Here is a 57,671-nt window from a genome sequence, read left to right as displayed (position 1 = left end):
ACTACAGCTCCTTTTATGGCTTCCTCTACTATATTATCGGTCAAATTTTCAACAACTTTAATCTATTCATAAAAAGGCGTTAAAAAAGGTTGCAATTTAGCGCTAGCTTGGTAACTTTATGCCCATTATTGCCATCAAGGCAAAACTCACGTTGACAGGAACGTTACATGATTTTTAACCAACTGAAGCATCATCACCACCATCATCCAGAATAAGCTTCAGGCGGTTATCTGCTGGAAGCTTGTAAGACGCTTCCGGTGGTAGAATATAACAATATTGCAAACCCCCGGAAGGTAATCCTCCCGGGGGTTTTTTAGTATTATAATTAGGGACATAAACATGACAGAGCAAAAACGACTACGCATCGCCATCCAAAAATCTGGACGTCTAAGCGATGACTCTCAGGCACTATTAAAAAGCTGCGGAATGAAAATCAACCTCCGCCAACAACGCCTAATTGCCCACTCAGAAAACATGCCAGTTGATCTACTACGTGTGCGCGATGACGATATCCCAGGCCTAGTAATGGACGGCGTAGTTGATTTCGGTATCGTTGGCGAAAACGTACTAGAAGAAGAAACCATGCTACGCACAGCAAAGAATGAACCAACCGATTGCGACATTCTAAAACGCTTAGACTTTGGTGATTGCCGCTTCTCTCTAGCTGTAGCCGAAGAGTTTGATTACACTGGCCCACAATGTTTAGCCAACAAACGCATTGCCACTAGCTACCCTGGTATTTTAAAGCGCTACCTAGATAAACAAGGTGTACCGTTTTCAACTTGTATGTTGGCAGGCTCGGTTGAAGTAGCCACTCGCGCTGGCTTAGCCGATGCAATTTGTGACTTGGTATCTACCGGCGCAACTTTAGAAGCTAACGGCCTTAAAGAAGTAGAAGTCATTTATCGCTCACAAGCAGTTTTAATTAAATCTAAAAATAAGCTTAGTGACGAGCACCAAGAGCTGTTAGATCGCTTGCTAATGCGTATGCAAGGCACCATGGAAGCAAAAGAAAGCAAATACATCATGCTACATGCGCCAAAAACACATCTTGACCAGATCGTTGACTTACTGCCAGGCAGTGAGCACCCAACTGTACTCGCGCTTGCTGGTGACGAAGATAAAGTAGCCCTGCATGTAGTAAGTACCGAGAACCTGTTCTGGGAAACCATGGAGAAGCTAAAAACCTTAGGTGCTAGCTCTATCCTAGTGATGCCAATCGAGAAGATGTTGAGATAACCACCATGCAAACGGTAATTTGGAAGCAACTTAATTCAGAGCAACAACTACAGGTGCTGTCCCGCCCTGCGGTTAATAGCTCAACCGACATTGCCGGAATTGTTGCCGATGTAGTAAGCCAAGTTCGTGAACAAGGCGACAACGCCCTAATCGCTTTAGCTGCCAAGTTTGATAACACCGAACTTAGCGCTGTAAGAATATCTCAACAAGAGATAGAAGCAGCGGAGCAAGGTTTAAGTGAAGAATTTAAACAAGCTGTAGCGCAAGCCAAAGCTAACATTGAAGTTTTTCACCAAGCGCAAAAGCCACAGCCAATTAGCCTAGAAACCCAACCGGGAGTGCGTTGCGAAATGCACTATGCTGCCATTGGCAATGTGGGTTTATATGTGCCTGGTGGCACTGCGCCACTACCTTCAACAGTTTTAATGTTAGCCATTCCTGCCCGCATTGCTGGCTGTAAAAAAGTGGTATTAAGCTCTCCACCACCCATTGCGCCAGAAATCCTTTATACCGCTAACTTATGTGGTGTAGACGAAGTTTACGCAGCAGGTGGCGCACAAGCGATTGCCGCTATGGCCTATGGCACCGAGAGTGTTAGCAAGGCAGACAAAATATTTGGTCCAGGTAATGCTTTTGTAACGCAAGCCAAACAGCAAGTTAGCGGCGACCATGCTGGTGCCGCCATTGATATGCCAGCAGGCCCGTCTGAGGTGTTAGTTATCGCCGATGATAAAGCCAATCCAGCTTTTGTTGCTGCCGATTTACTCTCGCAAGCCGAACACGGCCCAGATTCACAAGTAATCTTGGTGACAACTTCAGAGCAACAAGCCGAAGCGGTTAATCAAGAATTGGCTCGACAGTTGGCGCTGCTTAGTCGTAATAACATTGCCGACCAAGCCTTGTCGCACAGTACTGCCATTGTAGTAAACGACTTAGCCCAAGCTGTGCAAGTAAGTAACCTTTACGGCCCAGAGCACCTAATTGTTCAAACTGAGCAAGCACGTGATTTATTGCCAGAAATTGAAAACGCGGGTAGCGTATTTTTAGGTGAATGGACGCCAGAATCTGTAGGCGATTACGCCAGTGGCACCAACCACACCTTACCTACTTACGGCTACACGCGCACCTACTCTAGCCTTGGCACCCTAGACTTTATGAAACGTTTCACAGTTCAAGAGTTAAGCCAGCAAGGCCTAAAAGACTTAAGCCGTGCGGTAGTGCCTATAGCTAACGCAGAAGGGTTAGACGCTCACCGCAGAGCGGTTACCCTGCGTCTAGGCGAGGAGCAATAATATGTCGGTTACATTATTAGCCCGCAAAAAAATTCAGGCGCTGGTGCCCTACCAAAGTGCTCGCCGCATTGGCGGCAGTGGTGAAGTGTGGCTAAACGCCAACGAAAGCCCAGATGTTAGCGACTTTAGTTACGAAGGCGATGAGCTAAACCGCTACCCAGAGTTTCAACCAGAAGCGTTAATTAACGGTTACGCTGCTTACGCAGGCGTAGAGCCAAATCAAGTGTTGGCTAGCCGCGGCGCCGATGAAGCGATTGAAGTACTGATTCGCGCATTTTGTGAGCCTAACCAAGACAGTATTACCATTTGTGCCCCTACCTACGGCATGTATGCGGTAAGTGCCGAAACCATTGGCGTTGAAGTTAAAGCCGTTGCCCTAGATGCGAACTTTGATCCCGACTATGCGGCACTGGCAAAAATAGATAGCAAAATTATTTTCTTATGTGCGCCCAATAACCCAACCGGTAACATGCTAGATGAAGCCAAATTGTGTGAGTTGCTGCAAGCGCAAAAAGATAAAGCGCTAGTTGTAGTAGACGAAGCCTATATTGAGTTTTGCGAAGAACTTAGTGTAGTTAAACTGCTCGGTGACTACGACAACTTGGTGATTACTCGTACCTTATCTAAAGCCTTCGCTTTAGCTGGCTTACGTTGTGGCTTTACCGTTGCAGGTCGTGAAGTGATTGAAGTAATGAGCAAAGTAATTGCCCCTTACCCGATTGCCCGTCCAGTTGCCGAAATTGCCGCAAAAGCACTTACTAACGATGGTTTGAAAATAATGCGCGAGCGTGTTGCTCGCTTAAACGCTATTCGTAGCCAAGCAGTTGAAGATTTGAGCAAACTTAATATTGTGCAAGAGATCTTCCCGGCTACCGGTAACTACATACTGGTACGTTTCGACGATTCAGCCCGAGTATTTAAAACATTGGGTGAACAAGGCATTGTACTGCGTGATTTCGCCAACAAACCGCGTTTAGAAAACTGCATTCGCATTAGTATTGGTAACCAGCAAGAAGTGGCCGCCACCGTATCAGCAATTCAAGGATTGGAGCGAACTTAAGTGAGCCAAGTAAAACAAAAAATCTTATTTATCGACCGTGATGGCACCATGATCGACGAACCTATCACCGACAAACAGGTAGATAGCGTAGAGAAAGTGAAACTAGAGCCACAAGTGATCCCAGTGTTGCTTAAGCTACAAGCCAATGGCTACCGCCTAGTAATGGTAACCAATCAGGATGGTTTAGGTACCGACAGCTTCCCCGAAGCTGATTTTCACCTAGCTCAAAACTACATGATGGATATTTTCGAATCACAAGGCATTAAGTTTGACGACATACTGGTATGCCCGCACTTCGACGAAGATAACTGTAGCTGTCGCAAACCCAAGCTTGGCCTGGTTAAAGACTACCTAAAAAGTGGCATGATTGATTTTGCCAACTCTTATGTGATTGGCGATCGCCACACCGACATGCAGCTTGCTGAGAACATGGGGCTAGAAGGCTTGCAATATCAACGCGACGGCCTTAACTGGATAGCGATTGAAAAGCAGCTGACACAACAAGGCCGCAAAGCCATGGTTGAGCGCAATACTAAAGAAACCCAAATTAGCATCGCGGTAGATTTAGACAACGCAGGCGGTAGCCAAATTGATACTGGCCTTGGCTTTTTTGACCACATGTTGGATCAAATTGCTACCCACGGCGGTTTTCAGCTCAACTGTAAAGTTGTAGGCGATTACCACATCGACGACCACCACAGCGTAGAAGACACCGCCATTGCCCTTGGCCAAGCCCTTAAAGAAGCGCTTGGCGACAAACGTGGTATTGGCCGTTTTGGTTTTGTACTGCCGATGGACGAATGCCTAGCCCAATGTGCGCTAGATTTAAGCGGCCGCGCTCACCTTGAGTTTAAAGCCGACTTTACCCGCGACAACATTGGCGACTTTGCTACCGAAATGGTACCGCACTTCTTCCGCTCACTAAGCGACGCGATGGCCTGTACCTTACACCTAGAAACCACCGGCAAAAATACTCACCACATGGTAGAAGCCCTGTTTAAAGTATTCGGTCGAGCACTAGGTCAAGCCATTGTTAAATCGGGCGATGCAATGCCTAGCAGTAAAGGCACACTATAAGCGCCTGCTTTAAAGGATAAGAGCAAACATGAACGTAATTATTGATACAGGATGTGCCAACTTATCTTCGGTAAAATTTGCCGTAGAGCGTTTGGGCTTTCCAGTAACAGTGAGCCGCGATCCACAGGTAATTTTAGCGGCTGATAAACTGTTTCTACCTGGCGTAGGCACTGCCACCGAGGCGATGCAAAACCTAGCCGACCGCGAGCTTATCGACTTAGTAAAACAAGTTAAAAAGCCGCTATTGGGGATTTGTTTAGGCATGCAAATGCTGGCCGAATTCTCTATCGAAGGCGGCGCCAAACAAGCCGACGAGCCAGTCCCCTGCTTAGGTTTAGTGCCTGGCACAGTAAGCTTAATGCAGCCGCAACAAGGGCAACGCCTGCCACACATGGGTTGGAATCAAATTCAACCTAAAGCAGGTCACCCACTGTTTAAAGGCATTGAAGCCGGCAGCTACTTCTACTTTGTACACAGCTACGCCCTGCCAGTAAACGCTGCCACAATTGCCGAATGTGATTATGGCAACGCCTTTACCGCCGCAGTAAACAAAGACAATTTTTACGGGGTGCAATTTCACCCAGAACGTAGCGGCCAAGCCGGTGCGCAACTAATCAAAAACTTCTTGGAGATGTAACACATGATCATTCCTGCTTTAGATTTAATCGACGGTAAGATTGTGCGTTTGTTCCAAGGTGATTACGCACAAAAAACCATTTATGGTGACGACCCACAAGCGCAGTTTTCTGATTACCACAGCCAAGGAGCTGATTGGTTACACTTGGTTGACTTAGACGGTGCTAAAGATACCAGCGCTCGCCAACTAGACGTGATTGCACAGTTACTTAAAAACACCCCAGCTAAAATTCAAATTGGTGGCGGTGTGCGTAGCGAGCAAGATGTAAAAGACTTACTCGACGCAGGTGCAGAGCGCGTAGTAATTGGCTCTACCGCAGTAAAGCAGCCAGAAGTGGTTGCCAAGTGGATGGAAAAATACGGCGCCGAGCACATTGTACTGGCACTTGATATTAACATCGACGAGCAAGGCAACAAGGTAGTAGCAGTATCTGGCTGGCAAGAAGACAGCGGCGTAACCATTGAAGAGCTAGTGGCTATTTACGCCCCTGTTGGTCTTAAGCACGTATTGTGTACCGACATATCTAAAGACGGCACGCTAGAAGGCTCAAACGTAAGTTTGTATCGCGAGCTATGTGCGCAATACCCAGATATTCACTGGCAAAGCTCTGGCGGCATTGGCGATTTAAACGACATTGCAGCGCTTACCGATACCGGCGTAGCTGGCGTAATTGTTGGCCGCGCATTGTTAGAAGGTAAATTCAATGTAGAGCAAGCCATCGCCTGCTGGCAGCAAGGAGGCAACAATGCTAGCTAAACGAATTATCCCCTGCCTAGACGTAAAAGACGGCATGGTAGTAAAAGGCGTTAAGTTTCGTAACCACGAAATTATTGGCGACATAGTTCCACTTGCCAAACGCTACGCTGAAGAAGGCGCAGACGAACTGGTTTTTTACGATATTACCGCCAGCTCAGACGAGCGCGTAGTGGATAAAAGCTGGGTAAGCCGCGTAGCGGAAGTTATCGATATTCCATTTTGTGTAGCCGGTGGGATTAAAACCATTGAGGATGCCAACCGCACCTTGCAAAATGGCGCTGATAAAATCTCTATCAACTCCCCCGCTCTGGCCGATCCTAGTTTGATTACTAAGCTAGCCGACAAGTTTGGCGTGCAGTGCATTGTAGTAGGCATCGATTCCTACTACTGCGACGAAACTAGCCAATACCAAGTTAAGCAATTTACTGGTGACGAAAAGCGCACGGTAACCACTACTTGGAATACCTTTGATTGGGTGAAAGAAGTGCAAACTCGTGGCGCAGGCGAAATTGTATTAAACGTAATGAACCAAGACGGCGTGCGCCAAGGTTACGATTTAGAACAACTAAGCCGAGTACGCGAGATTTGTAATGTGCCTTTAATTGCCTCTGGCGGCGCAGGCGAAATGCAGCACTTTAAAGACGCCTTTAAGATTTCCGACGTAGACGGCGCATTGGCTGCTAGCGTATTCCATAAGAGCATTATTGATATTGGCGAATTGAAGCAATATCTCAAACAACAAGAGGTGGCAATTCGACTATGAGCCAGTTTGAAGAACTAAACCAAAAGATTAACTGGGACAAAGTCGAAGGCTTAATCCCTGCCGTGGTTCAAAACGACCACAGCGGCCAAGTATTAATGCTAGGTTACATGAACAGTGATGCGCTAGCTAAAACCTTAGACACCGAGCAAGTAACCTTTTTTAGCCGCACCAAGCAGCGTTTATGGACTAAAGGTGAAACCTCAGGCAACGTGCTTAAGCTTAAAGGCATTACACTTGATTGTGACCAAGACACGCTACTAGTAGCGGTTGACCCTATTGGCCCAACTTGCCACCTTGGCAACCCAAGCTGTTTTGACGGCCACCAAGAGCCAAAGCTGACCTTTATCGCCCAACTACAAGCGGTATTAGCCGAGCGTAAGTTAGCCGATCCAGAAGAAAGCTACACTGCCAGCCTATTCGCCCGTGGCACCAAGCGGATTTGCCAAAAAGTGGGTGAAGAAGGTGTAGAAGTTGCCCTAGCAGCCATGGCGAACGACCGCGAAGAGTTAGTGAACGAAAGCTCTGACTTGCTGTATCACTTACTGGTATTACTAGAAAAACAAGAAGTGGGCTTTGACGAAGTAGTGGCGTGTTTGCAGGCAAGGCATAAGTAAAGCTCCAAGCCTGCTGAATCAACAAAAACCAGCGTAATGCTGGTTTTTTTTACGATCATTAAAAAATACCTGCGAACTCACTTTTAGACTTCGAGCTTAGGTTTTTCAAAAGCGGTTTACCGCAATAAGCATAAACCTTGCGGTAACATCAGCTAAACATAGGGTTCTTAATACCAACAATATAGTGAAGCTAGAACGTAAAAATGGTTAATTAGCAGAGACTTATCCTAATAACCAAAAATTAGGTAAGTACTGACTCATTCACTAATAGTGAAAACAACCACACAAGCTAGGGTCTGTTGATCTTTGGTGTTGAAATTTTGTTCGAGATAAGCGGGCTTTAATCGCGGCGAGCACTTAGAAGCCTAGTGGGCTAAGCAAGAAGTGCTTAACAAAGAGTAAAGTTCGCTTACCCGAACCCTTCAGGCAGCATTTCTTAGCCATTTATTCAGCGTTAGCGAGTGATGATTAAGCCCACTTAACTGCACACTCACTGCCTTGCCTAAATGGCTAATAAATTGCTGCAAAAACCATCAGCAAAGATCAACAGACCCTAGTAAAAACTCATGGCATAACACTTTATTCTGCTCGTCCACCTCATCGCTGCAACTATTTGGACCGGCGGACATATCGTGCTTTGTTTGGAGATATCACCCAAAGTATTAAAAGCCAAATCACCAGAAATGCTGCTAGCTTTTTACAAAGCTGTTGAAAAGGTGGGAATGCCAGCGTTAATAATTCAAGTGATTACCGGGCTTTTGCTGGCTTATCATTAGCTCCCCGATGTGAGCCTTTGGTTTAGCATAAGTAACCCTATAAGCCACGGCATCGCCGGTAAACTACTATTATTGGCTTTAACCTTTGGTTTAGCCTTAGACGCCAAGTTACGCGTTTTACCTAAACTATCCAGCAATAACTTGTGGGATATGGCCTTACATATCATCGCAGTTACTTTTCTCAGTGTTGGCTTTGTTGTCCTTGGCCTTTCTTTCCGATTAGCTTGGTTTGCTTAAGCTTTTGTATCAGCAATTAAGGCTTCTAAATAGTTTAACCAGCGCTCGCTTTGCGAGCTTTGTTCAAGGTTATGTGCACGTTGAGCAGCGGCATAAGCCTGTGAGTAATCTTTAGTCTCTAGGTAGATCTCAGCCAATAATAGCTGCGATTTAGCTTGTTGTTCTTGCGGATCAGCTAATTTTAAAGCCTCAATAGCTTGAGTATATTGATTGCTCAATAACAACACCTGAGCATACTGCAGGTTGTACTCTGGCTTATGCTCAGCAAGCAGTTGCCAATACTTCGCTGACTTTTGCCATTCTCTTGCTTGCTGCCAAAGTTGTGCTTGGCGAAGCAGCAATGCCGCATCAGAATCCGCATCAGCCAATTGCGCATAACTCAAGGCTGCTTTTTCTGGCACTCTCAGATACGCATATAACTGGGCTTTATGGCGTAACAAGCTCTCTCCCAAGGCTAATCCCGAACGCTCAGCAGAAACTAAAGTAGCTAAGGCTTTTTGATGTTGCTGGGTTTGGCTGTACAAAGCACTTAGTTGCTGCCACCAACGCAGCGTTTCAGGCTCTAGCACCAGTAAAGCTTGATTGGTGACGATCGCCGCTTTTAACTGCTTTAGCTGCACTTGAGCGATAAAACGCATACTTAGATTGTTTTTATCTAACGCTTGCAGCTGTTCCAGCGCGGCTAAATGATCTAACACCACTTGCCAGTTTTGTTGTTGATAATTAGCGTAAGCTAAATTAGCGCGTAAACTAAGCGCTTGTGAGGGACTAATATTAAACGCTAATTCCGGTTGCTGAGCTTGAGTCAGCAATATCTCAAAATGGCTTAATGCCTCATCAATCTGTTGCTCACTGAGTAGTATTTCGGCCAGCATGTTTCGCGTTTCCCAGGCCTGTTGTGGGGGAAACGCTTGCAAGTTCACAGCCTCTGCCAGCTTTGCTTTAGATAACGCTACTTGCTCGTTTTGCCAATAATAAATCCCCAACATTCTAGCTATGTAAGCTTGGTCATATTTAGCGCTGGGCTTGAGTTGTTCTAACTGAGAAATGGCTTTAGCGATTTCGCCATCTTGTTGCAATTGAAATACTCGTTGCACCCGTTCTGCCGTATTTCGACTGAGTTCTTGAGCAAATAGCGGCCCAGAACTTAGCCCGCAAAACATTAAAGTAGCCAATAAGATCCTAATCATCTGCAGCTGGGACCTCAAAATCAATAATAACCGTATGATCGGTAATTTTTGTGGCTTTACCATTTACCATTTGTGGTTGGTACTTCCATCGCGACAGCGCTTTGTAAGCCTCGTGCTCAAACACCCCTTTGGGTTTGGCGTCTAAGACCTTAATATCTGTTACTCGCCCAACCTCATTGATAGTGATACTGAATTTCACATAGCCTTCAATGTTGCGTCGTTTAGCCCGCTCTGGATATTTAGGCTCTATCCGATGCAATGGCAAAATGTCTTGCTGTTGAACGTTGGCAACCATAGGTAAATTAGGTGCCGATAAACTTAGCGCACTAACACTACTTGCAAAGTTAATGCTTGGCATCGCCAAAGTATTAAGTTGTTGGTCGTTACTAGACGCTTGCTCAGGTGCACTGGTAGCGCTTGAACTTGGCGCTTTCGGCATCGGTTCTGGCGGCTCAGGTAAGCGGCGCTGTCTACGCTGGGCAATGCTTTCAGGTTGTTGTAGCTGAATAAACAAATTCGGCTTCGCTGAATTATCTTCCGGCAAGCTGCGTTGAAAATGCACCATAGAGTTCATCGCTACAAACAGACTAATAGCCAATAACACCGCTAAGGGGCTGATTAACAACAAACGCAGCATTATGGCGCCTCGGTGGCCAAAGCGATGTCTTGAATACCGGCAGCTTTAGCGCCATCCATCACTTTTACTACTGTGCCATTATAGGCATGTTTATCGGCCTGAATAACCAGCTTGGCGCTAGGTTGTTCTAACAGTAAATGCTCCAAATTAGCTTGAACTCGCTCTACATCAATCATGCGTTGGTCGATAAAGATCCGGTTTTGCGCATCCACTGCTACAAAAATTCCAGCGTTAGCTTGAGCAACCGCATTACTCGCCTGCGGCCTTTGCACTTCCATGCCTGACTCTCTAACAAATGAGCTAGTCACAATGAAGAAAATCAACATAATGAATACAATATCCAGCATCGACGTAAGGTCGACTTGTGCTTCTTCGTGCTGTTGCCTGCGATGACCTAATCTCATCGACGACTCCTTAAAAGCTTTTCTAAATGTAGCTGTTTACGCTGGCTTAACCGCGATAAACGTGAATAAATAAACATGCTGGTAAGGGCTGCGACCATGCCAGCCATGGTAGGTAGCGTTGCTCTAGCAATGCCTGCTGCCATTAATCGCGGATCGGCATTTCCTTGGCTAGCCATAGTATCAAATACCACGATCATCCCAGTTACCGTGCCCAGTAAACCTAACATTGGGCAAAGTGCCACCAGCAACTTCAAGAGATTAAAATTTCTTTTCAAAGCGTTTTCTGCTTCGCTCAACCAAGCGTTACGCTGCCACAAAGCCAGCCAAGAATGCTGCTCTTCACGGGCATCCCAGCGGGACTTCCAGACGTTTTGCAAACGCGGAAAATCCCACACGATAAACAGCAAACGCTCTAAGCTAAGCAACCAAAAGCCTGCCATCACGGTAACTAAGGCCCAAAGTACCGGCCCGCCCCGCAGCATAAACTCGTTAATATTGGCCCAGTCAGGTAGCTGGTTGATTAGCTCAAGCAGCATTGTTACTTACAGCCTTTAAGCTATGGTTTGCCTCTGCCCGCTGTGCAACCAATCCCAAGCTTTGTTTCTCGAGTATGTTACGAATCGCCTCGGCTTGTGCATGCAAAACATTGTGCGAGAACAGCAAAGGCATGGCAGAAATAAGCCCAAGAACAGTCGTCACCAAGGCCATCGAGATGCCACTTGCCATTACTTTAGGATCGGCATTGCCAAACTGAGTAATCACCTGGAACGTTTCAATCATTCCAGTTACTGTACCCAATAAACCCAACATTGGTGCTAAAGCGGCAAGCAGTTTAATCATGCTTAAGCCACGCTCTAGTTGCTGCTGTTCATCTACAATTTGCTCAAGTAAACGCAACTCTATTGCTTCTACAGCTTGGTCTTGGTCGGCTTTGTAAGCCTGCAATATTCGGCCTAAAGGGTTATCTTTTGGATTAGCGGGTTGTTTTAGCTGAGCCTGAATTTGACTGCGAATGATGAGTAAACGAATACCTCGATATAAGGCAATCAGCATTCCTAATGCAAATAACAGCGCGATAACTTTACCCACTACCCCACCATGAGCAAAACGCTGAGCTAAAGTCGGTTGCTCGGCCAATTGTTGCAACAAACCTCCATGGCTTGGATCCAAGCTCACAAACTTGCCCGGTGCTTGCTGTAACTCTGTAGCCGTAGGCGCAAGTTCAGGCTGCACAATAAAAGACTTAGCTTGCTTACCATCCCAGCGGGCATAACCTTGCTCGTTAACCAAACCAAAGCCACCTAAACGCCAAAAACTTTGCTGCTGTAACTGCCCTTGGTTATCAAAATAAGGCAATTGCAGGTGTTCGATACGGCCACTAGCTTGAATGGTGCTATCAAATGCTTGCCACAAACCTTCTAGTTCAACCATGGAAGGTAATGCACGTGCCTGCTCTATTTGATCTAAGGTCGATAACACCTCTGGCTGATTTGCTACCAATGCGCTAGTTTGTAACTCTAGTTTGAGCTCTTTAGCGGCTTGTCTCACTACACCAAATAACTCGCCTAAACTACCCGACGCTAAATGCAGCTCGGTTTCTAATTCTGCTAAGGTTTTTTCATTGTCAGTGAAACTATCACTTAAACTATCTGTATCCTGTTGTAAGGCATCACGCTCGGCCAATAAAGCTTGCTGGCGCGCTTTAAGCTGCGCTAGTTCTTGCTCAAAACCTTGCTCTCTTGCTTGGTTATGCTGTAACTCTTGTTGCTTAGCTTGTTTCGTAGTGCTTAGTAAGGTTTCTTCTGCCAAAGCGGCGTTGTTACTTAAAGCCAGCAGTGTTATCAATACAAATGGTTTCATTGATTAGCCTCCGCACTTAGCGCCAGTGGCAGCACTAATAAACTCGGTGCTGCGACTTTATTTGCTACATCAAAGGCTAAGCCTACATTGCTATGTTGCTTACTTTCGATAACTTGCCATTGCTGGCTATTTTGATGCCATGCCCAATACTGTTGATGATCTAAACTACGCGCCACCAAACTCACTCTGCCTAGGTTTAACAGCTCTACTTGGCGTAGGCCATCAAGCTCAATTTGCGCTTCGTAGCTGCCTAATTTCAAGCCGTAATCCAATTCAATTTGATAGGCTTCTAATATCCGACGATACTTTTCTGAGTCGCTAACATCCGCTTGACTCATTAGCGTATTTAATTTTGCTAAGCGCTGCTGGCGAGCCTCACTGCGGATCGGTAAATCTTGCTCGTGTAATTGGGCTAGCCCTTCGAGCATTTGATACATAAGTGGCACTACTCCCAAGCGAGTTGAGCCAATTTCATTGAGTTGTTGTTGTAAACTATGCTGCTCACTTTGCTGGCTTTCAACTAAACGACTAAGGTGATTTTTGTATACCTTTAATTGGCTCACTTCTCGCTCAAGCGCTTGAATCTCTGACGCTAAGGCCAAAGCCTGATCACTTGATTGGTCGATACGTTGTTGACTGTGTTTTGCTTGGTCAACAATCTCGCCTTCAATCTTGCGTGCTTGATCTAACTGCTCGGCTTGCGAGCCAAAGGAAATGCTTGTCATCAAACTGGCTGTTAACAACAACCATTTGACTCGAAGTAGATAACTAAACATGAATACTTCCAATCGTTTAATAGAACCAGCGCTGATTAAACGCCGGCAGCAATAATAATACGCGCCGAGTGTAACGCAATTAATTCTCATTTTCATTGATTAAGCTCTGGCCTGTCGCTGACCACGCACCAATAAGGCGATAAAATAAATACCCCCAATAATTGATACCAAGGTTCCAGCAGCCACTTGGCTAGGATAAAATATCCATTGGCTTATCAAATCTGCAAAAGACAACAATAAAGCCCCGACCAACGCAGACACAATAATCTGTAGTTTAGCTAAACGCGCCCCTAGCATTACTGCAACATGTGGCGCTAGCAAACCCACAAATGCTACCGGCCCCATGGTAGCAGTTACCATGGCACACAGTAAGGCTACTCCCAGTAACATCAACACATAAGCTTTTGGCACAGCTAGGCCTCTTGCTTGTGCAAACGAGCGACCAGCCGAAATCAAACTTAGCCAAGGATGTAGCAAATACAAGCCTAAAATTACCACAAAACTTACTGCAGCTAAGCGCAATGCGGCCTCTGGGCTAACCCGATAGGTAGAACCTGCCAACCAAGCCAAAATCTCGTATATCTCTTGGCGGCCGCTGGCTAACGCAAAGTGCACTAAACCTTCAATCAAAGCCGCTAACGCGATACCACACAGAACCAGTTTGGCCGGAGAAAACTGCCGATAAGTACTAAACAAAAACAATAGGGCTAATACAATGGTACTGCCCAATATAGCCACCCAAGGAGATGCGCTAAAAATACTGGCACCAGTGATAACGGTTAAACCTATCAAGCTCATGGTGGCCCCTGCAGAAACCCCTAATATGTCCGGGCTAGCTAGAGGGTTAAAAATCAAACGTTGTAATACACACCCAGCCACCGCGAGCGCTGCACCAGCCGATACTGCAGTTAACCAGCGAGGCCAGCGTAATAACCAGTTGAATGCATCTGGGATCGCTAAGCTCCAACTTCCTGCATTATGCTGTCCCAGTAAAGAAAGCAAAGCAATTAAAGCAATAATAAAAGCAGCCAAGCCGTAATAGCGATTACGCCAACGCAATCTTGATTGAGGTAAGCTTAAGGAAAGCTGATCTTGCGCGCGCAATTGCCGCTGGCATAGCACTATAAGTATTGGCGCACCAACCAGTGCAGCCGCAATACCACTATGCACAACATCACCAATTTGCTCACTTAAGGCATTGGCTAATAAATCGGTGAATACTAATAGCAAGGCACCAATAATGCAGCTCAACCATAGTTCATTGCTGGTTGTTGTTGCGCCTACGCGCCGTGCGATATTTGGGCTAATTAATCCAACAAAACTAATCACTCCTACTGCAGTAATACTGGCCGCCACTAACCACACGCCCACTACCGATAACAGCAAAAACATCGGCACTACATTTAAACCACGTGCCGCTGCGCCTTGCTGGCCAAGTTTAAGTAAACTCAGTACCCGCGGGGCTAATAGAAAAATCAAAATGGCAGGCAACAAACGAGGGGCTAACCAAAGCGGCCAAAACCAATCATTTTGCTCTAAATCGCCTGCCCCCCAAATAAATAAATTACTAGCAAATTGCTCATTCAGCAAAATGATTGCGGTGGCCACCGCCCCTAAAACAATGTTTACCGCCATACCGGCCAGCACGACTGGCAAGCCACTAAGGTTGCGGATACCTACAATGGCGATGACCAAAAACATGGCGAACATTGCACCAATCATCGCGGCCGCCGCACTTAAATCTGCAATATCAAGCGGCAGCCATAAGTTAAGCATCACCAAGGCTAGCCAAGCCCCTGAAGAGGTTCCCATAGTTAACGGAGACAACAGAGGGTTTTGAGTGAGCTGCTGCATTAAGCTGCCCACTAAGCCTAAACTTGCCCCAACCATTAAGGCCATGGTCATACGTGGCAACAGTGAGTAAAGGTAAGCAAAATCTATAAATTGTTCAGGCTCAACACCGCCAATCAATTGCCACTGTCGCTGAAGGTTTAACTCGCTACCTAATATCAAGCTTAAACCAAGGCCAGCTAGCAACATGCCACCCGAGATAAAATAAGTTTTGTTCATTGAGGTGCAAGTTCCAATAGGCTGTGACTTAAGGCCCGTGCGTTATACAGAATAGACATTGCACCACCATAGCTCCAAGAGGCAGCAACACTGCTTACTCGTTGATGTTTCACAAAAGGCATTGCTTGCCATAGCCTAGAATTATCTAAGGCTTGATGATGAGCAAAAGGTTCAAAATACAACACCATGCCCTGCTCCACTTGGGCAAGTTCGGTAATGCGTTTTTTGGCCACGCCCCATTGGCTGCCTCGCTCTGGCATGGCAGAGCGAATACCTAAGCGATTGAGAGCATGCACCGGAATAGAGTTTTCATCATATAGATAAACAGAGCTAGTGCTGGCAAAACGAATAGCAGCAACTTCTGGCAGCTCTCCACCATAAGCCTCAAGCAGCTGCCGGGAGAGTGTATCTAATTCTTGTTGGGTATCTGATAGGTATAACTTGCGGTAAGATCCAGATTAGGTGTTGCCCACCAGCGACCTTCCGCTTCAAAACCTTTCGATACCGATTCACCAACCTGAATCTGGTGATGCGGAGCACCATCTGGATCTTGAGTTAAGGCACCTTCTTTTGTGATATGGAATGCTGCTAGGTTAAGCATTTGGCTCATATCCGCTGAGTTGTACTTAATACCACCTTCCCATTGGCTGCCAGTTGAAGGCTCAAAGGCATTACCGTCTTTGTCTGTCCCTGGGGTTGGCTCAAAGCTGTCGGCGTAGTTAATGTATGGCGAAATACCGTTATCAAACTCGTACAAGCCACCTAAACGGTAAGAGGTATTGTTTTGATCGACGCTGTCGGTGTAGTCACCAGCTAGGTGGTAAACACTGTCACTTTTGTATTGATCAAAGCGGGCACCAGCCATAACAATTAGGCGGTCGATACGCATTTGGTCTTGAATATACACACCAGTTTGAGTGGTTTTGTAACTGTTAACTTGGTTGTAACCGTCTGGATTACCTTTGATGTAATCGTAAACCTCATTAGGGTTTAGTTGGTTATTGTCTGGTGCATAAATATCAATGGATGTTGTTGCCCCATCGTAGTATGTCACCTCAGACTTTAGCTGCTGCCAATCAAAGCCAATCAATAAGCTATGCTCAACCATAGCCGTGGTGAAGTTACCGTTTAGTTGCGTATCGGTAGTCCAACCTTTAGAGCTTTCATCCGTTAGGTATGCACGGCGGTAAACCGTGCGCCCGTCTGTTGGCTCTAAGCCTACATTGTAAGTATTGTGCTGCAGTGCTTTTGCGTCTAAATAACGAGTAGCGTGCAACAGGGTCCAGTTGCTGTTGAACTCATGGTTAATTTTAAAATCATATAAGCCAAACTCGCGTTCAAACTTGTTCCAGTTTTCATCACCGGTGAATTGGTTTTTCGACAGCTTACCGTTTGGATTGTCTAATACCGTGCCATAAGCTGGCATGGTGGTGTAAATACCCGCATGAGGATCGTTTTGATAATAAGCATTTAGGTTAACCAGCGTTTTATCGCTCACATGCCAATCAATCGACGGAGCGATAAGGTAACGCTCTTGCTGAGAAGTGTCGGCCATTCCATCTTGTTTAGTCGCTTTACCCAAGAAACGGTAAGCAACATTGCTGTCACCTATTTGACCGCGCGAATCAACTGTCGCTTCTAATAGGTTATGACTACCTGATGCTACGCTTACATCGGTAGCACGCTCCATAGTTGGGCGCTTAGCAATAAGGTTAACCATACCACCTGGCGGCATTGCGCCGTAAAGCACCGAAGTTGGTCCTTTAAATACTTCTACCTGCTCTACCGCAAAGGCGTCAATTTGTGGTTGTAGATTCCAAGCATTGTATTGCAGCTGTAAACCATCGTAGTAGTTTTGATAGTTAGTAAAACCACGAATATTAAATAGATCTAGGCGATTAACTGCCCCACCGCGCAATTGAGTGTGCACGCCAGGGGTGTAACGTAGTGCCTCTGAAACCGAGTTTACTCCGCGTAAATCTAAGGTTTCGCGGTCAATGGTTGAGATTGACTGCGGTGTTTCTTCTGGCAACAGTGCTGTTTTAGTTGCCGTATTACGGTAAGTTTTTCCTAGTACCGTTAGCTTTTCGTCTGCTTGTTTTTCGCTAATGGCGGCTTCTTCAGCCAAAGCTGGTGCACTCAATACAGAGGCCACCAGCATCGCAATGGTAGTGATTTTAGTATTAAACATGATCCGTTTGTTATCTCTTGTTAACGCAAAGTTAAATGCTACTGATAATGATTCTCATTAATAATTCTATACAGTTCACATTTTAAAAACTTAACAATTTGGTGCAAATAACAAGATTTTTTACATTATTTACAGCGAGATTGACTTAAATCATCATTTTTGAATAGGTAGGAAGTATTCCATAGTCGCGCTTGGCGACTGCGGTTGGTAGTTCTCGGGATAGCATTCTAGTTCGTAGCCATCTACCCCTTGGTATTCAGATTCTGGCAACCATTGATGAATAAACCAATCGATAGTGGCCGCCAAATCTTGAATAAGCCCGGTGTGGCTAACAATGGCATACAGCTGCTGTGGCACGTTCCAGCACTGTAGCTGTTCAGAGGCTTCGCTTATTTGCTGGCTACCCGCCAAGTAATTAAGTTTACCGCTAGCGTGAATATTTAGGGTGTCTACCACCCCGGTTAATCCTTCACTTTGCATCGGATAAAGCTGATGGAAACTGCGCCATAAGGAAGGAACTTTCAGCTTAAAATCCGCTTGAGGGGTGTACAAATTATCTATTAGCCCCACTACACCGCAGACCTTAAATGCAGGGCGACTCTCTATGCGAACCTCTATCATTCGTTGAGTTTGGCTGCGCGGGTTGTCCATTAGCACCATAGGGGCACTAATACCTTGGCGGTCACCGCGGCGTTTATACGCGCCGGGAGCGAGCCCAAAATGCTGTTTAAAGGCGCGGCTAAAGCTTACTTCAGAATTAAAGCCATATTGCAGCGCGATGTCGGTTACTCGCATTTTGCCATCAAGTAACTGCTCTGCGGCTCGGCTCAACTTTTGTTCACGCACATACTTGGCTAAGTTTTTATTGGTGAGTTCCTGAAAAATACGTTGTAGCTGCCAGCGTGACCAACAACTTTGCGCGGCTAAATCATGCACACTCATGCTTTGCTCAATATTTTGATGAATAAAAGCAAGCAAGTTATTTATGCGATTAAGCTGCGGGGACAAGCGCGACAATATAATTCCTTATGCATTACCGAATAACTGACTGTTAGCTGCTTAAAGGTAATGCGATTCGACTAAGCGTTTCAACAGCTGCCTACTTTTAACTTATCTAGTGATAATGGCACAAGATTTTTATCTACTCTTCGTTGGCCGCAAATCAGCTTCAACGTCCCCTATTTAAGGGAGTCCTTTATAAAGTCACTATTCATAGTCATAGCTTTTTGCCACTCTCAATGCCTTTACACTAATTTCGGTTTGGTCACTAACAACGCTTCAACAATATAGCGCTGCTCTGCTCCACCACTCAGTTGGTTGAAGGGATAACAGGTGATTAGGGTTAAGCGGTTATCATCACTGGGCGCCATAAACTGGGTATCACTTTGATGAGCAATTTGTGTATTCACCACTTGATAAAGCAATATTTCACCATTCTTGGCTTCCACTTGTAATAAATCACCTTTGTTTACCGCGGCTAAATTAGCAAAATGGGTATCTCGGTGCCCAGCAATAACAGTATTACCTACTTCCCCAATCGGAGCACCGCTTAACACTAAGCCAGGACCAAAAGCCAAGGTTCTGCCCGATGCGCCAGCTAATACATAAACCGATTCAACCTGATGCTTAAAACCAATACTTTCTTGTTTGGTTACAAAGCTAAGTTTTGCAACTGGATAGGTATCAGCCCAGTGCCAAGGTTTATGTATTTGTTGGTCATCTAAGGTTTGCTGCCAAGCTTGAGCAATTAAAAACTGCGCCAAATATGCCTTCGCTTGAATATAAGCGCCGTGGCCTAGTACCAAAATCCCCAACAAAAATAGACTACATGGCACTGGATGTTTAGCTAAAAAACTAATGCTCATAATGTTCCCTAAAAGCAGTGAATTGTGAAAAGTAGAGGTTTGAGTAACTACCGGCTTGGTGAGCTGGTAGCTCTCTAGCGGCGTTTATATTTTGAACTTAACGAGCCCTGCTAAAGGCTTTTCTCTAAGCATTAACATGGCAGCAATTAGCAGAACTAAACCGAACAAAATGTGCAAACGGCTTGCTGTTGAGGTTTGAGGCAAAGCGGCAGGAGGCTGCCAACCATGCGGCATTCCACCATCTATCTGCTTATCTAAAACAGGTAGGTTTGCCGGCCTAGCAGGCGTTACATCCACGGCAACCAAGCTGGTTTGCGAGCTCACTAAGTGATACTTAAGTGCCAAGGCCAATACTTGCTGTTCTACACGCTGTTGATTTATGTGGCTTTTGCTTAGCTCCAAAGCTGCAATATATTGGCGAGCCCACAGTAAATCTAAGCCGGCTGCTGGCTGCTTGGTTTGCAAATTAAGGCTGCGTTGCCAAAATTGCCCATCAATATTGCCACTTACCACTAATTGCGGTTGCGTCCCGCTGGGTAACTTAATGCTAAGCATCAATGGTTGGCCTAGGTACAAATCGGGAATGCTGCTTGGCCAATACTCTGGCACGGTGCCATCACTAAATGCCAACTTAACATCACTCACCACAGGGTGAGCAATTTGATTAAACAGACGTGTAACTTGATGCTTTACTTCACTTTGCTTACCGATGTAAGTAAAGGTGCCCTTCCCTAACTCGGCAGCCCGCTGCATGAAATGAGAGTTAGGTGCAGAGCCAATGCCTATGGTAAATAAACGGTTATCTGCTAGTCGATTGCCAATTAACTCGAACAAGGCTTGCTCATTGCTCACTGCCCCATCGGTAATAAAAATCACTTGGCGAAGCGCACTCTGTTCTGCTTGCTTGTTATCACTTAGTGCAGCGTTAAGTGCACCAAACATTTCGGTTCCGCCATTAGCGCTTAAACCATTGATAAAGCGGCGCGCTTTGGCTTTATTGCTAGCATTGGCGCTAACTGCATTGGGCTTAAAACGACGATAGTTTGAATTAAACTCAATGATATTAAAGTAATCCCCTTCTGCTAATCCAGACAGGGCTTCATGCAAGGCCTCACGCGCTTGAATCATCGATTCTCCCGACATTGAGCCCGAGGTATCAATCACTAAAATCAATTCTCTGGGAATATCGATAATATCGGCAGGCTTGCCTTGTGGTGGCATCAACATTAACAAGGCGTAGTCGTCTTTGGCAGGCAATTGAGTGCTTGAGTGAGTTAAACCGGTTTGACTGTACAAGGCGGCCTCTGGTCGACTGCCCACGATTGGTCGCCACTTTAATACAAAGTCACGATTGGCTTTGCTATCAAGCAAGCTTATGTCGATGGTGCCGTCACTACGAATGCTCTTATCTATTGGGTGATAAAGGCTCTCTAAGGTTTCGAGCTCAAAGCCACTATTTAGGGCTATATGTAAATCTGTCTTTAGTGAGGGGTGGCCATCAGCCTGCGCATATTGGCGAGCGCTATGGCGTAATAGCTGATGAGCCTGGCTAAATTCACTACTGTTATTTTCTTGTTGATAAGGCTCTTGCAGCAAACTGGCTAAAGACAAGGGTATTTCGCTTTCATCGGCCAGCGTTCTTCGGGTTTGGTCTTTGAAAATTTGCGGGCTGTAACGTGGATTCACCACCATAGGAAAGCGTAAGCTAAATTCGCCATCTTTATAGCTGAGTTGCTGCTGATACGATATCTTCACTACCAAGCTTTGGTTTGGCCCTAAATTAGCTGCTGCAGTGGTAAAAATATTTGGCCGCAGCTGCTCAAGCAAACTAGCACGCTTGCCCTGCTTTTGGGCTGTTTCGAAAGTGCGTTTGGCTTGTTTCTTTTCTTGAATCTGCCCTTCAATAACGCGCTCTCCTACCACCAGCTGCATCTGATCGACCGCGGCATTATTGGGTAAAGGAAACATATAAGTGCCGTTTACCCACTGTTCACTGTGATTGACAAAAGTTTGGCTCAAAGTAACCCTATTGGTCATGCCAGAGACTTGCATGTTTACCTTTGTAGACAAAGGCAAGCTGTACTGGCGCTGCCCATTACTATCGAAATACACCAAGCTGGCTTGCTCAGATTGTTCAACAACATCTCGCTCCGTGTGCATTGTAGCTTGGCTGGGCGACACAAAGGCCGCCCATAATATGATGAGTGCGCCGCCAAAAGAGACGCTATAACAAAAGCGGGTACTGATTTTCAGCATATCTATTTTCATAACGCTATCTCCTTTAGCTGCCATTATTACTGAGCGGCCAACATGCCTCGGTCAGACATCAGCTTTAAGGTGACTCGGCGGTCAAAGAAATTGTTTTCTAAGTTAGCTTCGGCTTTTAAAGGAGCGGTGTCGCCAAAGGCTTGCGAATGCAAGCGCGACTCAGCAATACCGTTATTAATTAAGTAGCGGCGAACTTCAGCTAAACGTTGCTCCGATAAGGCTTGGTTATAACTTGAGTCACCTTGGCGATCGGCATAACCAGTAAGGTCGAGTTTTAAATCGGGCGCTAAACTCATGGCGTATACCACATCGTCAAGCTGTTGTTTAAAGTGAGGCTCAACCACCGACGAACCGGTTTTAAACTGCACATTCAAACCAATGGCTAACTCTTCAAGTTTTTGCTGTTGTGCCATTTTTAGCTGGGAGAGCTGAGCATTTACGCGGGCATGTTGCTGAGTAAGTGACTCTAACTGCTCGCTGCGTTTAGCCAATACTTCAATTTCTTGTTGCTGCTCGCCCAGTTGTTGCTGTTGGGCGGCTAACTCTTCTTCATCGGCGACCGATTTGCCAATCCAAACGCCGGTAAAACCGCCAATAAATGCCCCAATAGGTCCGCCAACTATAGCGCCGACTGCCGCGCCAGAGCCAAAACCAATCATTTCGGTTTTGCCATTTCGCTCGCTTGCTTGAATCTGGTTGTTGGCCATTGTTTGAGTAGATAGGCTTAAAGTGCTGATTACGGTTAATGCAATTAGGTGCTTTTTCATGAGTATGTCCTTCTCAGTGTGTTTAATTTAATAGGCTTGCTTGTGCTTGCCCTTTCGATGAATCAATTAAACACCGCTGAAATGGCATTATCAGGCGGTAAAAATGGCAGTTCGCTTATCAATTGTGGCAACAAAATGGCAATTGCCCCGAAGCCCCCAAAGGCGCTCAAAAATAATGTATAGTCTATGCAAGTCAGCAGCTTAGAACTTAAGTATCAATATGAAACGAATTGCCATCGTAGAAGATGAAGCGGCGATCCGCGAAAACTACAAAGACGTATTGCAACAACAAGGCTACAGTGTACAAGCCTATGCCAACCGGCCTACGGCACTGGCCGCTTTTAACACCCGCTTGCCCGATTTGGCGATTATTGATATTGGTTTAGAAGATGAAATAGACGGTGGTTTTTCCTTATGTCAATCACTGCGTGCTATGTCTAGCACCTTGCCAATTATTTTCTTAACCGCTCGCGATAGCGACTTTGATACCGTATGTGGCTTACGTTTAGGTGCCGACGATTACCTGACCAAAGATATTAGCTTCCCCCACCTAGTTGCCCGCATAGCTGCGTTATTTCGCCGTTCCGAGTTAGTCGGCGCAGCCCCAGAAGAGAACAACTTGTTAGAACGAGGCCCCTTAGCCATTGATGGCAATCGCATGCAAGTAACCTGGGATCAGCAAACCATCGAGCTCACCGTGACCGAATTTTGGATGGTGCATGCTTTAGCCAAACGTCCAGGACATGTGCGTAGCCGCCAAGAGCTAATGACCGAAGCAAAAATCTTTGTAGATGACAGCACCATTACCTCACATGTGAAACGGATCCGTAAAAAATTTTTAGCCGCAGACCCAAATTTTGAGTGCATCGACACGGTGTACGGCATGGGTTACCGCTGGGATAGCCTTGCCTAATGCTACCTGTATTACCCATTGGCCTGCGCGCCAAAGTCACCATCTTGTCACTGTTTTTATTGTGCCTGCCTTGGTTGGGCTATCAATATGTCTGGGAGATGGAAAAATACCTACGCTTAGGTCAGGAAAAAACTTTAGAAGGCACCACCCAAGCCCTTGCTACTGCACTGCATGAGCGGCCAAAACTGTTTAACAGCCAAGCCAGCTTTTTAAGCCAAGTGCAAAAGGGCCGTGATTTATATGCTTATCCTTTGTCTGGCCCAATTCAGCTCGATGGCAAGCTCAATGATTGGCAGGAATATCAGCATCGCATGCTGCGCTATGGTGAAGAACATGTTATTTATCAAGCAGATCCTAATACTCCTTTAACTAGCGAATTTACTCACATGGTGGGTAAATTTGGCCGTTACCTATACGCCTATTTTGAAGTGACCGATAGCGATGTAGTTTACCGAGGTAAAAACACCTTACGAGTAGATAATAACGACCATTTAGCGATTGCGACTTTAGCTCCTGACGGTCAGTTCCGCCGCTATATTGTTGCCACTACCGAAGATGGCTGGATCAACGCTTTTGAGCTACCGCTCGACCCCAGCCAAACTACTCCCGTAACACCAGAGGTCAAGATTCAGGGGCAATGGCTAAAAACTGATAAAGGCTACAATATTGAGCTACGGATCCCTCTTAGCATGGTGGGCAGCAAGTTAGGCTTTTCTATCTATGATGTAAATCGCACGCCCAAGCGAGAATTGGTTTCAATCGTAGGTACCTCGGCCATTGATACAGTGGATAAGCTTGGTACAGTACTGGTCCCTTCTCCGGAAATAGAAAGCATTATTAAAGGCATGAGCCACAACAGCTCACGCATTTGGGTAGTTGATAAACATGGCCGCGTATTAGCTAAATCTGGCGACATTCGAAGCACCCAAAGCATTTGGGCTCGCAGCTTAAGCCCAATAAACAAAGAAAGCTGGTGGAACAAGTTCACCAGCGAATACCTTCACCCCCTCTACTACAAGGTTTTAACCAAACCGCCTCAGGATTTTGTCGACTCATTACAAGACTCCACCCAATTAGATGGCAGCCACATTAAGCAAGCATTAAGCGGAAAACCGGGCTCTACTTGGCGTTTAACCCCCGATGGGAGAGCTGTGGTATTGGCCGCTGCCAGCCCAATTTGGATAGACGATCAAGTGATGGGAGTGGTAATAGCGGAAGAAACCACCAACGGCATTCGTACCTTGCGTAATCGTGCTTTAGAGCGCTTGTTTAACATTATTTTGCTAGTGATGGGTGTGGGCACACTATCGCTATTTTTGTTTGCTTCCAGCATTTCTAGCCGCATTCGTAAACTACGTGACCAAGCAGAAAAAGCCATTGATAGCCAAGGAAGGGTTAAAGCCTCGCTGCAAGGCTCTAAAGACCGTGACGAAATTGGTGACCTTTCTCGTAGCTTCGCCAATATTGTTGGTCGTTTAGCGCAATATACGCATTATTTAGAAAATATGTCTTCGCGTCTATCTCACGAACTACGAACACCGGTTGCAGTAGTGCGTTCATCGCTAGAGCACTTAAGTTTAAAAACGCATGATCAGGATACGCAAAAATACCTAGACCGAGCCCAAGAAGGGGTAAATCGCCTAAACATGATCCTCAATAACATGAGCGAAGCCACCCGTTTAGAGCAAAGCCTATCTCAAGCAGAAACCAGCGAATTTCCAATAAACAAGGTAGTCTCTGGTTGCATGCAAGGCTACCAGTACACTTACCCTGAACAGGCCTTCGACTGCGATATTAGCCCAAATACCATGCTGATAACCGGTGTGCCGGAATACATTGCTCAGTTAATGGATAAATTAGTGGCCAATGCTATGGAGTTTAGCCTTCCAGATAAGGCCATTAAAGTCAGTTTTCAGCAAGACAACAAAGATGCCGTATTGCTGATAAGCAACCATGGGCCCACCCTTCCCGACAACATGGTGGAGCAGATTTTTGAATCAATGGTATCAATTCGCAGTCAGCAAGCTCAACAAAAACCACATTTAGGTTTGGGCTTGTATATTGCTAGGTTAATAACAGAATTTCATGGCGGTACCATTAGTGCTCGCAATTTTACCGACAACAGTGGCGTAGAGTTTTGTGTGAGATTGCCACTTGGATAGCTTATAAACCCTTAGAGTCGGCAAGCTTAGCAAAAAAGTAGTGCCGGCCATAAACACCCACTTTAGCTTTAGGCTCTAGGATCTGTTGAACTTTGCTGATGGTTTTTGCAGCAATTTATTAGCCATTTAGGCAAGGCAGTAAGTGTGCAGTTAAGTGGGCTTAATAATCACGCGCTAAGGCTGAATAAATGGTTAATAAATCCTGCAAGAAGGGTTCGGATAAGCGAACTTTACTCTTTGTTAAGCACTTCTTGCTTAGCCCACTAGGCTTCTAAGTGCTCGCCGCGATTAAAGCCCGCTTATCTCGAATAAAATTTCAACACCAAAGATCAACAGCCCCTAGTCTTCAAGACCCTTTTAAAGCTATTTACCAGCATTAATACCAATCCACCGGCAATAATGCCCACCGTAGCGTTATACATTATAGGTAAAGCCAATACCGCAACATTAGACAGCACACCTAGGCCATGCGCCCAAAGTTCAATCTGATGTAACCACTTTGTAAGCAACACAACTCCATGACTAAGAATGCCCCCACCAACTAAAAACATCGCCGCTGTACCAACAACAACCAAAAACTTCATAAGTAAAGGGGAAAAACCCAATAAAGCCCTACCCAGTATTTGTTGAGCCTTGCTGCCGTTATTCGCCTCGGCATGCTCCAATAAATATAAACCGACATCATCTAGCTTAACAATACCAGCCACAAGCCCATAAACACCAACTGTCATTGCCAATGCGATACTAGACACCACCAATACCTGAGTCAAAATAGGCACATTAGTTACCGTGCCCATAGCAATTACAATAATCTCGGCTGACAAAATAAAATCGGTACGAATGGCACCTTTAATTTTGGCTTTTTCAAATGTAACTAGTTCGACAGAATCATTTGAGTTAGCTTGTTTGTGCTGAAGTTTTAGAGCTTGTTCATCAGCTTTGTGAAATAAAGCATGAAATACTTTTTCAAAACCTTCAAAGCACAAGAATAAGCCACCTAGCATCAACAATACAGTAATCGCAGTAGGCAGCAGAATGCCTAAGACGATGGCTGTAGGCACTAAAATCAACTTGTTTAAAAAAGAGCCCTTAGCAACTGCCCAAACTACCGGTATTTCACGTTCTGCTTTTACCCCTGAAACCTGTTGTGCGTTAAGTGCTAAATCGTCTCCCAAAACACCAGCTGTTTTTTTAGCTGCGACTTTGGCCATCAATGCTACATCGTCTAATACTGCAGCAATATCATCGAGTAAAGTGATTAAACTTAAACCAGCCATCTAGATCCCTAGATAATTAGAATTCCCCTTATCCTAACCGACTAAACTGCATAGGCATAGCCAAGAGCAAGTCAATTTATCGCAGCAATTATTGCGCTTAACTAACAACATAATTTAGCGGCCAAACAAAGTGATAATTGAGTTCACGCTTTGTTACAGAACCAGCGACAAAAAGGACGATTTTTCATACTCTTTGTGCGAATATTCAAGACAAAGAGTTAATATCAAGCGGCTTAGACCCATTTATGTTGATAACTATACACTGGCAAAATCACTAGAATCCTAAGGCAGGGAGCCAATTTGAAAAACTCGATTACCCTAAAATATCTGTTAAAAAGTATATTGCCTTTATTTGCACTATTTGCAGCCTTAAGTTTTGCCGCTCAGGCTAACAATAATGTGTTAGTTATCCACTCTTACCATGCAGAGCATTTTTGGACAGGATACCTAAAAAAGGGCTTAGACAGCTCGTTCAAAGAAGATCAAGATACTCGATTATTCCACGAATACTTAGATGCTAAACGCTATCCACAAGGTGAGTTCAACCTAAGCTTTTTGAAGTATCTCAAGACCAAATATTCCAGCACTGAACTAGATGTTATTGTTATTTCCGATGACCCTGCTTTCAACTTAATCCGTCACCATCGAAACGAGTTCTTCACTAGCACCCCCATCGTTTATTTAGGCATTAACCAAGTAACGGAAGACGTTCTCAATGCTCCAAATATGACCGGGGTATTTGAAAACCGCGATATTGCCAGCACAATAACCAGCATCAAAAGCCAAAGCGGAGTTGATGAGCTGGTGCTAATTGTTGACAAAAGTGCCACAGGCTTAGCCAATTTAGCCAAAGCACGCACAGTATTTGGCAAACCAGGCGCGCCAAGTAACATTCATGTCATTGAAGAACTATCTTTAGATGATATCAGCGAAGTATTCAGCCAATTCTCCAGCAATGTGCCGGTGTTGTTACTGGGGCAACTCACCAACCCAAATCAAAACAATGCGCTACTAAGTTGGAACCAAGGCACCGAGCAGCTGGCTACTTGGACTAATAACCCGATTTACACCATTGCCATAACCACACTCAAGTTTGGCGCGGTGGGGGCTGATGAGCTTGATGGCCGACAACATGCAATGCGAGCAGCCGAGTTAGTAAAACGCATTCTAAGCAACGAACCGATAGAAAGCATTGAACCCATTACCTTAGCGCGTAGCCAGTGGGTATTTAACTGGGAGCAACTAAACGAACACAGTTTTAAACTCAATTCCCTGCCCGACGGCGCTTTAATCATCAACAAAGAAGAAACCTTTTACGAGAAATACAAGTTGATGGTTCGCCTAGTTGTGTCGGCATTTATCGTGAGCATTTTGATCATCATCTTACTCGCCGAAGTTATTAGGCGCGGCAGTATCACCCGCCAAATTTTAGCGGAGAATGAAACCCGCTACCGAGATTTAGCTAATGCTGGTGCGAATGTTTTCTGGGAAACAGATACCGAGCAACGCCTTAGTTATATATCTGGCGAAACCCAAGTTCTGTATGGACAAGAGCCCAATCAACTTATTGGTAAAACCTTGGCAGAGCTGTGCAAACATGACCCCAACATAAGCTTTCCGTGGCTTGAATATGAAGCCGCCCTTGCCTACCAGCAGCCCATCAATAATTTAACTTTTAAGCTAAAACTTACCAGTAAAGACATAAAAATATTCCTGCTTAATGGTAAGCCGGTATTTGATAAACATGGCTTATACATTGGTTATCGTGGCATTAGCAAAGAAATTACTGAAGAACACCTGTTGAGTAAAAAGCTTGCTTATCAGGCCGCTTACGATGAATTAACAGGTTTAATCAATCGTTCTAGTTTTAATGAGAAACTTAAAACTTATGTGCAACAATCTCAGCAGCAAGCTGTTAGTGGCTTTTTATGCTTTTTAGATTTAGACCGATTTAAGTTGGTTAACGATACTGCAGGCCATCTTATCGGTGACGCGATGTTGGCAGAAGTAGCCACCGTGATTAAACGCTGTACCACTCACCAAGATATTGTTGGCCGCTTAGGCGGTGATGAGTTTGGCCTAATATTGCCAAATAAAAGCCTGAGCGATGCCCAGCAATTGTGCGAAACAGTTATTGCACAAGTTGATAGCTACCGCTTTCACTGGAATCAACGGCTATTTAACGTAGGTGTGAGCATTGGCATGGTGCCGATTACTGGCGCATTAAACGACACCGAGTTACTTAGTAAAGCCGACCTATCTTGTTACAAAGCCAAAGAAGCCGGCCGTGGGCGGGTTTATGTTGCCAATCTAAACGATGATGAGTTATTTAATGAAGAACAACAAATGGGCTACATCGCCAATGTTGCCCAAGCAATAGAGCAAAACCAATTCTACTTAGCCAAGCAAGTTATTGCGCCAATAGGCCAACAAGACAACCACAAACATTATGAGATTTTAATCCGCTACCGCGATGAACATGGTAAAACCATTCCTCCTAATCTATTTATCCCTGCTGCAGAAAAGCACAGTGTAATAACCATTATTGACCAGTGGGTTTTAAAAACGGTATTCGAGCGCTATCAACAATACTTCCCCGAAGGTGATACCGTGGTATCGATAAATCTATCGGGTCTTAGCCTAAGTAATGACGAATTTGTAAATCGGGTTAAAGAGCTCTTACGAAGCTCACAAGTTAACCCTAGAAACATCTGCTTTGAGATAACCGAAACCGCAGCAATATCACAGCTCTCAAGGGCTCTTGAGTTTATTCGAGAAATGAAAGCAATTGGGGTTCGTTTTGCCTTAGACGATTTTGGCAGTGGTGCTTCGTCATTTGGTTATTTAAAAAACCTACCGGTCGATTACCTAAAAATTGACGGCAGTTTGGTGGTCAACATTGTTAAACAACCTACCGACCGCGCCATTGTTGAGTCAATTAATGCCATTGCACATTTAATGAATATGAAAACCGTAGCTGAGTTTGTAGAAGATGCGGAAATCCACGCAGTGTTAGAAGAAATAGGCGTAGATTTTGTTCAAGGTTATGGCATTGGGAAACCTCAGCCTTGTGAGTAACAGCCCCTAGTGTTTAATTAAATAAACCGTCGCCAAAACTTACGCTGAAATCTCGACACCATACACTAATGCCGGCTAGCTGATCTAACTGTTGGGCGTTGGCTAAGCTTAACCTTAAGGTATCGTTGTTATACATCGGGCCATTAATAATATCGCCGATAGCAAAACCACCTTGGGTATAATTGCTGCTTGGAGCACCATAAAATAGTACGTCTGGGCCACCACCATCGTAATTGAACTCGGTGACTTCAATTGTACAATTGTCGATGATCTCTACCCGCCCGCTCACATTGTGAGAAAGTGTGCTTAACATGGCGACTTGGCCAACTTTAGGGTGGTCGCTAGCATTACAACTAAAGCTTTGCGGCCCATTAATGCTCTCAACATAACTAGCAATGTCTACTAGCTCCTGATCGCTGAGCCGTTGCTCACTCCAAAACGGCATACTGCCACCAGAGAGGTTGGTGAAATAACTACTGGTAGTTGGCCCAGAATTACGTACCTTATTAGCCACTTGTTGAGCACTTAAGCCGCTGCTCACAAGCGTTCTTGCTAGCCCGGTCCCTGCGGCATTTTGTCCATGGCAAGTAGCACAAGTTTGATTAAATAGCTCATGCCCAGCGCTTATATCCGCTGCACTAAAATCACTAACCGCAGCGACTTGATTAAAAGCAATTTCTGTTGCATCACCACTATCGCTCAAGCCTGCTAAGTATTCTTCTAATGCCAACCAATCATTACTGTCGCTAACATAAGGGCTTGCATCCATCCAATCAACTCGACAATTGTTTACAGCATCAATCACTTCGCTAAACGTACCATTATAAAAGGCATTTCGGCGGGTAGCGTTTAACAAAGAATGCGCCGGCCGATGCAGTTGCAGCGCATCTAAGCCTTGCGCATTTTCACTGGAAGCATGACAAGTGCTACAAGAAAATTGATTACCAGCGGGATCGGCTTGGTTAAATAGTTGCGCGCCGGTTAAAGGCGGTGAAGACGTTCCTCCATCACTTCCTCCTCCACAGGCAGTAAGTAAACACGCTAATAACAGCGTTGTGGACCATTTTAAAGTTGCTTGAAGTAACATGTGCATTCCTTTGCTTTAATTATGTATTAACGCTAACAAAGCAAATTTCAAGCAACAAGCCGATTGGGAAAATGTTATCAAATTGTGACAATTGGCCAAAAAAAGTCGCCCTAAGGCGACTTATAAACAGCGATAAAATAAACCACTATAAGGCAGCGTTAAATCGCGCAAGGCCAGCGTCTAAATCGGCGATTAAGTCACTGGTGTCTTCAAGGCCAATATGAACACGAATCAAGGTACCTTCAGCCTTCCATTGAGTAGCAGTGCGTAGCTTCTCTACCCCATTCACTCCCATGATCAAGCTTTCGTAACCGCCCCAAGAATAGCCCATCTTAAAATGTTCCATTCCATCTAATAGCGCGGTTAATGCCGCTTGATTGCCACCTTTCATGACAAAGGAGAACAAACCACAAGAACCTTGAAAGTCACGTTCAAAAAACGCATTACCAGGGCAGCTTGCCAAAGCGGGATGGCGAACATGATCAACATCCTCGCGTTGAGCTAACCAATTAGCCACTTCTAAAGCATTTTTTTGATGCTGTGCCAAACGCACACCCAAGGTACGCATTCCGCGCATTGCTAAATAGATATCGTCTGGCGAAGTGCACTGACCCAGTAAATAAGAGTTTTCGCGCAGTTGATCCCAACAACGTTGATTAGCCACCGCGGTGCCTAACATTACGTCTGAATGCCCCACAATGTACTTAGTGGCCGCTTGAATAGAAATATCGATGTCGAAATCAAAAGGACTAAAGTTAACTGGCGATGCCCAAGTATTATCTAACATCACCACGATATCTTGGTTTGCCGCTCGCGCAGCCGCGACAATCGCTGGAGAGTCTTGCACTTCCATGGTTAAAGAGCCTGGAGACTCCAAGAAAATCACCTTGGTATTGGCTTGAATTAACTCGCTGATAGCACCGCCTATCATCGGATCATAATAGGTGGTTTCTATGCCATAACGGCTAAGCAATTTGTCGCAAAGGTCGCGAGTTGGTTCGTAGGCAGTATCCACCATAAGCAGGTGGTCACCTTGCTTCAAGAAAGACAATAACGCGCCACTAATTGCAGCCGTACCACAAGGATACAAGGCACAGCCTGCACCGCCTTCTATTTCCACCATAGCCTCTTGAAAGGCAAAGTGCGTTTGGGTGCCCCTACGTCCATAAAACAAGGTTTTGTCATGACGTTTAGCGGTGGCTTGTTTCATCTCTTTAACGCTGTTAAATACAACGGTAGACCCACGAGATACCGGAGGGTTTACTAAGCCTTGGGTCCACTTTTTATCGCGACCAGCACTCACTATTTTGGTTGATTTTTTCATGGTAGTTAAATCCAGCTTGGTTTTTACAATGCACTTAACCATGCATTGCGCACTGACTGATTGAAGCGCTATAACAAAAAACCAGCCCGTAGGCTGGTTTTTGGCATTCTACGAATTAGACACGTGGTGCTTTGTTTAGCTCATCAACTACCATGTCACCAAAGGCGTCGGTATCGATAAGTTTTGCATCTTCACCTTTGGCTAAGTCTGGCGTACCGTAACCGTTGGCAAACACCGACTTCATTGCGTGCCATAGGTTCTTCGCTTCTTGCTCCATGCCAAAGCTCATTTCTAGCATTAATGCTACAGAGCCGATCATTGAATATGGGTTAGCAATGTTTTTGCCCGCGATATCTGGAGCACTGCCGTGAGAAGGTTCGTAGTAAGACTTCTCTGGACCCACACACGCTGAAGGCATAAGGCCTAATGAACCTAAAATACCGCCGCCCTGGTCACTTAAAATATCACCAAACATGTTTTCCATAACCATTACGTCAAATTGGCCAGGGTTTAAACATAAGTAAGTAGCCGCCGCATCAACCAAAATGTGCTTAACTTCCACATCTGGGTAGTCTACTGCTACTTCTTCTAGGATCTCATTCCACAACACGCTTGATTTAAGTACGTTACTTTTGTGGATGTTATGCAGCACTTTTTTACGACGCTGAGCAGTTTCAAAACCTACTTTTAGAATATCGCGAATTTGGTCTTCGTCGTACTCAAGTACTTCACGAACATAACGCTTACCGTTGTCGTCTTTGCCTACTTCTTTCTCACCAAAGTACAGACCACCCACTAGCTCGCGGATAATCATAAGGTCAATACCTTCACCGATAACTTCAGGCTTAAGTGGCGAGAAGTGAGCTAATTCTTGAGGTAAGTACACCGGACGAAAGTTAGCATAGGTATTGTAACGACGGCGTAAAGGCAGTAGCGCGCCACGCTCTGGCTGCTCGTCTACTGGAATTTTTTTAGAATCTTCGTGGTTAAGGCCAATGGTGCCTTTTAAGATTGCGTCTGCTTCATCACAAATAGCGATGGTTTCAGCAGGGAAAGATTTACCCGTTTCGAAGTAGGCTACTGCACCAAATAGTGCTTCGTTTAATTCAAATGCTACTTCAGGGTTACGCGCTTCAACTGCTTTTAATACTTTGACCGCTTGTTTCATTACTTCTGGGCCGATGCCGTCGCCGGCCAATAAGGCGATCTTATAAGTGTTCATTGTGTTTGCGTCTCCGTTGCATTAGTTTATTTTTTTGCTTGCCGCATCATAGCAAAACCAGCGCACGGGTAAACCACCGATCGCATTTTCAAGGGCTATTTCAGGACTGTTTTTACTAAAAGCTTTAATTTTGCAAAGGGTTGGCTTAACACTCGAAACAAAGCAGTAAGTTTACGACCAATTTAACTGTTTGCAGATATAGCTAGATAACCACCGAAAGCCTTAGCTTCGGTGGCTAACACAAAAGTATGCTTAATTGTCTAAGTCGGTTTTATTACGAATATTGTGTTCGCGTAGTTTATTGGCGATGGCGGTATGAGACAAACCTAACTTTTTCGCCAATAGTCGCGAGCTAGGGTGCTGAGGATAATGATAACTTAACAGCAAGTGTTCGAACTCCCCCATCGCAGAGTGGTAATCTTGCTGCAGCAAGCTCTCAATACTGACATTATCTACCACTTTTTCATGATGATATTTAATGTCACTCACTTGCCATTTTTTCATACTGCCAATATCTAAGGAGTCTTGCAGCACTTGATATAGCTGAGGGATATTGCCCGGCCAGCTTAATGAACTTAAGTAGCGCTTTACTTCTCTGCTTAAAGGTGGCGGAACTTCTTGGTGTTTAGCGTACTGAAAATCTAACCAAGATTGTGCCAATGGCACAATGTCTTCTTTTCGCTGACGAAGTGGCGGAACATTAATGCTGTTTTTAATTAGCGAGTAATAGCAGTCGCCTCCCCATAGCGCGGCCAATTGTTCAGGCGTATAGCGGCTAGAAAAAAGCAGGTGTTTAATCCCGAGTTGAGGCGCGCTTAGAGAGCTAACCGCATCTTCAACTTCACAGCTCTTTAGTTTTTCAATATTGCTTAACAACACCGTATTAGGCTGTTCAGCAGCAATTTCTGCTAGTTGCTCAGACAAACTATATTCTTGGTTATGGCAGCTTACCGCGTGAAAGCGTTCATCACTGCCCATAGAAAGCTCGTTTAACAAACGTGCTAAAAAGCGCTTACCCACTCCCGCTTCTCCGAACAATAGCGTTGGCATTGGGTGTTCAACTAAACGTTTTAAGCTATTAAGAACGTTGCTGGTCTCATCGCTAGTTGCAACTAAACGCCCTTCGCTAATCCCAAGTTCAATTTGCGATAAGTCGAAGCTAGCCTCTAACCAATGGGCTGACTTAAACAGCATGATCGCGCCGGGTAGATGCGAAAACAGCGCAGTTTCTGACAGCGGAATAATATCAGCCATGTAGACTCGACCACTTAGCTGAATTTCTACTAGCTCTCGCTTACCGGAACCACTACCAAACCAGCGTTGCACGCTAAAGCCACGCAAAAACCTGCTTATATCACTATTGGTAAGAGGATGAGGAGTATCACCGCAGGATTGCTCAAAGGCCTGATTAAACTGACGGATTTCTCCAGATTTATCAATCAGCACCACAGGGTAAGGGACGTTGTCTAACAGAATTTGTACTTCTTTATGTTCAACTTCAGAAGGCAAGGCCGACACGATACGTGCATCAGAAACACCTTTTAAACAACGAAATTCACTAAGCAATTGCTGTGTTAGAGCAAGCTCTAATTCGGTAAGGTGAAGAAACAAGTGTCCGGTGTCGACACTTTGCATGGCTTGTAGCGCTAAGCCATGTTTAACTAAAACGCCAAGAACCGCGCTGAAAACTTCGGTACTTTGTTGGCAGTTCAACTCTATGCGCATGTTGTTGCCGCTTGCTCATTTAGTGATGCCGAAAGCAGCTGTAGGGCCTGTAAAAACTCACAGCAACACCACATCCCGCCCTCTCCAACAATCCATACTAAACGCAAAAGCACTCCTATTTCCCTATCTGACCAGTGAGTTAGACTGTCCAATTATCTTATACACCTTTAGTCTAACCAAAAAAGTAAGCTTAACCCAAGCGTCATTTAAGATTCACTTGAGTTAATTTGAACTAGGTATCCATGCTGTACTCGAATTAGAGGTTTTTAAACTGACTATGAAGCTCAAAATCTCGTGCTGTCACTACTTTTTCTACTTTGCGTAAACGCTGTTCAAAATCATCAAATTGATGCTCTAGCTCACTAACTGCTTGACTAGGTGTATCTCCACTTTGCCATACTTTTGACTTAATGATTACCCCATCATCTCCTCTTAAGTTGCTGGGTCGTTTATCCATAAATAACCACGCGGCGCCGTAGACAATAAGAAATAGTCCTAGGTTCGTAATAGCCAAAGTCACAGCAATTATTCGAATTAACCATGTTTCGGCGCCAAGGCTATGTGCTAAACCAGCACACACCCCGGCAATTTTACCTTTTTGTGGGTCACGATATAACGGTTTATCAAACATTAGCGCTCCCTCCAATGCGGCACGCTTTCGTCTAAAATGTTCTCTAAAGCATGAATGCGCGCTGACATATCTTTGGCTCGAGTAGCTAAAGCATTTAGCTGCTCACGCTCCTGTTCACTTATCCCATGTTCTACCTGACGCTTACTCTTGTAATGTAAAATAAGCCACAGTGGGGCCACTATGGCCATAAACAAAATTAACGGCGTCACCAATACGGTAAGCATAAACTCTCCTATTTTTGCTCTAACTTGGCTTTAAGCTTGTCTAGCTCGTCGGCAATCTCAGCGTCAGCACTTAACTCAGCAAATTGCTTGTTTAAGTCAGGGTTATTATCGCCTTCCTTACCAAATACTTCTGCGCGTGCTTCAAGTTGGTCTATCTTAGCTTGAAACTGCTCAAATTTTTCTCGCGTTTTTAACGCGCGTTCGTTATCTAGTTGTTGCCTTACCGCATGGCGGTTTTTGGCTGTGGTTTGACGAGCTAATAAACCAGCTTGACGATTTCTTGATTCGCTTAATTTAAGCTCTAGCTGCTCAATCTCTTGCTGCAACTGCAATAAACTATCATCCACTAAGCCTAGCTCTTTTTGCTGTTGCTTAATTGACTCTTGTAAGTGTTTTTTCTCAACTAAAGCCAAGCGTGCTAGATCTTCTCGTTCGCGGCTTAAGGCAAGTTCAGCTTTAGCCTGCCAATCTTCAGCTTGCTCTTCCAAATGTTCAATTTTACGTATCAGCTGTTTTTTATCGGCCAATACTTTTGCAGTACTAGCACGCACTTCCACCAAGGTGTCTTCCATTTCTTGAATGATAAGGCGTAGCATCTTTTGCGGATCTTCAGCTTTATCCAACATGGTGCTGATGTTGGAGTTAATAATATCTGTTAAGCGGCTAAACATTCCCATGGGGGACTCCTAATAAGGTCGAATAAAGATCAATGTATGTTTTCGAAACAATTAATTACAAGTCGCATGCCAAGTTATCAAAGCACTGATATTTATCATTTTTATAGATAAATGACAAAACTCAATGATGACTATATAGTTATATTAACCAACTTTTAGTCAGAGAGACCAAATGGATTCCCCTAGCCTATTAGGTAAGGCACCTAGTTTTTTGGAGGTGTTAGACAAGGTATCACTCTTAGCTCCGCTAAACCGACCTGTACTGGTTATTGGTGAACGCGGCACGGGTAAAGAGTTAATTGCCGAGCGCTTACATTTTTTGTCGGAGCGCTGGGACAAACACTATTTAAGCTTAAACTGCGCAAGCTTGAACCCGAATTTAATTGAGTCAGAACTATTTGGCCATCAAGCCGGCGCATATACCGGAGCTTCTCAGCAACGTATTGGCCGATTTGAACAAGCGGATAAAGGTACCTTGTTCTTAGATGAACTGGCCAACATGCCAAATGAAGTGCAAGAAAAGCTATTACGTACTATCGAATACAACAAAATTGAGCGCCTCGGCAGTAATAAACCCATTGAGGTAGATGTTCGATTAGTGTGTGCCACTAACCAAGATCTTCCAGAATTAGTAGAGCAAGGGGATTTTAGAGCTGATTTGCTAGACCGATTATCCTTCGCGGTGATTACCTTACCGCCATTACGCCACCGCGTTGAAGATATTCAGCTATTAGCCGAGCATTTTGCTCACAAAATGGCCAGAGAGCTCAATTTTTCCCGCGTCCCTAGTTTTAGCCAAACGGTGCTAACACAACTAAATAATTATTCTTGGCCTGGCAATATTCGTGAACTTAAAAACGTAGTAGAGCGGGCGGTGGTAGAGAACAGCGACCACCAAGGTTTAGTTGATGCTATAAACTTAGACCCATTTGCTTCTCCATGGCGTCCCCTAACACCAGCAAAAAGCCACCAACAATTAGGCCTTGAACAACTCAGCTTTAATCAACAAGTGACTAACTTTGAGAAACAATTGATCATTAAAGCCTTAGAGAATAATCATTACAAACAAACGGCCTGCGCTAAAGCCTTACAGATCAGCTACCATCAACTAAGGGGTTTAATCAAAAAACATCACATTAATACTCAAGGCTAGGCCTTTCATTGGTTGAGATAAGCAGATGGTTAATGGTAAATTATCAAGCAGTTATCAGGATATCAGCTTCCCATGAATGCATTCTCAATTGGCACAGTGATGTGTCTAGCTTTTTTGCTACTTGGCTGCGACCAGCAAAAAGACGTAAAAAAGCTTGGTTTAGTCTATTGTACCGAAACCGCGCCGCATACTTTTAATCCACAACTTGAAAGCTCAATCAATGCGATTGCGGTGACATCGCGACATTTATACGATCGCTTAGTTGAAGTTGATCCGATAACTCAGCAGTTAATAGGAGGCGTTGCGAATAACTGGCAAATAAGCGATGACGGATTGCGGTACCGTTTCGAGTTACGCCAAGGCATTCATTTTCATAAAACCGATTACTTTAGCCCGTCGCGCAACTTAAATGCCGATGACGTAATGCTAAGCTTTGAAAGAATTTTAGACACCAACCACCCCTTATACATTTTAGCGGAAGGTGATTATCCCTTTTTTAATAATATTGGCTTTGGCAAAAATATTAAAAAACTCACCAAGCTATCTGATAGTAGTGTTGAGTTTGAGCTAAAACGACCTGACGCAGCATTTTTGGCTAATCTTGCAAGTGATTATGCAGTTATTTTGTCTGCAGAATACGCTGAAAAATTAAGCCAATCAGACCAACTAGAACAACTTGATCAATTGCCGATTGGCAGCGGCCCCTTTTACTATGTCAATCAACGTAAAGATCATTTTATTCGATATTACCGCCACTGGTTGCATTGGCGTGGGGCACCGCCAATGCAACAGTTGGTATTTGACATAACCCCTACGTCTTCGATTCGTTTAGCTAAATTACTGACAGGCCAATGTGACATTATGGCTCAACCGGCAGCAAACCAGCTTGAAGTGCTTAAATCTCGCGAAGAACTGTTAGTCTCCGTGCAGGCTGGACTCAATGTTTCTTATTTAGCATTTAATACTCAAAAGCCTCCTTTTGCCGACGTTCGAATTCGCCGAAATGTAGCCGGGCTGGTAAACAAGCAACGGATTTTGGATTCGGTCTATTTATCAACAGCAGACATTGCCAACGGTGTTCTTTCACCTTCTTCTTGGGCTTACCGCCATCAATCTCGCTCCCCCGAGCAGGATCACCGAGTTTACCCCTACATTGAAAAAGCCAAACAACAGCCAATCGAGTTATGGGTATTAAATGAGGCCAAAAGCTACAACCCCCAACCTCGCAAAACTGCCGAGTTAATCCGCAACGATCTGGTTAATGACGGCTATCAGGTAAATGTACGCCTACTAGATTGGCAGGTTCTGCGCCGTTATTTACGTGCTCCCGAAGTAAACTACGATTTATTATTGGTTGGTTGGTCTACCGATAACAGTGACCCCGATGACTTCTTTCGACAGCAGTTCTCATGTGATGCGGTAGAACAAGGATATAACTTTAGCCGCTGGTGTAATGGTCACTTTGAACAACTCCTCAACGCTGCAACCGCCTCAACGCGACTTGCTGACCGAGTGAAAAACTATTACAAGATCCAAAAAATAATTGAACAAGACGTGCCCATTTTACCTTTAACCCATGCATTAAAAATGTATTCGTATAATGACAGTGTTCACGGTATTACTTGGAATCCATATGGAGGCGTTTCTTTTAATAACGCCTATAGGAAGTAAACCATGCTCCGATATTTGATTCGACGCATTAACTTATTAGTGATTACCTTCTTAATCATTAATTTGATTGCGTTTATTTTTCAACAGAATCAAAACGTGTTGGTTGAATCACAAGACTTTTGGTTTAAACAGTACGCGTTGTTTGTTTTTCAAAACATCAATGGCGACTTGGGTGTATCCAGCATTAGCGGCAAGCCGGTATTTGATGAACTAGTAAGTTTTCTCCCCGCCACCTTAGAGCTTTGCTTTTCTGCTTTTCTGCTGTCGTTTATTATTGGGATCCCGCTGGGTACCTTGGCGGGAATTTACCATCAACACTGGATTAGAAACCTCATCTTAAGTGTAACAATGGTGGGTTACAGCATTCCGGTTTTTTGGTTGGCTCTGCTGTTAGTGATGAACTCATCCTTGATGTTGGGCTGGTTCCCCGTATCAGGTCGTTATGACTTGCTATTAGAAATCCCTCAAGTGACAGGTTTTGGCATTATTGACGTGATGTGGTTAGAGCCTCAAGCCCGCTGGCCAGCGCTTATGAGCATATTAAGCCACTTAGCTTTGCCAACCCTAGTACTGGCTGTAGTGCCCACTACAGAGGTTATTCGCCAGCTATCCAACTCTATGGCTAAAGTAATGAGTGAGAACTACATTAAAGCTGCCGCTACAAAGGGCTTGTCTAAGCGACAAATAGTTACTCGCCATGCCTTACATAACGCCCTCCCCCCTATACTGCCCAGCCTAGGACTGCAGTTTGGTAACGTGTTAACCATGGCAATGGTTTTAGAAGTAGTATTTGCTTGGCCAGGTATCGGCCGCTGGCTAATATCTAGTATTTATCAGCAAGATTACATTGCTATTCAAGGTGGTATGCTGGCAGTGTCTACCCTCGTCATTATCACTTTCGTTATAACAGATTTGTTTACTGCGCTTATACACCCACTGCGCCGAAGAGAAGTTTATGCTCAGCACTAATGTATTTTCTGAAACGACTATTTCCAGTGCCCTACAACAGGTACTGAATCGCTTTAGAGACAACTCGATTGCAATGATCGGCTTCTGGGTATTGCTGGGCTTTTTAGCCCTTGCATTATTGGGCCCATTAATCGCACCATACCCCCTTGACTTCCAAGGTGATAATTTACTGCAACCACCTTCTTGGAATCGTTTGGGGCATGTCGATAATTTTTTCGGCACCGATGATTTAGGTAGAGATGTATTAAGTCGCTTGATTTACGGCTGCCAACTCACTTTTGGTGGCGGTTTTCTTGTAGTAAGCATTGCTGCGCTTATCGGCATTCCAATTGGAATTTTGTCAGGCATGAGCCGTGGCATTAAGTCCAGTGTGTTACACCACGTTATGGATACAGCTCTATCTATTCCGTCATTATTAATCGCAATTATGGTGGTGTCTTTTCTCGGTACGGGCTTAGAAAATACGCTAATTGCGATTGCGCTAGCACAAATTCCCCAGTTTATTCGTTTTACCTATATTGCTGTTTCAACAGAAATCCAAAAAGAGTACATCACTGCTATTCGCCTAGATGGCGCCACTAATTACCGTATTCTCAAAAATGGTGTGTTACCTAATATTGCTGACTCAATCGTATTTCAAATTAGTCGCAGTTTTTCTTCATCACTTATCGATATCACAGCCCTTGGTTTCATCGGCATAGGGGCTCAAGCTCCACTGCCAGAATGGGGGGCTATGCTAGGCGGAAGCAAAGATTTGTTGTTCTCAGCGCCTTGGACGGTGACACTACCAGGCTTTGTGATTATGACCAGTATTCTTAGTGTGAATATGGTGGGTGAAGGCCTGCGCCAAGCGATGATTCAAGGAGTCGACTAATGGCTTTATTAGATATTCGCAACCTTACCATTGAAATTGAGACTCCAGCGGGAGTCGTTAAAGCGGTAGACCGCGTAAGTCTTACCATGGCTGAGGGCGAAATTAAGGCATTGGTTGGTGAATCAGGCTCGGGGAAAAGTTTAATTGCCAAAGCATTGTTAGGGGTTACGAAACCAAGCTGGACGATTAAAGCTGACCGCATGCGCTTAGGCGATGTTGACCTAATGTCTCTAACAACTCGCCAGAGACGCAAAGTGCTAGGCCATGAAATAGCAATGATATTTCAAGAGCCTAGCTCATGTTTAGACCCCTCAGAAGAGGTTGGTAAACAAATTGAGGAAGCCATTCCCTGCCACAATATTAAAGGTGGATTTTGGAGACGTTTCCAATGGCGAAAAAAGCAAGCCCAAGCTTTACTGCATAAAGTAGGAGTTAAAGATCACCATAAAGTGATGCGCAGTTATCCTTACGAACTATCTGACGGACTTTGCCAAAAAGTTATGATTGCAATGGCTATTGCGGGTCAACCCAAGTTACTGGTGGCTGATGAACCCACTACGGCGATGGAAGTGACAACTGCAAGTCAAATCTTACGTTTACTACATAAACTGAATAAACTAAATAACACCGCTATTTTGTTAATTAGTCATGACTTGAATACACTCTCAGACTTAGCGGATACCATCAGCGTCATATACTGTGGTCAAATGGTGGAAGTTGGGCGTTCGGATCAAGTGATCGGAAACTCTCGGCACCCTTATACATCAGCCCTGCTAAGCTCTGCGCCACAGATTAATAAGCCCTTCAAGCATAAAGCGATGTTGCCTGGCTTGCCGGGCTCTATTCCTGCACTCCAACATTTACCCATCGGTTGTAGGCTAGGACCGCGCTGCCCTAAAGCACAGCGTAAATGTGTTACTCAACCCAAATTAAAGAAAGTGAAAGGTCATCAATATGCTTGCCACTACCCCTTAAATCTAGAAAAGAAGGTAGACAACAATGGCTAACTTACTACATGTTAAAAATTTGTCCCAGCACGTATACATTCACAAAGGATGGTTAAGCAGACAGCGTTTCGCTGCCATCGATAATATTAGTTTTGAGCTCAACATGGGGGAAAGCTTAGCGGTGATTGGTGAGTCAGGCTCTGGCAAATCTAGTTTAGCCAAAGTACTGGCCGGGATAAATAGACCCAGCAAAGGCGATATTTTCATTAATGGTGAAGCTTTAAAATTTGGCGACTATACTCGCCGATGCCGCCTAATTAGAATGATATTTCAAGATCCAAATAGTTCACTAAACCCACGCTCCAGTATAGGCCGAATTTTATCTGCGCCCCTTATTCTAAACACTGCGCTTTCTCAACAAGAACAGCAACAAAAAGTTATTGCGACACTAAAATTGGTAGGCTTGTTAGAAGAGCACATAGAATTTTTTCCAAGTATGTTGTCGAGTGGACAAAAACAACGCATCGCTGTTGCTAGAGCACTTATCTTAAGCCCCAAAATCATCGTTATCGATGAAAGTATTGCAGCGCTTGATGTCTCGGTTAGAGCCCAAATCATTAACCTACTGCTTGAGCTTCAACAACGATTTGCCATTAGCTATATCTTTGTTTCAAACGATTTAGGTTTAGTTCGACATTTTTCAGACAAAGTATTGGTGATGCAGCAAGGCAAAGCTGTTGAGTTTAAAAGCACTGAAGAATTTTTTACTCAGCCCGAACACGAACTGAGCCAACGACTGATAAATGCCTATCAAAATGCCTTTCGCAAATAACGAAAGATACTAAGAGTTTCCTCGATAAAGCATACTTTCCTGCGCGCCAACTATTTGCGAGGTAGAAAGAGAAGCATTAACCTCACGCTCGATCATGTCCATAAGTGGCTTAAGAGTAATGGGTAGATCGCTGCGAATCTTTTCTGCCGTAATATAGTAAGGCGCACGTTGTCCATGGTACTCCACTACCGGGCCAATTTGTTGAAATTTAATGCCCAAGAGCGCGGTGCTTCGAGCTAAGCGAGGCTCCATCATCACATAAGCATGTTTGATATTATGGCGCTCTACCAACACTGTAGCGGCTAGATACATACTGGCAGTGATAAAAGGAAAGCAGCGCAGCTCTTCTTCATAGAGCTCGTTGATGTTAATCCCACCTACCGCAGAGTCTTTAAACTTATCGGTTTTACGACGTCTAAATGTTGCTCTTAATGCTAGACGAGAAATTTCACAAACGTCTTCTCGAGCAAAATTTTGCGGATGTAACTCCTCATCCGTGATAGCACCCTCGCAGTATTTTTCCAAAGGTAGTAATTGCGCACAGGATGGAGCAACAACTCTTACAGTACTGGCAAAGGTATTTGAAGACTTGTGTCGCACTAAACAATAGTCGGAGTAATCATCAAATTCATCTCGCTCTACTCTTTCGTCATTAGTCGGTTCAAAACCTAACTCTTCGCAATAAACGTCGTGACGAAGACGGTAGACACTTTGCACATCGTCATCACTTAATGCCACCATAGGATGGAAGTAAGTTTCATAATGCTGGGCAATTTCAGTCGCTTTCTTTTTAGCGGCATGTTGAGTGGTTTTGCTGGTGGGTAAACCAACCACCTTTCCTTTGATGCTGGTCGGCAATATTTTACTTTTCAAAAGCTTAACCCTTATTCCCTTAAGTGTTTTCTATCTTATCTTTTTATCGCGTTATGTTATTGATACTACCTAAATAAGATAATGTATAGTTCTTTTGATAATAAATTTATATCGTAACAAGCACGGCCTGTAAGCAAGTCACCCTAGCAGAACTATCTTTAGCTACTTTAAACTGCTCTGATCAGCTAGGGTAAATGCACCTTTAGCGCTAAACATGCTAGAATCATTGCATTTTTTAGCGCTATAACAATCATGTATTCAGCGCCTTATTATCGGACACTTTAAAGGAAGTACTATGATCATCAAACCCAAGATCCGAGGCTTTATCTGTACCACCACTCACCCACTAGGCTGTGCGGCTAATGTACAAGAGCAAATCGATTACACCAAACAGCAAGGAAAAGTAAGTAATGGTCCTAAGCGAGTATTGGTGGTTGGGTCTTCAAGCGGATATGGTTTGTCATCGCGCATAGCGGCAGCTTTTGGTAGCGATGCCGCAACAATTGGCGTATTTTTCGAAAAGCCTGCCACTGAAAAAAAACCTGGTACCGCAGGTTGGTACAATGCTGCTGCATTTGACCAAAAAGCGCATGAAGCCGGCCTTTATGCTAAAAGTATCAATGGTGACGCCTTCTCGCATCAAGCAAAACAAGCAGCTGTTGACTTAATTAAACAAGATCTTGGGCAAATCGACCTTGTGGTTTATTCGCTAGCGTCACCAGTTCGTAAACTCCCCGACAGTGGAGAACTGATTCGCTCTAGCTTAAAGCCTATCGGTGAAACTTACACAGCGACAGCGGTAGATACCAATAAAGATACCATTATCGAAGCGAGCGTAGAGCCAGCAACCGAGCAAGAAATCGCTGATACGGTAACGGTAATGGGTGGTGAAGACTGGGAGCTTTGGATTAACGCCTTAGATGAAGCCGGCGTGCTAGCGGAAGGTTGTAAAACCGTTGCTTACAGTTACATTGGTACAGCTCTAACATGGCCAATCTATTGGGATGGTGCTTTGGGTAAAGCCAAAATGGACTTAGATCGTGCCGCTACTGCACTAAATCAAAAATTAAGCAGTAAACATGGCTCTGCTAATGTAGCGGTACTTAAGAGTGTTGTTACTCAAGCTAGTTCAGCAATCCCGGTAATGCCTTTATACATTTCGATGGTGTTCAAAATCATGAAGGAACAAGGTTTACACGAAGGTTGCATGGAGCAAATATACCGTCTGTTTAATGAGCGTCTATATTTGGAGGGTGAGCAAGCGCCGGTTGATGACCACAACCGCCTGCGTTTAGATGACTGGGAGTTACGTGAAGACATTCAACAGGCCTGCGTTGATTTATGGCCACAAATCACTACAGAAAACCTAAAAGAACACACTGACTACGAATACTATAAGGCTGAATTCTTGAAACTATTTGGCTTTGGTGTATCGGGTGTTGATTACGATGCAGATGTAGCTACCGAGGTACCATTTGAAGTAGTGACTCTAGACTAATACCGAGCATAAAAACTACAAAAGCCCTTAACAGCTTCTGTTAAGGGCTTTTTTAATTAATTCTTTGATAACGAATACGTCCTGCTCTTGGCAAGTATGCATCCAATGTTTGACCATCTTTTGAAATTCGATATTCAATCACTTTATCCGCTGAGGTCACCACCACTCGATTGCCATTTATTTTGTATTGGGTTGCTACCCGGCTGCCAGATTTAACTTGGCCATCTTCTGAGAATACTAGGCGCTCTTTCTTGCCATAAAAATCATGTTCAGCTTCCCAAGTGCCTACAATAGGGTTTATTTCATGGCTTCGCTCGATGCCCACTAACTCGGGATAAGCAAAGTAAACAAAAGACATTACACCTAAACCAATGCCCACAAGTGCAATAAGCAGCACAATGGATTTCTTCACGATGTTCTCCAAAACTAAAAAAGGACGTAAAACGTCCTTTTTTCAGTATCTTACGTAAGCAATAAGCTTACAACAAGTTTTGGATTTCTGCTTTGCTTTTTAAGACATCAATCAATACTTGATAACTCGCTTCTGTTTTAACATTGCTAAGTTGTTGTAACCATTGATTAGTTTCACTGGCATCAACAGTTTCTGCTTCGTTAACTGCGGTTAATTGAATAACTAGTTGGTCGCCGCTCATCGTAGTGATACGGCTTGCCACTTTTTGCTCTGAAGGTTTTGCCATCATAAATAAGTGGCGCACCACTTGTGGTTCAAACTCTTGACTATCACGGCTCACTTTAAACTTAGAATCAATCTTTAGATTTTGCTCATAAAGCAAGGCATCTAAGCCCTCACCACTCTCAAGCGCAGCAATTAAACTATCGGCATAATCTTGTGCAGCCTTGGCTGAACGCGATTGAATAAGCGCGGTGTTGATTTGAGCTTTAACCTCTTCAAAAGGTTTTACTTCTGAAGCTTGATGAGCCATAACACGGACGACTATTGAACTGTTATCTGATAACTGAATGGCATCACTATTTAGACCTTCAGCGATAAAGTCTAAGTTAAATAGTTGATTAACTACTTGCGGCTCACTCAACGCTCCAGTAGCAGTAGTACGGGTTAAACCTTTAACAGTTTCAACTTTCAAGCCTGTTTCGCTAGCAACATCAATTAATGAATCAGGGATCTCGAAAGATACTTCCGCAAGACGCTGAGCTTGCTCATAGAACGTATCTTGTGCTTGTTCTTGTTGCAAGCGCTGACTAATTTGCTGTTTCACATCTTCTAAAGGTTTAGCTTGTGAAGTTTGTACGTCTAACAGTTTAATAATGTGGAAACCAAATTCGGTTTTAACCACCTGGCTAACATCGCCGGTGTTCGCAAGTGCGAAAGAAGCAGCATCGAACTCAGGTGCCATTACGCCACTTTCAAACCAATCTAGTTCTCCGCCTTCCTGACCACTAAAGGTATCTTCAGATTCTTCTGCGGCCAGCGTAGCGAAATCTTCACCTTGATTGATTTTAGCTAAAAGCTCTTCAGCTTTAGCTTGATCAGCAACTAAAATATGGGCAACTTTACGCTTCTCAGGTTGTGAATAAGTTAACTGGTTAGCATCATAAAACTGCTGTATATCTTCATCGCTAACTTCAATGCTTGCAGCAATTTCCTCTGCATCAACTACGATGTACTCTACATCTACCGACTCTTCAGTGCGGAAAGTGTTTTTACGTTCTTCGTAGTAAGCCAGTAAGTCTTCTTCACTTGGCGCTTCTTGGTTAGCAAACTGAACAACAGGGACCGTAACGTAGCGCACGTCGCGAGTTTGTTGATTAAGCTTAACCAGTAACTCTGCTTCACTTGGCAATGCAAACTCACTACCTAATAAAGCTTGCTGCAATTGACGACGAGTTAGGTCGTTGCGAATCATGTCGCGAAATTGAGCAGGTTGGAGATTGGCGCGGTAAAGAACAGCTAAGTAACGCTCGTTATCAAAACGACCATCAACTTGAAATTCTTGCATGCCTAAAATTTGAGACTTAACTTGTGCATCGCTTACTCGTAAGCCGTAGCTTTCTGCAGCTTGGTCTAGCAAACGCTCACCAATCATTCGGTCTAATACGTTACTTCTAAACTGCGCCATATAGCTTGGGTCAGCAGCTAGCTGATTAAACGCAGCACCAAACTGGCTTTCTAAGCGAGCACGCTCGTTTTGATAAGCTTGATCAAACTCTGCACGGCTAATGGACTCACCATTAACTTCGGCTGCTAATTGCTCACTTGGGCTTGCGATGTAGCTACCTACACCCGCCAGAGCGAAAGATAAAATGACCAAACCTAGGATGATTTTGGCTACCGGACCTTGGCTTCCTTCACGGAGCTTTTCCAACATGCTTAATTACTCTTTACCACATTAAATAATGAAAAAGCGCATCGAATGGATGCGCCTTTGACAGATCGCAATTGCGTCTGACAGTTAGTTTACTGCGTCTTTTAACGCTTTACCTGCTTTAAACGACGGTACGTTAGCAGCAGCAATTTGAATCTCTGCACCAGTCTGAGGGTTACGACCAGTGCGAGCTGAACGCTCTTTTACTTGGAAAGTACCAAAACCTACCAAAGCAACGTTGTCGCCTTCTTTTAGTGTCTCTGAAATCGCGTCAATGAAAGAATCGAGCGCACGACCTGCAGCGGCCTTAGAAATGTCAGCGCCTTCAGCGATTTTATCTACGAGTTGAGCTTTATTCACAATTGGTTCCCCTTGTTGTTATTCCTTTTCTTCTTACCGCAGGGAAGCATCCCTTATAAATACGGCTCAGAATGAGGTTCGTCAGTCTACATTTAGTTAAATAATACCATCAATATAATTATCAACGGCTTCCTTGCCAGCCTTAGGCTATAGCCCTTGAACAAGGCTGGCAAGTACTATTTTGCGATTGAATATCGTTTATTTGCATTGACTCAAGCTTTTACTTCAAAGCCTTCAGGATTTTGCTCTAAAGCCGCTTCCAGAACCTGTTCAATCCAGCGAACTGGAATAATTTTTAGGTCGCCAATAACATTTTCTGGTATCTCTTCCAAATCACGTTCATTTTCTTTTGGAATAAGAACGGTTTTAATTCCACCACGATGCGCAGCCAATAGCTTCTCTTTCAAGCCACCAATCGGCAATACTTCACCTCGTAATGTAATCTCTCCAGTCATCGCGACTTCAGCTTTTACCGGATTACCGGTTAGGCTAGAAACTAATGCGGTACACATTGCAATACCGGCACTTGGTCCATCTTTAGGTGTTGCGCCTTCGGGTACATGTACGTGAATATCGCGTTTTTCGTAAAAGTCGCTGTTTATACGCCACTTATCCGCGCGAGCTCTTACCACTGTCATAGCAGCTTGGATAGACTCTTGCATTACATCCCCGAGCGACCCTGTATAAGTTAGCTTGCCTTTACCGGGTACAGATGCTGTTTCGATGGTTAGCAGATCTCCGCCGACTTCAGTCCAAGCAAGACCGGTTACCATCCCTACTCGGTTGTTTTCGTCGGCTTTGCCGTAATCACAACGCTGAACACCGAGGTATTCACTTAAGTTATCTTGGCGAATTTCTACTTTTTTGGTGTCTTTATTTAACAGAATTTCTTTAACAGCTTTACGACAAAGTTTAGAGATTTCTCGCTCTAGACTACGTACACCAGCCTCGCGGGTGTAGTAACGGATAATACCGATAATTGCACTGTCTTCGATAACTATCTCATGCTCTTTCAAACCATTACGCTTGATCTGTTTGCTAATTAAGTGCTGCTTTGCAATATTGAGTTTTTCGTCTTCGGTGTAACCAGACAAGCGAATCACTTCCATACGGTCAAGTAATGGACCTGGAATATTCATTGAGTTAGAAGTTGCAACAAACATTACATCCGACAAGTCGTAATCAACTTCTAGGTAATGATCGTTAAAGCTATTATTTTGCTCTGGGTCCAACACTTCTAACAGTGCTGAGGCAGGGTCGCCGCGCATGTCAGACGCCATTTTGTCAATTTCATCAAGCAAAAACAGTGGGTTTTTCACTGCCACTTTAGACATTTTTTGAATCAGCTTACCCGGCATAGAACCAATATACGTTCGGCGATGTCCACGAATTTCAGCTTCATCACGTACGCCGCCCAGCGCCATGCGCACATATTTGCGGCCAGTAGATTTGGCGATAGATTGGCCCAGTGAAGTTTTACCTACGCCTGGAGGACCAACCAAACATAAAATAGGCCCTTTTAGCTTGTTAACTCGACTCTGCACGGCCAAGTATTCCAAAATACGCTCTTTTACTTTATCTAAACCGTAGTGGTCTTGATTCAGCACCTGCTCGGCTTTGGCTAAATCACGCTTCACTTTTGAGCGTTTAACCCAAGGAACACTAAGCATCCAATCAACATAGCCGCGCACAACTGTGGCTTCAGCCGACATTGGCGACATCATTTTGAGCTTGTTAAGTTCCGCAAGAGTTTTCTCTTTTGCTTCTTCAGGCATTTTAGCTTCATCAATGCGTTGAGAAAGCTGCTCAAATTCGTCTTGCCCATCTTCAGACTCACCCAACTCTTTTTGGATAGCCTTCATTTGCTCGTTTAAGTAATATTCGCGTTGGCTTTTTTCCATTTGCTTTTTGACACGTCCACGGATCTTTTTCTCTACGTGTAGCAAATCGATTTCAGATTCCATCATCGCCATTAGGTATTCAAGGCGTTCTGGAATACTGGCAATTTCAAGCACCGACTGTTTATCTTCCAATTTAAGAGGCATGTGCGCAGCCATGGTATCGGCTAAACGAGCAGCGTCGTCAATTCCCGATACTGATGTAAGCACCTCTGGCGGAATTTTTTTATTGAGCTTGATGTAGCCTTCAAACTGACTAATCGCAGAGCGCACCATCACTTCTTGCTCTTTTTCGTCTGGCTGAGCAGAAACTACATACTCCGCAGCGGCGACGTAATACTCATCTTCTTGAACAATTTGCTCGAGCTTAGCGCGCTGACTACCTTCAACCAGTACTTTAACGGTACCATCAGGCAGCTTAAGTAATTGAAGAATATTAGCAACGGTACCTACCGTGTATAAATCATCAACCAGTGGGTCGTCATTGCTTGCGTCCTTTTGAGCCACCAGCAATACTTGCTTGTCTTGGCTCATTGCACTTTCTAAGCAACGAATGGATTTTTCACGACCAACAAACAATGGGATAACCATGTGTGGATACACCACCACGTCGCGTAGCGGTAATACGGGAATTTCGAAACGTTCTGAACGCTCTAAGGTCATGTCGTCCTCTTTACCTTAGCTAATAATCTCTATCAGCAATATATTGGGTCAAACTTGATGGTTTCAATTAGTTACGCAGAATAATTCAAAAAAAACTTCTGACTGTTGTTTATTCATACAATAAATTAACGTAACCGACGCCTCACTGTACCTCGTACTTTACCGGCCATACCTATTAAGCTTTGTCTGGTATGGCAATGACATAAAGCAACAGCAAGGGCATCAGCAGCATCTGCTTGTGGGCTTGCCGACAAGCTTAAAAGTTGGGTTACCATGTGTTGAACTTGAGATTTATCTGCAGCACCAGTGCCCACTACTGCCTGTTTTATTTGCCGCGCCGAATACTCCGCCACCGGCAAATCTTGGCTTACCGCTGATACAATAGCCGCGCCACGAGCTTGGCCAAGCTTTAAGGCTGAATCAGCATTTTTAGCCATAAAAACCTGTTCTATAGCAAACTCATCAGGTGAAAACTGGGTGATAATTTCACTCACTCCTGCGTGAATTTGTTTTAACCTAAGTGGCAATTCTTTTTCATTGGTGCGAATACAGCCACTACCCAAGTACTCTATTCGCCCATGGGCTTGTTTAACTAGTCCGTACCCGGTGATCCGCGAGCCGGGATCAATGCCTAAAATAATACTCACGGTTTATTAAAGTTGCGCTGCAACATCATCTGATATCTCGCCGTTGTGATAGACCTCTTGAACATCATCATCATCATCTTCTAGCATGTCTATTAGCCGCAGTAGCTTAGGTGCGGTGTTGGTGTCTAGTTCGGCCTGTGTTGAAGCAAGCATAGTCACCTCAGAGTTTACAGCCAATAAGCCAGATGCATCTAGCGCATCTTTAGCTCGACCAAATTCCTCAGAACTTGTATACACATCAACGCTTCCATCGTCGTGGCTTAGTACATCATCGGCGCCTGCTTCTAAAGCCACTTCCAAAATAGCGTCTTCGTCACTACCTGCTGGGTAGGATATCACCCCTTTCTTTTCAAAAAGATATGATACGCTACCATCGGTGCCAAGGTTACCACCACTTTTAGAAAATGCATGCCGAACACTTGATACCGTGCGATTGCGATTGTCTGTCATGGTTTCCACTAAAACCGCTGTCCCTCCAGGCCCATAGCCTTCGTAAATAACCGTTTCCAACTGTTGTCCGTCGAGTTCACCGGCACCTCGTTGTACTGCACGATTAATAGTGTCGCGCGTCATATTGTTCGACAAAGACTTATCAATAGCGGCGCGAAGCCTAGGGTTAGCGTCGGGATCTGAACCTCCCTCTCTAGCTGCTACCGTTAACTCTCTAATAAACTTAGTAAAAAATTTACCGCGTTTAGCATCTTGGGCTGCTTTACGGTGCTTAATATTGGCCCATTTACTGTGACCCGCCATCGAATTCCCCTAAGTTTGATTTAGCCAAAATGATAAACGCTACCACTACCTAGGGCCTAGGATTAATTGAACAATGATCTAGTTCGATAAAGAACTTCACTAACAAGAAGCTTATCTGGCAAACCAATTAAACAGCAACCTTATATAAAAAACCTCGACACAAAATTTAATTTTATACAAAAATATTGCATAAATATACTGGCAAATAACTAATGGAGCTACGTTTGCTATTGATAACACTAATAAAAGTAACAACAAAGCCAAAACATCCTGCTGGATATTTAAACAATACCAAACAAAAAAACCATTTAGCTTAACTTATTGAAAAAATTAGCCTATATTTAAAGACATAATCTTTAACACAATAGTTATGAGCTAACCACGGAAGGCTATGATTGTAATTTATTGGCGCAAATTATCTCAGTTTTTAAAACGGCAGGCGATTGCTGTAAAAATTGTTGCGTTATTCTCTTTAGTCAGTATTAGCATACCCATTCATGCCGAGGTGTGGCTACTTACTCACTCAAGCCAACAGGCTGAGCTAAGTGCTAAGCAGATCCGTGCCATTTTCTCACTAAGACAAAAAAACTGGCCTGATGGTCAAATCATCGAACTGGTCGTTATGGATGACAACAAGGAGTTACATAAACAGTTTTGTTTAGACGCACTCAAATTGTTTCCCTATCAGCTAACCCGAATTTGGGAACGCCAAATTTACACGGGCACTGCGATTGCTCCAACCATCGTGAACTCTGAACAAGAAATGTTAGACACCATAAAAAATAATCCCAACGCTATTGGATACACCAGCCAAGAGGTGAGCAATGAAGAACTTCATTCTACTATTGTTGACTAGTTTAAGCGTCGTTATTTTTCCCGCTCAGGCTAAAGGTAACATCTCTTGGGGCGGCTTTGTTTCTGCCAGCTATATCGATGTAAACGCAAATAATTATTACGGTTATAACTCAGGTGATAGCGGCCCACTATTTGAAGCGGGGCTTCGAGGTTTTTGGTACATCAACCCAGATTGGTCTGTGTCTGGCTTGGTGATTGCCCAAGAAAGCGGCGATTGGTTTGAATCTGGTTTAGATGTAGATTATTTAAGTCTTAACTACAAAGTTCCAACCAACGAAGACTGGGAAGTTGGCTTTAAGTTTGGCCGTTTCAAAATATCCAATGGGATTTATGGTGAAACTCGAGACGTTCCCTTTACTCGCCCCAGTATTGTACTGCCGCTATCGGTTTACCCACACATCCTTAAAGAACAGAGTTTAAGGGCCGATGGCGTAAGGTTAGATGTAGACTATTTCACGCTAAGTGGCCAACAATACACATTCGCGGCATCCATTGGTAAAGAAGCCTTTGATGAAAGCTTTAGTCGGCGCTTTTTTGGACAAGACCAAGGTGGCACTTTTGAAAGTGAGTGGAATAGTTCAATACACTTTTCAGCTCGCCCCAACGCCAATTGGTACTTGGGCCTAGAGTATCGTCGTTTAAAAATGCATTTAAAAGATTCGATAGATTTGGCACCTCCGGCTAGTCCGGTGCGTTTACCTTTCGATTTCACTATTGATACCGACCAGTACATTGCTTCATTACAGTACTCGCAACAGCGCTACGAGCTAACGGGTGAATTTACCATGCGACGCGGTGGCACTTATGCTGAAGGAAAAAACGATGCAGCTAAACCTTTAGCGCCAATTTTTGATGGCAGCATCGATATGAATGCCTATTATCTGCAAGGTATTTTCATTATAAATCAGCAGTGGAATTTGCTCGCTCGCTACGATAACAGCCATTTTATTGATGATGACATTGAAACCAACTTACGCGATCTCGATGACTTTACCATTGGAGCAACGTGGAATTTCCATCGCAATTTTCAGCTAAAACTGGAACATCATTGGTTTACAGGCACCTCTATGATTCCTCCTGTTCGAGACCTAAACCCCACTCGAGCCAACAATCCTGAACGTTATTGGCGATTATTTGCGATGCAACTAAGTTACCGCTTTTGATATTTCACTCTATGCTTAGTAAGTAAGCAATTAATTAGTCACTTATTGCCTTATGCTAAATCAATGGAATAGCCAATGAAGTTAAGCAAGTTCCCCTTGGTGGATCTAAAAAATCGCTACATTAGTGTGCGACTAAAACTCACTTTGGTGCTCATTCTCGCGGCGGGCATTGTCGTCTCCATTTTTGGTTTAACCGCAATGGAGCACTATCAAAAACAACAAGCCCAATTAAAATTAAGCTATTTAGATAACTACGCTTTAGAATTTAACGACCAAATAGAACGTTTAAGCGATAGCATCACTTACATTTTCGAAGCTCAAACCCTTCTGAGCCAAGCAGAAAGCATGCAAGACTTGGAGCGTTACCTCAATAGGCAGTTACCAGATTTACAATGGTTAATGCCAATAGCCAACGGTTGTACAGTATTCGCCATCGATAATTATGCTTGCAATGTACTAGACTCTCCCCCACCAAAAGAGCTACTTGAACAAGTTACGTGGCGCTCTAAACCCATGCGCCTCATCGAATGTTTCGAGGTATGTCATTTATGGATTTCTCTGCCAATTAGAACCCGCAACGCAGAGCAAGGGGTTTTAGCCTTTCAACTTGAATTGGCAGATGCCTTAATTAACGTAACCCAACGCGATGATATTGAACTGGCAATCGTCGATTTAGACCGCCCCTTATACAAAAGTATGTTGCTAGCCACCAATACTCAGGTATTAAGCCAGCAATGGTTCGATAGCGCCATAGAGTATCGGCATCACGACAATATGGAGTTTAAAGTAGAAGATAAAACGATTGTTGGGAAGCTCTACCCGATTAAAGACAGTTCAAATAGCACCCTTAAGTTGGTGATTCTAAAGGATTGGAGCGAACAAGTTTTCTTACAAACTCGCTTCGAAAACCAGCTAACTATGCTGCTATTGTTTACCATGGCCTTGGCCATCGCGATCGGCCTTTTGCTGATGCGCCGCCCACTAGCTAAGCTGCGCTACCACACAGCCAGCTTGCCGACTATTTTAGAAAACGAAAGCTATAAGCCACAAAACAAGCTGCACTTGTTTAATGATGAATTTGATTCTTTAGATCAGATATCCATAGAACTCGCCAACAGCTTTGCAGAAATGCGCTCAAGCATCGCTGCAAATACCAAAGTTCTAGAGAAAATGGCCATGGAAGATCCACTCACAGAGCTACCTAATCGAACTGCTTTTTTGAAGCAACTTAGTGAAGCATTAGAAGAAGCAGCCAAGCAAGGCGAAGAACTCAGCCTTATTTACATTGATCTCGACAACTTTAAAACGATTAACGATACCTTAGGCCATGACTTTGGAGACTTACTATTAGTACAGGTAGCCAAACGTATTATGCGACTCAGCCAATTCGCCTCAAGCACGTTCAGACTCGGTGGCGATGAATTTACCCTACTTATCAATCAAAAAGACAAAGACAGTGTATTAGGTTTTGCTTATAGCCTGGCCCAAGAGATATCTCGCGACATTACGATTTCCGGCATATCAATGAAGGTAACGCTAAGTATTGGTATTGCTACGGCCAAACAAGCCGAATACGAGCCGCAACTATTAGTAAAATATGCTGACTTAGCCATGTATTCTTCGAAACGTAAGGGTAGAAACTGTTGTACCCATTTTGATATCGAGCTAGCTCGCCAAAACGACATGGTGTTCACCATTGAAAACCAGTTCCAAAATGCCATGAGCAACAATGAACTAGAGCTATATTTACAACCCCAAGTCTCTATGCAGCATCAGCGAGTGACCGGCTTTGAGCTATTACTGAGATGGAATCACCCGACTCAAGGCCTAATGAATCCAGGCCAGTTCCTTGATACTGTTGAAGCCGGTAGACACATTCTACCTTTAGGTTATTGGGTGATAGACAAGTCCTTAGCCTTACTTGAAGAGCTTACCGGTAAAGGTTATGAAGATGTAACTATCGCCTTTAATATTAGCGGTCGTCAATTTGAAGATAAGCAATTTGCTCAAAAACTCATCAGCAAGTTTAAGACTGTTAACGTAGGAAGTAACTACCTTGAGCTTGAGATTACCGAAAGCGTAGCAGTGCAAAACTATCAGCAAGTTAAAACTCAACTTAACGAGATTAGAGCCGCCGGTATTCGCGTAGCCTTTGACGACTTTGGTAAAGGCTTCACTTCTTTAAGTTATCTAAGCAACCTCGCTTGTGACAAAATCAAATTTGATCGCGAATTTGGCCATAACGCCATAACCTCAGTCCCTACCCAAAATATTGTGCTAAGTATGCGCAGACTGATGGATACGCTCGATTACGAGATATTGGTAGAGGGGGTGGAGACTTTAGAGCATGCCAATTGGCTAAAGAAAAACGGCTTTGACAAAGTACAAGGTTACTTTTTTGGTAGACCACAAACTAAGCAAGAAGCCTTGGCCTTTTATCAACAATGTAACGAACAAGGCGCATTACTAGATAAAGATGGCAATGTTTTGCACTTGCATCCCTTGTTCAAAATTCCTCAAACGCCGAGTCACTCTAGTCACACAAGTTAACTGGTATGTAAGAATTAATAGATACAAAACAGGCGAGCCAAATGCTCGCCTGTTTTTATATACGTAAAAGCTACTTAGGCAGTTTTACATTTAATGCTAACTCTTCGAGTGCTACCGGGTTAGCTGCACTTGGCGCACTGGTTAGTGGACAAGCTGCTGTGGCAGTTTTAGGGAAAGCCATTACATCACGAATTGAGCTTGCGCCGGTCATCAACATCACTAAGCGGTCTAAACCAAAGGCTAAACCTGCGTGTGGTGGAGCACCGTATTGTAGAGCTTCTAACAAGAATCCAAACTTCTCTTGTGCTTCTTCATCACTAATACCTAGCACTTTAAAGGCCGCAGCTTGCATATCTTGTTTGTGAATGCGCACACTACCACCACCCAGCTCACAACCGTTTAGCACCATATCATAGGCATTAGATAGCACACCTGCTGGAGACGCAGCCAGTTGCTCGGCCGATACACCGGCCACTGGAGCAGTGAATGGGTGGTGAATCGCGTGGAACTGACCATCCACTTCTTCAAACATTGGGAAATCTACAACCCAAAGTGGCTTCCACTCATCAGATACTAGGCCTAAGTCTTCACCCACTTTCAAACGAAGTGCGCCCATCGCTTCACATACAACGTTAGCTTTGTCTGCACCAAACAGAATTAGGTCGCCGTTTTGTGCACCAGTGCGCTCCATAATGCCTTGTGCAACCTCTTCGTTTAAGAACTTAAGAATAGGCGATTGTAAGCCTTCCATACCAGCTTCTAGGTCATTAACCTTCATCCAAGCCAGACCTTTAGCGCCATAAATACCTACGTACTTGCCG

The 57,671-nt window shown here is 44.3% G+C and carries 51 protein-coding genes and 1 other annotated feature (1 of these 52 running past the window's edge); of the genes, 22 read left to right on the top strand and 29 right to left on the bottom strand.

Features of this window, described 5'->3' with window-relative positions; translation table 11 throughout:
• Positions 1-190: 190 nt before the first annotated feature.
• Positions 191-318 (top strand) — a sequence feature (His leader region).
• 21 nt (positions 319-339) lie between these two features.
• The 9 genes from hisG (at position 340) to K5L93_RS20120 (ending at position 8,451) form a co-directional block, all read left to right on the top strand.
• The gene (gene hisG, locus K5L93_RS18660; RefSeq protein ID WP_220721186.1) at positions 340-1,239 is read left to right on the top strand and encodes an ATP phosphoribosyltransferase; all 900 of its coding nucleotides are present in this window, start codon (positions 340-342) and stop codon (positions 1,237-1,239) included.
• 5 nt (positions 1,240-1,244) lie between these two features.
• Positions 1,245-2,531, top strand: a complete 1,287-nt coding sequence (gene hisD, locus K5L93_RS18655) for a histidinol dehydrogenase (protein ID WP_220721185.1) — start codon at positions 1,245-1,247, stop codon at positions 2,529-2,531.
• A gap of 1 nt (position 2,532) precedes the next feature.
• Positions 2,533-3,591, top strand: a complete 1,059-nt coding sequence (hisC, locus tag K5L93_RS18650) for a histidinol-phosphate transaminase (RefSeq protein WP_220721184.1) — start codon at positions 2,533-2,535, stop codon at positions 3,589-3,591.
• A gap of 48 nt (positions 3,592-3,639) precedes the next feature.
• The gene (gene hisB, locus K5L93_RS18645; RefSeq protein WP_246615125.1) at positions 3,640-4,668 is read left to right on the top strand and encodes a bifunctional histidinol-phosphatase/imidazoleglycerol-phosphate dehydratase HisB; all 1,029 of its coding nucleotides are present in this window, start codon (positions 3,640-3,642) and stop codon (positions 4,666-4,668) included.
• Positions 4,669-4,696: 28 nt separating this feature from the next.
• Positions 4,697-5,305, top strand: a complete 609-nt coding sequence (hisH, locus tag K5L93_RS18640; RefSeq protein ID WP_220721182.1) for an imidazole glycerol phosphate synthase subunit HisH — start codon at positions 4,697-4,699, stop codon at positions 5,303-5,305.
• A gap of 3 nt (positions 5,306-5,308) precedes the next feature.
• Positions 5,309-6,061 (top strand): 1-(5-phosphoribosyl)-5-[(5-phosphoribosylamino)methylideneamino]imidazole-4-carboxamide isomerase, encoded by a 753-nt coding sequence (gene hisA / locus K5L93_RS18635; RefSeq protein ID WP_220721181.1) that lies wholly within the window; start codon positions 5,309-5,311, stop codon positions 6,059-6,061.
• Positions 6,051-6,824: an imidazole glycerol phosphate synthase subunit HisF gene (hisF, locus tag K5L93_RS18630; protein ID WP_220721180.1), complete on the top strand. Its 774-nt coding sequence runs from the start codon at positions 6,051-6,053 to the stop codon at positions 6,822-6,824. Before hisA ends, hisF begins: the two co-directional genes overlap by 11 nt.
• Positions 6,821-7,438: a bifunctional phosphoribosyl-AMP cyclohydrolase/phosphoribosyl-ATP diphosphatase HisIE gene (hisIE, locus tag K5L93_RS18625; RefSeq protein WP_152782475.1), complete on the top strand. Its 618-nt coding sequence runs from the start codon at positions 6,821-6,823 to the stop codon at positions 7,436-7,438. The genes hisF and hisIE overlap by 4 nt, the downstream gene beginning before the upstream one ends.
• A gap of 785 nt (positions 7,439-8,223) precedes the next feature.
• Entirely contained in the window at positions 8,224-8,451 is a 228-nt protein-coding gene (locus tag K5L93_RS20120; protein WP_246615090.1) for a hypothetical protein, read from the top strand.
• On the opposite strand, the gene K5L93_RS18615 is transcribed toward K5L93_RS20120, so the two are convergent.
• The 13 genes from K5L93_RS18615 to pdsO form a co-directional block, all read right to left on the bottom strand.
• Positions 8,448-9,626, bottom strand: coding sequence for a tetratricopeptide repeat protein (locus K5L93_RS18615; protein WP_220721179.1), 1,179 nt, complete (start codon positions 9,624-9,626; stop codon positions 8,448-8,450). The genes K5L93_RS20120 and K5L93_RS18615 overlap by 4 nt on opposite strands.
• A gap of 7 nt (positions 9,627-9,633) precedes the next feature.
• A complete protein-coding gene (locus K5L93_RS18610) occupies positions 9,634-10,278 on the bottom strand; it encodes an energy transducer TonB (protein WP_220721178.1) in 645 nt (214 codons plus the stop codon).
• Positions 10,278-10,682 (bottom strand): ExbD/TolR family protein, encoded by a 405-nt coding sequence (locus tag K5L93_RS18605; protein ID WP_220721177.1) that lies wholly within the window; start codon positions 10,680-10,682, stop codon positions 10,278-10,280. Before K5L93_RS18605 ends, K5L93_RS18610 begins: the two co-directional genes overlap by 1 nt.
• Positions 10,679-11,218 carry a MotA/TolQ/ExbB proton channel family protein gene (locus K5L93_RS18600; protein ID WP_220721176.1) on the bottom strand — a complete coding sequence of 180 codons (540 nt, stop codon included), beginning with the start codon at positions 11,216-11,218 and terminating at the stop codon, positions 10,679-10,681. Before K5L93_RS18600 ends, K5L93_RS18605 begins: the two co-directional genes overlap by 4 nt.
• On the bottom strand, positions 11,208-12,542 hold the full coding sequence (locus K5L93_RS18595) for a MotA/TolQ/ExbB proton channel family protein (protein ID WP_220721175.1): 1,335 nt from the start codon (positions 12,540-12,542) through the stop codon (positions 11,208-11,210). Before K5L93_RS18595 ends, K5L93_RS18600 begins: the two co-directional genes overlap by 11 nt.
• Positions 12,539-13,318, bottom strand: a complete 780-nt coding sequence (locus K5L93_RS18590) for a DUF3450 domain-containing protein (RefSeq protein WP_220721174.1) — start codon at positions 13,316-13,318, stop codon at positions 12,539-12,541. Before K5L93_RS18590 ends, K5L93_RS18595 begins: the two co-directional genes overlap by 4 nt.
• A 99-nt stretch (positions 13,319-13,417) precedes the next feature.
• Complete coding sequence (gene fhuB, locus K5L93_RS18585; protein ID WP_246615089.1) at positions 13,418-15,388, bottom strand: Fe(3+)-hydroxamate ABC transporter permease FhuB; 1,971 nt, start codon at positions 15,386-15,388, stop codon at positions 13,418-13,420.
• Complete coding sequence (locus K5L93_RS18580; RefSeq protein ID WP_220721173.1) at positions 15,385-15,684, bottom strand: TroA family protein; 300 nt, start codon at positions 15,682-15,684, stop codon at positions 15,385-15,387. Before K5L93_RS18580 ends, fhuB begins: the two co-directional genes overlap by 4 nt.
• A 113-nt stretch (positions 15,685-15,797) precedes the next feature.
• A complete protein-coding gene (locus K5L93_RS18575) occupies positions 15,798-17,579 on the bottom strand; it encodes a TonB-dependent siderophore receptor (RefSeq protein WP_246615088.1) in 1,782 nt (593 codons plus the stop codon).
• A 153-nt stretch (positions 17,580-17,732) separates the two neighbouring features.
• Positions 17,733-18,596, bottom strand: a complete 864-nt coding sequence (locus K5L93_RS18570) for an AraC family transcriptional regulator (protein WP_220721172.1) — start codon at positions 18,594-18,596, stop codon at positions 17,733-17,735.
• Between the two features lie 227 nt (positions 18,597-18,823).
• Positions 18,824-19,444, bottom strand: coding sequence for a class GN sortase (locus K5L93_RS18565; RefSeq protein ID WP_220721171.1), 621 nt, complete (start codon positions 19,442-19,444; stop codon positions 18,824-18,826).
• A gap of 84 nt (positions 19,445-19,528) precedes the next feature.
• On the bottom strand, positions 19,529-21,712 hold the full coding sequence (locus tag K5L93_RS18560) for a marine proteobacterial sortase target protein (RefSeq protein WP_220721170.1): 2,184 nt from the start codon (positions 21,710-21,712) through the stop codon (positions 19,529-19,531).
• Positions 21,713-21,738: 26 nt separating this feature from the next.
• Positions 21,739-22,479 carry a sortase-associated OmpA-like protein PdsO gene (gene pdsO / locus K5L93_RS18555; protein WP_220721169.1) on the bottom strand — a complete coding sequence of 247 codons (741 nt, stop codon included), beginning with the start codon at positions 22,477-22,479 and terminating at the stop codon, positions 21,739-21,741.
• Positions 22,480-22,699: 220 nt separating this feature from the next.
• Here pdsO and pdsR point away from each other — a divergent pair, with 220 nt between their 5' ends.
• Positions 22,700-23,392: a proteobacterial dedicated sortase system response regulator gene (pdsR, locus tag K5L93_RS18550; RefSeq protein ID WP_220721168.1), complete on the top strand. Its 693-nt coding sequence runs from the start codon at positions 22,700-22,702 to the stop codon at positions 23,390-23,392.
• Positions 23,392-25,554 (top strand): proteobacterial dedicated sortase system histidine kinase, encoded by a 2,163-nt coding sequence (pdsS, locus tag K5L93_RS18545; protein WP_220721167.1) that lies wholly within the window; start codon positions 23,392-23,394, stop codon positions 25,552-25,554. Before pdsR ends, pdsS begins: the two co-directional genes overlap by 1 nt.
• A 329-nt stretch (positions 25,555-25,883) precedes the next feature.
• Here pdsS and K5L93_RS18540 read toward each other — a convergent pair whose 3' ends face one another.
• Positions 25,884-26,831 carry a DUF808 domain-containing protein gene (locus K5L93_RS18540; RefSeq protein WP_220721166.1) on the bottom strand — a complete coding sequence of 316 codons (948 nt, stop codon included), beginning with the start codon at positions 26,829-26,831 and terminating at the stop codon, positions 25,884-25,886.
• Between the two features lie 300 nt (positions 26,832-27,131).
• On the opposite strand from K5L93_RS18540, the gene K5L93_RS18535 reads away from it, so the two are divergent.
• Positions 27,132-29,909, top strand: coding sequence for a bifunctional diguanylate cyclase/phosphodiesterase (locus tag K5L93_RS18535; RefSeq protein ID WP_220721165.1), 2,778 nt, complete (start codon positions 27,132-27,134; stop codon positions 29,907-29,909).
• Positions 29,910-29,922: 13 nt separating this feature from the next.
• Here the strand turns inward: K5L93_RS18535 and K5L93_RS18530 are convergent, their stop codons facing one another.
• The 7 genes from K5L93_RS18530 to pspA all read right to left on the bottom strand — a co-directional run bounded on the left by K5L93_RS18530 (position 29,923) and on the right by pspA (position 36,799).
• Complete coding sequence (locus tag K5L93_RS18530) at positions 29,923-30,996, bottom strand: DM13 domain-containing protein (RefSeq protein WP_220721164.1); 1,074 nt, start codon at positions 30,994-30,996, stop codon at positions 29,923-29,925.
• A gap of 145 nt (positions 30,997-31,141) precedes the next feature.
• Positions 31,142-32,320: a cystathionine beta-lyase gene (locus K5L93_RS18525; protein WP_220721163.1), complete on the bottom strand. Its 1,179-nt coding sequence runs from the start codon at positions 32,318-32,320 to the stop codon at positions 31,142-31,144.
• Positions 32,321-32,435: 115 nt separating this feature from the next.
• Complete coding sequence (gene leuB, locus K5L93_RS18520) at positions 32,436-33,542, bottom strand: 3-isopropylmalate dehydrogenase (protein ID WP_016402607.1); 1,107 nt, start codon at positions 33,540-33,542, stop codon at positions 32,436-32,438.
• Positions 33,543-33,794: 252 nt separating this feature from the next.
• Positions 33,795-35,267 carry a TyrR/PhhR family helix-turn-helix DNA-binding protein gene (locus tag K5L93_RS18515; RefSeq protein ID WP_220721162.1) on the bottom strand — a complete coding sequence of 491 codons (1,473 nt, stop codon included), beginning with the start codon at positions 35,265-35,267 and terminating at the stop codon, positions 33,795-33,797.
• Between the two features lie 256 nt (positions 35,268-35,523).
• Positions 35,524-35,898: an envelope stress response membrane protein PspC gene (gene pspC, locus K5L93_RS18510; protein ID WP_220721161.1), complete on the bottom strand. Its 375-nt coding sequence runs from the start codon at positions 35,896-35,898 to the stop codon at positions 35,524-35,526.
• A complete protein-coding gene (gene pspB, locus K5L93_RS18505) occupies positions 35,898-36,122 on the bottom strand; it encodes an envelope stress response membrane protein PspB (protein WP_016402611.1) in 225 nt (74 codons plus the stop codon). The genes pspC and pspB overlap by 1 nt, the downstream gene beginning before the upstream one ends.
• 8 nt (positions 36,123-36,130) lie before the next feature.
• Complete coding sequence (gene pspA, locus K5L93_RS18500; RefSeq protein ID WP_016402612.1) at positions 36,131-36,799, bottom strand: phage shock protein PspA; 669 nt, start codon at positions 36,797-36,799, stop codon at positions 36,131-36,133.
• A 172-nt stretch (positions 36,800-36,971) separates the two neighbouring features.
• Here pspA and pspF point away from each other — a divergent pair, with 172 nt between their 5' ends.
• The 6 genes from pspF to K5L93_RS18470 all read left to right on the top strand — a co-directional run bounded on the left by pspF (position 36,972) and on the right by K5L93_RS18470 (position 43,245).
• Positions 36,972-37,952, top strand: a complete 981-nt coding sequence (gene pspF, locus K5L93_RS18495) for a phage shock protein operon transcriptional activator (protein ID WP_220721160.1) — start codon at positions 36,972-36,974, stop codon at positions 37,950-37,952.
• A 72-nt stretch (positions 37,953-38,024) separates the two neighbouring features.
• Entirely contained in the window at positions 38,025-39,623 is a 1,599-nt protein-coding gene (locus K5L93_RS18490) for an ABC transporter substrate-binding protein (protein ID WP_220721159.1), read from the top strand.
• Positions 39,624-39,626: 3 nt separating this feature from the next.
• Complete coding sequence (locus tag K5L93_RS18485) at positions 39,627-40,592, top strand: ABC transporter permease (protein ID WP_220721158.1); 966 nt, start codon at positions 39,627-39,629, stop codon at positions 40,590-40,592.
• Positions 40,579-41,466, top strand: a complete 888-nt coding sequence (locus K5L93_RS18480; RefSeq protein WP_220721157.1) for an ABC transporter permease subunit — start codon at positions 40,579-40,581, stop codon at positions 41,464-41,466. Before K5L93_RS18485 ends, K5L93_RS18480 begins: the two co-directional genes overlap by 14 nt.
• The gene (locus K5L93_RS18475; RefSeq protein WP_220721156.1) at positions 41,466-42,473 is read left to right on the top strand and encodes a peptide ABC transporter ATP-binding protein; all 1,008 of its coding nucleotides are present in this window, start codon (positions 41,466-41,468) and stop codon (positions 42,471-42,473) included. The genes K5L93_RS18480 and K5L93_RS18475 overlap by 1 nt, the downstream gene beginning before the upstream one ends.
• The gene (locus tag K5L93_RS18470; RefSeq protein WP_220721155.1) at positions 42,466-43,245 is read left to right on the top strand and encodes a peptide ABC transporter ATP-binding protein; all 780 of its coding nucleotides are present in this window, start codon (positions 42,466-42,468) and stop codon (positions 43,243-43,245) included. Before K5L93_RS18475 ends, K5L93_RS18470 begins: the two co-directional genes overlap by 8 nt.
• Positions 43,246-43,254: 9 nt before the next feature.
• On the opposite strand, the gene K5L93_RS18465 is transcribed toward K5L93_RS18470, so the two are convergent.
• Positions 43,255-44,118, bottom strand: coding sequence for a PEP-CTERM/exosortase system-associated acyltransferase (locus tag K5L93_RS18465; protein WP_246615087.1), 864 nt, complete (start codon positions 44,116-44,118; stop codon positions 43,255-43,257).
• 295 nt (positions 44,119-44,413) lie between these two features.
• On the opposite strand from K5L93_RS18465, the gene fabV reads away from it, so the two are divergent.
• Positions 44,414-45,616: an enoyl-ACP reductase FabV gene (gene fabV, locus K5L93_RS18460; RefSeq protein ID WP_220721154.1), complete on the top strand. Its 1,203-nt coding sequence runs from the start codon at positions 44,414-44,416 to the stop codon at positions 45,614-45,616.
• Between the two features lie 52 nt (positions 45,617-45,668).
• Here the strand turns inward: fabV and K5L93_RS18455 are convergent, their stop codons facing one another.
• The 6 genes from K5L93_RS18455 to K5L93_RS18430 form a co-directional block, all read right to left on the bottom strand.
• Positions 45,669-46,028 carry a DUF2850 domain-containing protein gene (locus tag K5L93_RS18455; RefSeq protein WP_220721153.1) on the bottom strand — a complete coding sequence of 120 codons (360 nt, stop codon included), beginning with the start codon at positions 46,026-46,028 and terminating at the stop codon, positions 45,669-45,671.
• Positions 46,029-46,095: 67 nt separating this feature from the next.
• Positions 46,096-47,964 carry a SurA N-terminal domain-containing protein gene (locus K5L93_RS18450; protein ID WP_220721152.1) on the bottom strand — a complete coding sequence of 623 codons (1,869 nt, stop codon included), beginning with the start codon at positions 47,962-47,964 and terminating at the stop codon, positions 46,096-46,098.
• An 84-nt stretch (positions 47,965-48,048) separates the two neighbouring features.
• The gene (gene hupB, locus K5L93_RS18445; RefSeq protein ID WP_220721151.1) at positions 48,049-48,321 is read right to left on the bottom strand and encodes a nucleoid-associated protein HU-beta; all 273 of its coding nucleotides are present in this window, start codon (positions 48,319-48,321) and stop codon (positions 48,049-48,051) included.
• Positions 48,322-48,533: 212 nt separating this feature from the next.
• Positions 48,534-50,882, bottom strand: a complete 2,349-nt coding sequence (lon, locus tag K5L93_RS18440) for an endopeptidase La (RefSeq protein WP_220721150.1) — start codon at positions 50,880-50,882, stop codon at positions 48,534-48,536.
• 125 nt (positions 50,883-51,007) lie between these two features.
• Positions 51,008-51,529, bottom strand: a complete 522-nt coding sequence (ruvC, locus tag K5L93_RS18435; protein ID WP_220721149.1) for a crossover junction endodeoxyribonuclease RuvC — start codon at positions 51,527-51,529, stop codon at positions 51,008-51,010.
• A 6-nt stretch (positions 51,530-51,535) separates the two neighbouring features.
• Positions 51,536-52,282: a YebC/PmpR family DNA-binding transcriptional regulator gene (locus tag K5L93_RS18430; RefSeq protein ID WP_220721148.1), complete on the bottom strand. Its 747-nt coding sequence runs from the start codon at positions 52,280-52,282 to the stop codon at positions 51,536-51,538.
• Between the two features lie 391 nt (positions 52,283-52,673).
• On the opposite strand from K5L93_RS18430, the gene K5L93_RS18425 reads away from it, so the two are divergent.
• The 3 genes from K5L93_RS18425 to K5L93_RS18415 all read left to right on the top strand — a co-directional run bounded on the left by K5L93_RS18425 (position 52,674) and on the right by K5L93_RS18415 (position 56,850).
• Positions 52,674-53,138 (top strand): type 2 periplasmic-binding domain-containing protein, encoded by a 465-nt coding sequence (locus K5L93_RS18425; protein ID WP_220721147.1) that lies wholly within the window; start codon positions 52,674-52,676, stop codon positions 53,136-53,138.
• Complete coding sequence (locus tag K5L93_RS18420) at positions 53,107-54,300, top strand: hypothetical protein (RefSeq protein ID WP_220721146.1); 1,194 nt, start codon at positions 53,107-53,109, stop codon at positions 54,298-54,300. The genes K5L93_RS18425 and K5L93_RS18420 overlap by 32 nt, the downstream gene beginning before the upstream one ends.
• Before the next feature lie 75 nt (positions 54,301-54,375).
• Positions 54,376-56,850, top strand: a complete 2,475-nt coding sequence (locus K5L93_RS18415) for a putative bifunctional diguanylate cyclase/phosphodiesterase (protein ID WP_220721145.1) — start codon at positions 54,376-54,378, stop codon at positions 56,848-56,850.
• Between the two features lie 70 nt (positions 56,851-56,920).
• On the opposite strand, the gene aspS is transcribed toward K5L93_RS18415, so the two are convergent.
• Positions 56,921-57,671, bottom strand: the final stretch of a protein-coding gene (aspS, locus tag K5L93_RS18410; protein WP_220721144.1) for an aspartate--tRNA ligase. The gene runs 1,010 nt beyond the window's last position; 751 of the gene's 1,761 nt are visible here — the last part of the coding sequence; the start codon falls outside the window, past its right edge; it ends in the stop codon at positions 56,921-56,923.

This window comes from Agarivorans litoreus (assembly GCF_019649015.1).
GTDB classification, from domain to species: domain Bacteria; phylum Pseudomonadota; class Gammaproteobacteria; order Enterobacterales; family Celerinatantimonadaceae; genus Agarivorans; species Agarivorans litoreus.
The sequence above is the reverse complement of the archived record's forward strand: the minus strand, read 5'-3'. Positions and strand labels throughout refer to the sequence as shown.

Coding starts and splice junctions, on each gene's coding strand:
- hisG (WP_220721186.1), top strand. CDS start 340: ATGACAGAGCAAAAACGACTACGCATCGCCATCCAAAAATCTGGACGT.
- hisD (WP_220721185.1), top strand. CDS start 1,245: ATGCAAACGGTAATTTGGAAGCAACTTAATTCAGAGCAACAACTACAG.
- hisC (WP_220721184.1), top strand. CDS start 2,533: ATGTCGGTTACATTATTAGCCCGCAAAAAAATTCAGGCGCTGGTGCCC.
- hisB (WP_246615125.1), top strand. CDS start 3,640: ATGATCGACGAACCTATCACCGACAAACAGGTAGATAGCGTAGAGAAA.
- hisH (WP_220721182.1), top strand. CDS start 4,697: ATGAACGTAATTATTGATACAGGATGTGCCAACTTATCTTCGGTAAAA.
- hisA (WP_220721181.1), top strand. CDS start 5,309: ATGATCATTCCTGCTTTAGATTTAATCGACGGTAAGATTGTGCGTTTG.
- hisF (WP_220721180.1), top strand. CDS start 6,051: ATGCTAGCTAAACGAATTATCCCCTGCCTAGACGTAAAAGACGGCATG.
- hisIE (WP_152782475.1), top strand. CDS start 6,821: ATGAGCCAGTTTGAAGAACTAAACCAAAAGATTAACTGGGACAAAGTC.
- K5L93_RS18610 (WP_220721178.1), bottom strand. CDS start 10,278: ATGCTGCGTTTGTTGTTAATCAGCCCCTTAGCGGTGTTATTGGCTATT.
- K5L93_RS18605 (WP_220721177.1), bottom strand. CDS start 10,682: ATGAGATTAGGTCATCGCAGGCAACAGCACGAAGAAGCACAAGTCGAC.
- K5L93_RS18600 (WP_220721176.1), bottom strand. CDS start 11,218: ATGCTGCTTGAGCTAATCAACCAGCTACCTGACTGGGCCAATATTAAC.
- K5L93_RS18595 (WP_220721175.1), bottom strand. CDS start 12,542: ATGAAACCATTTGTATTGATAACACTGCTGGCTTTAAGTAACAACGCC.
- K5L93_RS18590 (WP_220721174.1), bottom strand. CDS start 13,318: ATGTTTAGTTATCTACTTCGAGTCAAATGGTTGTTGTTAACAGCCAGT.
- fhuB (WP_246615089.1), bottom strand. CDS start 15,388: ATGAACAAAACTTATTTTATCTCGGGTGGCATGTTGCTAGCTGGCCTT.
- K5L93_RS18575 (WP_246615088.1), bottom strand. CDS start 17,579: ATGTTTAATACTAAAATCACTACCATTGCGATGCTGGTGGCCTCTGTA.
- K5L93_RS18565 (WP_220721171.1), bottom strand. CDS start 19,444: ATGAGCATTAGTTTTTTAGCTAAACATCCAGTGCCATGTAGTCTATTT.
- K5L93_RS18560 (WP_220721170.1), bottom strand. CDS start 21,712: ATGAAAATAGATATGCTGAAAATCAGTACCCGCTTTTGTTATAGCGTC.
- pdsO (WP_220721169.1), bottom strand. CDS start 22,479: ATGAAAAAGCACCTAATTGCATTAACCGTAATCAGCACTTTAAGCCTA.
- pdsR (WP_220721168.1), top strand. CDS start 22,700: ATGAAACGAATTGCCATCGTAGAAGATGAAGCGGCGATCCGCGAAAAC.
- pdsS (WP_220721167.1), top strand. CDS start 23,392: ATGCTACCTGTATTACCCATTGGCCTGCGCGCCAAAGTCACCATCTTG.
- K5L93_RS18540 (WP_220721166.1), bottom strand. CDS start 26,831: ATGGCTGGTTTAAGTTTAATCACTTTACTCGATGATATTGCTGCAGTA.
- K5L93_RS18530 (WP_220721164.1), bottom strand. CDS start 30,996: ATGTTACTTCAAGCAACTTTAAAATGGTCCACAACGCTGTTATTAGCG.
- K5L93_RS18525 (WP_220721163.1), bottom strand. CDS start 32,320: ATGAAAAAATCAACCAAAATAGTGAGTGCTGGTCGCGATAAAAAGTGG.
- leuB (WP_016402607.1), bottom strand. CDS start 33,542: ATGAACACTTATAAGATCGCCTTATTGGCCGGCGACGGCATCGGCCCA.
- K5L93_RS18515 (WP_220721162.1), bottom strand. CDS start 35,267: ATGCGCATAGAGTTGAACTGCCAACAAAGTACCGAAGTTTTCAGCGCG.
- pspC (WP_220721161.1), bottom strand. CDS start 35,898: ATGTTTGATAAACCGTTATATCGTGACCCACAAAAAGGTAAAATTGCC.
- pspB (WP_016402611.1), bottom strand. CDS start 36,122: ATGCTTACCGTATTGGTGACGCCGTTAATTTTGTTTATGGCCATAGTG.
- pspA (WP_016402612.1), bottom strand. CDS start 36,799: ATGGGAATGTTTAGCCGCTTAACAGATATTATTAACTCCAACATCAGC.
- pspF (WP_220721160.1), top strand. CDS start 36,972: ATGGATTCCCCTAGCCTATTAGGTAAGGCACCTAGTTTTTTGGAGGTG.
- K5L93_RS18490 (WP_220721159.1), top strand. CDS start 38,025: ATGAATGCATTCTCAATTGGCACAGTGATGTGTCTAGCTTTTTTGCTA.
- K5L93_RS18485 (WP_220721158.1), top strand. CDS start 39,627: ATGCTCCGATATTTGATTCGACGCATTAACTTATTAGTGATTACCTTC.
- K5L93_RS18480 (WP_220721157.1), top strand. CDS start 40,579: ATGCTCAGCACTAATGTATTTTCTGAAACGACTATTTCCAGTGCCCTA.
- K5L93_RS18475 (WP_220721156.1), top strand. CDS start 41,466: ATGGCTTTATTAGATATTCGCAACCTTACCATTGAAATTGAGACTCCA.
- K5L93_RS18470 (WP_220721155.1), top strand. CDS start 42,466: ATGGCTAACTTACTACATGTTAAAAATTTGTCCCAGCACGTATACATT.
- fabV (WP_220721154.1), top strand. CDS start 44,414: ATGATCATCAAACCCAAGATCCGAGGCTTTATCTGTACCACCACTCAC.
- K5L93_RS18450 (WP_220721152.1), bottom strand. CDS start 47,964: ATGTTGGAAAAGCTCCGTGAAGGAAGCCAAGGTCCGGTAGCCAAAATC.
- lon (WP_220721150.1), bottom strand. CDS start 50,882: ATGACCTTAGAGCGTTCAGAACGTTTCGAAATTCCCGTATTACCGCTA.
- K5L93_RS18430 (WP_220721148.1), bottom strand. CDS start 52,282: ATGGCGGGTCACAGTAAATGGGCCAATATTAAGCACCGTAAAGCAGCC.
- K5L93_RS18425 (WP_220721147.1), top strand. CDS start 52,674: ATGATTGTAATTTATTGGCGCAAATTATCTCAGTTTTTAAAACGGCAG.
- K5L93_RS18420 (WP_220721146.1), top strand. CDS start 53,107: ATGAAGAACTTCATTCTACTATTGTTGACTAGTTTAAGCGTCGTTATT.
- K5L93_RS18415 (WP_220721145.1), top strand. CDS start 54,376: ATGAAGTTAAGCAAGTTCCCCTTGGTGGATCTAAAAAATCGCTACATT.